This window comes from Nocardioides ungokensis (assembly GCF_013466985.1).
In the GTDB taxonomy this organism is placed as follows: Bacteria; Actinomycetota; Actinomycetes; order Propionibacteriales; family Nocardioidaceae; genus Nocardioides; species Nocardioides ungokensis.
Genome location: NZ_CP059164.1, coordinates 1,714,386 through 1,769,834, shown reverse-complemented (window position 1 = coordinate 1,769,834; position 55,449 = coordinate 1,714,386). Strand labels below are relative to the sequence as shown.

The following is a 55,449-nucleotide window of genomic DNA, read 5'->3' as shown; positions in this document are numbered from 1 at the left end:
TCAACCGCCTCGAGGACCCGACCTCGGGGACGATCTGGGTCGAGGGCGTCGACATCACCGACCCCGAGACCGACCTCGACCAAGTGCGCAGCAGGATCGGCATCGTCTTCCAGTCCTTCAACCTGTTCCCGCACATGAACGTGATGCGCAACCTGTGCATCGCCCAGCAGCGGGTGCGCGGGCGCAGCAAGGACGAGGCGGTCGAGGTGGCCCGGGCGAACCTGGCCAAGGTCGGCCTCGCCGGCAAGGAGGACGCCTACCCGGCGCACCTGTCCGGCGGGCAGCAGCAGCGCGTGGCCATCGCCCGGGCCCTGTCCATGGATCCCGACATGATGCTCTTCGACGAGCCGACGTCGGCGCTCGACCCCGAGCTGGTGGGCGACGTGCTGGCCGTGATGAAGAAGCTCGCCTCCGAGGGCATGACGATGATGGTCGTGACCCACGAGATGGGCTTCGCCCGGGAGGTCGGCGACAAGCTCGTCTTCATGGACGACGGCGTCATCGTCGAGGAGGGCGACCCGGCCGAGGTCCTGGCGAACCCGCAGCACGAGCGGACGCGGTCGTTCCTGTCGAAGGTGCTCTAGTCGCGCAACGCCGACTCGGCGCAGATTGACGCCGCGCAACGCCGAGTCGGCGCAGGTTGACGCCACCCGAGTGTCAACGAGCGCCGACTCGGCGAGGTGCTGTGGCCTCACCTCAGCGCGTAGGAGAGCATGCCGACCACGGCCGCCGCGGTGCACCCCGAGGTCACCAGCATCGTCCCCAGCACGATCAGCGTCGCGCCCCGGACCGCCTGGCCGCGGTCGCCGCCGGCGGCGGCGATCCGTCGTCCCCGCCGGACGACCAGGGCGCCGCCGACCACGGACCCCAGGCCGAGGACGGTCGGCACAAGCCACCAGGGCATGTCAGGTCTCCGCGAAACCCGAGACGGGCGCGACCCGCGCGGGCCGCACGGCGACGACGGTCAGCGCGGCCGGGACCATCAGCGCCGCCACCGCGAGCAGGGAGTCCAGCGTGCCGACCCGGTCACCCAGCTGACCGAGCAGGGGCGGCCCGGCCAGGAACGCGGCGTACCCGATCGTCGAGACGACCGAGACCCGCGCGGCGGCCCGCGCCGGGTCGTCGGCAGCGGCGCTCATCCCGACGGGGAAGCCCAGGGAGGCACCCAGCCCCCACACGACGACGCCGAGGCCGACGAGGAGCCAGCCGCCGCCCGCGACCACCAGCAGGATGCCCACCGCGGCGACGGCGCAGGTCGCCCAGAGCACCGGGGCCCGGCCCCAGCGGTCCAGCGCCAGCGGCCCCAGCAAACGCCCGGTCGTCATCGCGGTCACGAAGACCGAGAAGCCGAGGACGCCGACCCAGTGCCGCGCGCCGTACCCGTCGATGATCGCCAGCGAGAGCCAGTCGTTGGCCGACCCCTCGACGGTGGCGAAGGCGAGGACCATGACGCCCAGCGCCAGGGTCCGTGGCTCGCGCCAGGCGGAACGGGAGACCCCCGCGGTCTCGGGCTCCGCCGTCGGCGGCAGGAAGGCGCGCCCGAGGAGCCACACGGTGCCGAGTGCCAGCACTCCGGCCCCACCCAGGTGCAGGGGAAGCGGCGCGTGCAGGGCCGCCATCGGGATGCCCACGGCGGCGCCGGCGATGCTCCCGAAGCTCCAGCCTGCGTGGAACCGGGGCATGATCGTGCGCCCGAGGCGGCGCTCCACCTCGGCGCCCTCGACGTTCATCGCGACGTCCCAGACCCCGATGCCGACGCCGTAGGCGAAGAAGCCCACCGCGGTCACGGCGACCGAGCCGACGCCCGCCACCCCGACCGCGCAGGTCACCAGCCCGACCGCGGCCGACAGACCCCCCAGCCGTACGACGCCGGCCGCGCCGAGCCGCACGATCAGCCGGCCGCTGGACGGCAGCGCCAGCACCGACCCGGCCGCGATGGCGAGGAGCAGCAGCCCCAGTGATCCGTTGTCGAGGTGGAGCCCGGTGCGCACGTCGGGGATCCGCGACACCAGGCCGGCGAAGCAGAACCCGTTGAGGGCGAAGGTCAGCGCAACCGCGTTGCGCGCGGCGGACACCACAGGCACCCGTGCAGTCCACCTCACCTCATGACCGTCCACCAACTCAGACACCAACCCAGACACCGGCTCGGACACCGGCTCGGACACCGGCTCGGGCTCCAAGTCGGGCCCAAGCCGGGTGCAAGAGGGCGGGCGCACGGTGCTCCTGACGATCGTTCGACCCAGAGGAGCCCACCATGACCGCGACGCCCGACCGAGCCGACCAGCAGGCCACGTGGCCGCGCCAGCTGCGCCTCCCGGACAGGCCGACGCCCCGGAGGGGCCCGTCGACCTGTCGATGATGTACCTGATGCACCACGCCTTCCGGCGCGACCTCGCGGCGCTGGCCCGGGCCGTCCCCCGCACCCCGGTGACCGAGCTCGCCACCTGGCGCGCGCTGCTGCGTCGCTGGGAGGTCTTCGCCGAGGCGCTCCACCATCACCACCACGGCGAGGACACCTGGCTGTGGCCGGCGCTGGTGGAGAGGGCCGACCCGGCCGAGCAGGAGACCCTGCGCGCGATGGAGGCCGAGCACGACGAGCTCGACCCGCTCCTGGCGAGCTGCCTGGCCGGGCTGCGGAGGCTCGCGGCCGGCCACGCCCGGACCGACGACCGCGCCGCCCTCGCCGTGCGCCTCTGCGCGGCCCGCGAGTGCCTGGGCCGCCACCTCGCGCACGAGGAGCGGGAGGCGATGCGCATCCTCCAGCGCCACCTCACGCCCGAGGAGTTCGAGGCCGTCGATGCCCGCTTCGTCGAGTCGCTGCAGCCCCGCCGGCTCCTGGCCCTGGTGCCGTGGGCCCTGCACGAGGTGCCCGAAGATGTACGCCGCGGCGTGCTGCGCAGGGCGCGAGCGGCGCAGCGGGTGGTCTGGAGGCTGACCCACCGCCGGTTCGAGCGGCAGGACCGGCGGGCGTTCCGCCACCTCACCTGAGCGGAGCGGGCCGGCAGGTCCGGGTCAGAAGCCGTGCTTCTCCCGCAGGTCGGCGAACCAGCGCCCGAACAGGGGGAGGTCCCACTGCACGACGAGGGCGGCCGCGGTGTCGGCGTGCCGGGAGGCGATCTCGGTCTCGCCGGTCGCTGCGGCCGCCATCGCGAGGTAGGCGTCGACCGGCCCGCTCGCGAGGTTGGAGCCCGCGCCGCAGCTCTGGCCCGCACTGGGCGCCAGCAGGCCGTAGCACCGCCCGGCGAGGTCGGGGTCGTCGAGCTGGAGGGCCAGCTCCGCGGCGTGGCCCCAGCTGAGCGGCGCGGACTGCCCGCCCGGGTCGAGGTCGTCGCGGTGCTCGGCCTTCATGGCGCGTGCACGCTCGATCTCCCCACCGCGCAGGTGGAACACCGCGAGCGTGGGCCAGAAGTCGTAGCCCGCGTCGAGCGCCTCCAGCGCGGGCACGGCATCGAGCGGGTGCCCGTCCCAGAGCCGGACGGCGATCACCGCCGCGGCCTGCACCTCCTCGCCGTGGTCGTGCGAGATGCGGCCGGCGACGTCGCGAATCCGGGCAGCGAGGTCCTCACAGACGTCGAATCGCCCCGCCATCGCCTGCCACGGGAGCTCGAGCCCGTCGAGGATCATCTCGGCGTAGGAGATCCGCAGCCGCTGCGCCTCGGCGCGCGTCAGCTCCATCGCCTCCAGCATCTCCTCGCGGCGGCCCAGCTCGCAGAGCACGACCGTGCGCAGGGTCGCCGACACCACGAGGGCGCGCTCGTTGCCGAGCGTCCGCGCCAGTTCCAGGGCCTCGGTGGCCAGCCCGAGGCGCTCCTCGGTCGTGTCGGCGTGCCAGAGGGCCACGAACGCGATCTGGGCCGCGGACAGCCTCAGGGCGGGGTCACCGATCCGGCGCGCCATGGCCAGCGCCTCGTCGCAGAGCGCGCGCCGTTCCTCGAACGACGAGTGGGCCCACAGCTCGTTGCCCAGCGCGAGCATCGTCAGGCACCGCAGCTCGCCGTCCTCCGGCGGGAGCCGGTCCAGGCTGCCCCGCAGCGCCGAGACCACGGTCTCGTTCGTCTGCCCGGGCGGGGCGGAGCGCCACAACCCGTCCCGTGACGTGGCGACCGCGGCACGGGCCACCGCCTCGGGGTCGCCCATCTGCTCGCCCACCTCGATGGCGCGTTCCACCGTGGCCACCAGGTGCGGCAGGTCGGCCGACCAGCGGTAGGCGTCCATCAGCGCGAGCAGCACGTCGTACCGGTCGGGAGGTGCGGCCTCGACGTCGTCGTCCATGGCTCCCAGCGCCTGCTCGAGGAGGTTCGCGGCCTCGTCGTAGGCGTGCAGCCGCCGCGCCACGGCGGCGGCGCCGACGGCCGCCCGCCAGGCCTGCGCGGCGTACGACGGACCCGACGCCAGCCAGTGCCGCGCCACCTCGGTCTCGCGGCCGCCCAGCTCCTCGAGCACGCCGGCGACGCGGGCGTGGGCGCGCGCCACCCGGCTGGCGCTCATGCCGGCCCGCAGGGTGTCCCGCACCAGGGCGTGGGAGAACAGGAACCGGTCGATGCCGTCCTCGCGCACCAGGCCGGCCGCCTGCGCAGGCTCGACGACGTCGAGCAGGTCGTCCTCGTCGATGCCGGTCGCCGCCGCGAGGGTCGGGGTGTCGAACTGGCGTCCGATGACCGCCGCGGTGCGCAGCGCGCGGACGGTGTCGTCGGGGAGCCGGGTCAGCCGCCGGGTCAGCACCTCCGACACCGCCGTGGGCATGGACGCCGAGAGCTCGTCGAGCGGCACCCGCTCCCCCGCCAGCCGGGCGAACTCCACCAGGAAGAAGGGGTTGCCGTCGGTGCGCTCACCCAGGCTCCGGGCCAGCTCGTCGGACACGGACGTCTCGCTCACCCGCTCCAGGAGCTCGGCGACGGCCGGGGCCGGCAGCCCCGTCAGCGCGAGCCGCACGGCATGCCTGCGCGCGAACGTCTCGGCGACGTCGGCGAGCACCCCGGTCGGCTCGGGGTGCGGCCGCCAGGTCGCCACGACCAGCAGCCGCTCACCGGCCGTCGGGTCCGCGGTCTCGACCAGCAGCCGCAGCACCCGCAGCGTCGACCGGTCCGCCCAGTGCAGGTCGTCGAGCACCACCACCGTCGTGCGCTCGCGGGCCGCGGACCGGACCGCGTTGGTGATCCGCTCCCAGGCGCGGAACTGGGCTCCCTCGTCCTCCTCGACGCCACCGGAGGCGGGCTCGACGCCGATCCCCTCCAGGACCGATCGCCACGGCCACAGCGGCGGGGCGCCGTCGTCCTGCGAGCAGCGCCCGATGAGCACCCGGGCCCCGCGGTCGCGGGCACGCAGGGCGACCTCCGCCGCCAGCCGGGTCTTCCCGATGCCCGGCTCACCGGTGAGCACGGCGTACGCCGGCACCCCCGACTCGGCCCCGGCCAGCGCCTGCTCCAGCGCCACCAGGTCCCTGGTCGCGACCGGCCAGCGGCCACGGGGCGACGGGCTCGGGCAGCGGTCGCGCCGGCTCCCGGCGGGCGCCAGCTCGGTGACCGGCGCGGCCGGGGTCACGGCGCCGGCCTCCGGCGGCACCCAGTCGAGGCCGGGGTCCTGGCGCAGCACGGCGGTCTGGAGCTCCCGGAGCTCGGCGGACGGCTCCAGGCCGAGCTCCTCGTCGAGGACCGAGCGGAGCCGGGCCAGCACGTCGAGCGCGTCGGCCTGGCGTCCCGATCTGGTCAGCGCGATCGCACGGAGCGCCCAGAGCCGTTCGCGCAGCGGGTGCGCCGCCGTCAGCGACTCCAGCTCGGCCGCGACCGTGCCGTGCCTCCCCAGGGCGAGCCCCGCCGCGGCGCGGCCCTCCAGCCCGAGCATGCGCAGCTCGTCGAGGCGGGCGCGCTCCGCCACCGCGGCATCGGCGTCGCCGAGCTCGGCGTACGGCGTGCCGCGCCAGAGACCGAGCGCCTCGTCGAGCCGGGCGCTCGCGTCGTCCAGCTCGGCGGCGGACAGCGGGGACGGCCCGCGGCCCGTGAGCGGTTGCAGCCGTCGGTGCTCGGAGGTCACGGCCTGCTCGAACCGATGGGCGTCCACGGCGTCGTCCGGGACCCGCAGGGCGTAGCCCGGAGCGACCGTCACGAGCACGGTGGCCGGGGCCCGGCGCTGCCGCTCCGGCTCGAGGACCCGGCGCAGCTGCGAGACGTAGGCCTGGAGCGTGGCGGTCACGCCGGGCGGCGGGTGCTCCTCCCACAGCAGGTCGACGATGGCGTCCACCGAGACCGGCCAGCCGCGCGAGAGCGCCAGCGCGGAGACGAGGGCCCGCTGCTTGGGCGTCCCGAGGTCGACCGGCGTCCCGTTCAGCGTCACCTCGACGGGTCCGAGGACTGCCACCTCCACGTCGGCAGCATAGGGACCCGCCACCGCCCGTGCGTCCCCTTTGTCGGTCAGACGCGTCGGGTTGTCCAGACGGCCGTGGCGAGGCTCCAAGTCGGCTCGAAGTCCCCTCCAAGTGCTCCGCGGCACGGTTGCTCCACCCGATGAAGCACCCACCAGATCACGCACAAGGAGTCACCACCGTCATGACCATCGAGCTGACCCAGTCCCCCGCCGCCGCCCTCCGCGAACTCATCGGCGGCCGCGTCCACCTCCCCGGCGACCCCGGGTACGACGCGGCGCGACTGCCCTGGAACGTCGCCGTCGACCAGCGTCCCGCCGCGGTCGCCTTCCCCCGGACCGCCGCCGAGGTGTCCACCGTCGTCCGCGTTGCGGCCGAGAGCGGCCTCCGCGTGGCTCCCCAGAGCACCGGTCACAACGCCGGCCCGCTCGCGGCCCGGGGCCTCGACGACGTCGTCATCGTCCGCACCTCCGAGATGGGCACCGCCATCGCCGACCCCGCCCGCGGGATCGTCCGCGTCGAGGGTGGCGCCGTGTGGGAGCCCGCGGTGGACGCCGCGGCCGCCCACGGCCGCGCCGTCCTGCACGGCTCCTCCCCCGACGTCGGCATCGCCGGCTACTCGCTCGGCGGCGGCATCGGCTGGTATGCCCGCAAGCTGGGCCTGGCCACCAACAGCCTCACCGCCGTGGAGCTGGTGATCGCGGACGGCACCCTGGTCCGCGCCGACGCCACCACCAACCCCGAGCTGTTCTGGGCAGTCCGCGGCGGAGGCGGCAGCTTCGGCGTCGTCACCGCCCTCGAGTTCCGGATGTACGACATCGAGACGGCCTACGCCGGCATCCTGATGTGGGACCTCGCGCGCATCGAGCCCGTGCTGCGCGAGTGGGCGGCCTGGGCCCCGGGCGCCCCCGACGAGGTCACCACGTCGTTCCGCGCGCTGCGGATGCCGCCGATGCCGGAGCTCCCCGACTTCCTGCGGGGTCGCCAGGTCGTGGTCATCGACGGTGCCGTGCTCGGCTCCGACGAGCGCGGTCGGGAGCTGCTGGCCGGCCTGCGGGCCCTGCGCCCCGAGCTGGACACGTTCGCTCGGGTGCCCGCGAAGTCGCTGGTCCGCCTGCACATGGACCCGGAGGGCGGCGCGCCGTTCGTCTCCGACAGCGCGATGCTCGACTCGTTCCCCGAGGCGGCGCTGGACGCGTTCCTCGCCGAGGTGGGGCCCGACGCCTCGACGTCGCTGCTCATGGCCGAGCTGCGTCAGCTCGGCGGTGCGCTCGGTCGCCCGCACGAGGGCGGCGGGGTGCTCTCCCACCTCGACGCGGCCTTCGTCGCCTTCGCCGGCGCGATCGCGGCGACCCCCGATATGGGTGCCCAGGGCCACGTCGACGCCACGCGGTTCACCGCGGCGCTGGCACCGTTCGCGAACGGCCGCCAGTACCTCAACTTCGCCGAGAACCCGGTCGACCCCCGGGCGGCGTACGCCGAGGGCGTCTGGACCCAGCTCAAGGGGATCCGCAGCGCCGTCGACCCGCACGGCATGTTCGCGGCCAACCACCCGGTGCCGCGACTGTGGGAGGACGGCAGGCCGACCGCCTGACGCCGGCCGGGTCCCTCAGCGCGGTGACCGGGTCCAGTCGGTGCCGGGAGGACCAGCCTCGAGCCATGACTGGAACCCCATCAGCGACGAGGGGTTCATGGCCAGCTCGACGTCACCGTCCGGTGTCGTGCAGCTGATCACCACGTGGTCGGGGTAGAGCGACATCTGCTCGACGCCCTCGGGGTCGCGCCGGCCGGCGTACTGCAGGGTGGAGCGTTCCCAGACCCGCTTGGGACGGGGCGAGAGCGAGAAGATGCGGAACCACTCGAGGCTCTCGCCGGAGTAGCGCCCGAGGCCGAGAAGCCAACCGCGCCCGGCCCTCTCGGGGCGGACGCGGTAGCTGACCTCGAAGGTGCCGCCGTTGCGGGAGAGCACCCGGCGACGCACGATGAGCGCGACGCCGTAGAGCAGGACGAAGAGCAGGAGGGCACCGGCTGCGTCGAGCAGCCACTCCCAGACCGGCATCCGTCCCTCCTCCCCCCGCCTCGGTCGCGGAGGTGCTCACCCTAGCGGGACAGAAAGCGAGGAGCCGACCCCGGGTGGTCCCGGGGTCGGCTCCTCGTCGTCATGCGGGTCAGGATGCCTTCTCGGCGGCCCTGATCCGGGCCTCGGCGCGCTTCACGCGCTCCTCGGCGTCCTCGCTCTCGCTGTCGCCCTCGGCCGACTCGAGGTCCGCCCGGGCCTGCTCGACGTCGATCTCGTGGGAGAGGACGGCGTGCTCGGACAGGATCGAGACCCGGTTGTTGGCCACGGAGAGGAATCCCCCGTCGACGGCGGCGACCTGGTCCTCGCCGTCGACCGCGGAGATCTCGACCACGCCCGGCACCAGGAGCGAGAGCAGCGGCGCGTGGTTGCGCAGCACGCCGACGTCGCCCTCGGTCGTGCGGGCGATCACCATCGTCGCCTGGCCGGACCAGACGGTCCGGTCGGCGGCGACGAGCTCAACCTGCAGCTGGTCGCCCCGCTCGGTTGTCGACTGGGCCATCAGAGGTTCTTCTGGATCTCGGACCACTTCGCCTCGACGTCGTCCAGACCGCCGCACATGAAGAAGGCCTGCTCGGCCACGTGGTCGTACTCGCCGTCGGCGATCTTGTTGAACGCCTCGATGGTGTCCTTGACCGGAACCGTCGAACCCTCGATGCCCGTGAACTGCTTGGCCACGTAGGTGTTCTGCGACAGGAACCGCTGGATGCGGCGAGCGCGGGACACGATGATCTTGTCCTCTTCGGAGAGCTCGTCCACACCGAGGATCGCGATGATGTCCTGGAGCTCCTTGTTGCGCTGCAGGATCTGCTTGATCCGGATGGCGCAGTCGTAGTGCTCCTGCCCGATGTACTGGGCGTCGAGGATCCGCGAGGTCGACGTCAGCGGGTCCACCGCGGGGTAGATACCGAGCGAGGCGATCTCTCGCGAGAGCTCGGTGGTCGCGTCGAGGTGGGCGAACGTCGTGGCCGGCGCCGGGTCGGTGTAGTCGTCGGCGGGCACGTAGATCGCCTGCATCGAGGTGATCGAGTGACCGCGCGTCGAGGTGATCCGCTCCTGGAGCGTGCCCATCTCGTCGGCGAGGTTCGGCTGGTAGCCCACCGCGGACGGCATGCGACCGAGCAGCGTCGACACCTCGGAGCCGGCCTGGGTGAACCGGAAGATGTTGTCGATGAAGAGCAGCACGTCCTGGCTCTGCACGTCGCGGAAGTACTCCGCCATCGTCAGCGCGGACAGCGCGACCCGCAGGCGGGTGCCCGGCGGCTCGTCCATCTGGCCGAAGACGAGGGCGGTCTGGCCGATGACGCCGGCCTCCTCCATCTCGACGATCAGGTCGTTGCCCTCACGGGTGCGCTCGCCGACACCGGCGAACACCGACACACCACCGTGGTCCTTGGCGACTCGCGCGATCATCTCCTGGATGAGCACGGTCTTGCCGACGCCGGCACCACCGAACAGGCCGATCTTGCCGCCCTGCACGTACGGCGTGAGCAGGTCGATCACCTTGATGCCGGTCTCGAACATCTGGGTCTTCGACTCGAGCTGGTCGAACGCGGGGGCCTTGCGGTGGATCCCCCAGCGCTCCTCGACCTCGAGCTTCTCGTCGCCCTCGAGGTTCAGGCACTCACCCAGGGTGTTGAACACCCGGCCCAGGGTCGCGTTGCCCACGGGAACCGTGATCGGCCCGCCGGTGTCGCGCACCTGCGCACCACGGACCAGGCCGTCGGTCGGCTGCAGCGAGATGGCGCGGACCATGCCGTCACCGATGTGCTGCGCGACCTCGGCGGAGAGGATCTTCTTCTCCCCGCTGAGCTCGAGCTCGACCTCGAGCTTGTTGTAGATCGCGGGCATCGAGTCCACGGGGAACTCGATGTCGACGACCGGACCGATGACCCGGGCGATGCGACCGACGCCAGCGGAGCCGGTCCCCTGGGTCTCTTCGACAATGGCAGTCATTTCTCACTCACTCCCGGCTTGTGCGTCGGCCAGCGCGTTGACGCCACCGACGATCTCGCTGATTTCCTGGGTAATGCCGGCCTGGCGGGCCTGGTTGGCGATTCGCGTGTACTTCTTGATGAGCTCGTCGGCGTTGTCCGTGGCGGACTTCATCGCCTTCTGGCGGGCGGCCAGCTCGGAGGCGGCCGCCTGCAGCAGGGCGAAGAAGATCCGGCTCTGGACGTACTGCGGGAGCAGCCCGTCCAGCACGTGCTCGGCCGAGGGCTCGAACTCGTAGAGCGGGAGGACCTCGTCGGAGGAGGGCTTCTCCTCGCCCTCGACGACCTCCAGCGGCAGGAGCCGCACCGCGGTGGGCTCCTGGACCAGCATCGAGCGGAATCGCGTGTAGACCACGTGGACCTCGTCGACCGCCTCGTTGCCCTCCTCGGCGAGGAAGGCTTCGATCAGGGACTTGCCGATGTCGCGGGCGACGTCGTACGACGGCTGGTCGGAGAACCCGGTCCACGACTGCACGACCGGACGGGCCCGGAAGCGGTAGTACGCCTCGGCCTTGCGACCGCACAGGTAGGTGCTGATCTCCTTGCCCTCCCCGCGCAGCTTCTCCGCGAGGCGCTCGGCCTCCTTGAGCACGCTCGAGGAGTAGGCCCCGGCCAGACCCCGGTCGCTGGTCACGATGAGCACGGCGGCCCGCTTGGGGTCCTCCGGCTCCCGCGTCAGCGGGTGGTCGACGTTGGAGTACGTCGCCACCGCCGACACGGCACGCGTCAGCTCACGCGCGTACGGCGCGGCGGCCTGAGCCCGGTTCTGCGCCTTGATGATGCGGGACGCAGCGATGAGCTCCATGGCGCGCGTGATCTTCTTCATCGACTCCGTCGACTTGATCCGCGCACGGTACTCACGCACCGAAAGAGCCATGGGTCAGCCCCGCTTCTGCTTGACGATCTGCTCCTGGTCCTCGTCCTCCAGCGCCTCGGCCTCGGGCTCGTGGCCGACCTTGATCGAGCCACCCTCCGAGGTCTCGAACTGGTCGAGGAAGGAGTTGTAGGCGTCCTCGAGCGACGACGCGGTGTCGTCCTCGAACTTCAGCGTCTCGCGGATCGAGGACAGGATGCCCTCGTGCGAGCGGCGCAGGTAGTCGAGGAACTCGTTCTCGAAGCGCAGCACGTCGCCGGCGGGGACCTTGTCGAGGCGGCCGGTGGTGCCGGTCCACAGCGAGACGGTCATCTCCTCGAGCGGGTACGGCGAGTAGGCCGGCTGCTTGAGCAGCGCCATCAGGCGCTGGCCGCGGTCCAGCTGCTGGCGCGAGGCCGCGTCGAGGTCGGAGGCGAACATGGCGAAGGCCTCCATGGCACGGAACTGCGCCAAGTCGACCTTGAGCGAGCCGGTGACGGCCTTCATCGCCTTGGTCATCGCCGAGCCACCCACGCGGGACACCGACACACCGACGTCGATCGCCGGGCGCTGGTTGGACGCGAAGAGGTCCGACTGCAGGAAGATCTGGCCGTCGGTGATCGAGATGACGTTGGTCGGGATGTAGGCCGACACGTCGTTGGCCTTGGTCTCGATGATCGGCAGGCCGGTCATCGAGCCCGCGCCCATGGCGTCGCTCAGCTTCGCGCAACGCTCGAGCAGGCGGCTGTGCAGGTAGAAGACGTCACCCGGGTAGGCCTCACGACCCGGCGGGCGGCGCAGGAGCAGCGACACGGCGCGGTAGGCCTCGGCCTGCTTGGTCAGGTCGTCGAAGACGATCAGGACGTGCTTGCCGTCGTACATCCACTGCTGGCCGATGGCCGAGCCGGTGTAGGGAGCGAGGTACTTGAAGCCCGCGCTGTCCGACGCCGGGGAGGCCACGATGGTGGTGTACTCCAGCGCGCCGGCCTCCTCGAGGGCGCCACGCACCGAGGCGATGGTCGAGCCCTTCTGGCCGATCGCGACGTAGATGCAGCGGACCTGCTTGGCCGGGTCGCCCGACTCCCAGTTCTGCTTCTGGTTGATGATCGTGTCGATCGCGATCGTGGTCTTGCCGGTCGCGCGGTCGCCGATGATCAGCTGGCGCTGGCCGCGGCCGATCGGGGTCATCGAGTCGATCGCCTTGATGCCGGTGGCGAGGGGCTCGTGGACCGACTTGCGCTGCATGACGCTCGGCGCCTGGATCTCCAGCGCACGGCGCGTCTCGGCCTCGATGTCGCCGAGGCCGTCGATCGGGGTGCCGAGCGGGTCGACGACGCGGCCGAGGAAGTTGTCACCGACGGGGACCGAGAGGATCTCGCCCGTACGACGGACCGTCTGGCCCTCCTCGATCTTGTCGAAGTCTCCGAGGATGACCACACCGATCTCGCGGGTGTCGAGGTTCAGGGCGATGCCCAGGGTGCCGTCCTCGAACTCCAGCAGCTCGTTCGCCATGGCCGACGGCAGACCCGTGACGCGGGCGATGCCGTCACCCGCCTCGGCGACGGTGCCGACCTCTTCCCGGGTGGCGGCCTCGGGCCGGTAGTCGGCGACGTACTTCTGCAGCGCGTCGCGGATCTCCTCCGGACGGATCGTGAGCTCCGTCATTGTCGTCCCTACTCTCTTGTCTCTACTGAGGTCGTTTGCGTGGGTCAGCCGGCGAGACGCCGACGGGCGTCGTCGAGGCGACTGGAAATGGTGCCGTCGATGACCTGGTCGCCGATCTCGACGCGCAAGCCGCCGATCACAGAGGGGTCGACCACGACGTTGAGGTGGACCGGACGGTCGTACTGCCCCGCCAGGGCACCCGCGAGCCGCTGCTGCTCCGCGTCGCTGAGCGGCGTGGCCACCCTGACGAGCGCGACCAGCCGGTTGCGGCTCTCCGCGGCGACCCGGGAGTACTCGTCGATCGCGCGGGCCACGGTGAGGTGGACCCCGCTGACCGACCGCTCGGCCAGCCGCAGTGCGGCGCCGCTGACCTTGCCCTCGAGCAGTGAGCGCACCAGCGCGCGCTTGTCGGCGGCCGTGCGGGCCGGGTCCGACAGGGCGTCGCGCAGGTCGGGGTTCTGGGCGACCACGCGGCCGAAGCCGAACAGGTCGTCCTCGAGCCGGTCACCCTCGCCCGAGGCGTCCGCGGACTTGACCAGCGCGACGACACCGAGGTGCTCGAGCGCGGTGGCCAGGTCGCCGCTGCGGGCCCAGCGCAGCGCCGCTGCCTGGGCCACGAGCTCCGTCGCGGCCTTGTCGAGGTGGCTGCCGAAGACGCTCTCGGCGAGCCCCGACTTGGCCTCGGCGGGGGTCGAGGGGTCCGTCACCGCCCGGCGCAGGGCCGGCTGGTCGCGGAGCACGTCGGCCGCCGCGAACAGGCTCTCCCCGACGGCGGCGCCGTCGGCGCCACCCTCGAGTGCGGAGCCCAGTGCCCCGGTGAGTCGTGAGAGGGACTCACCGGACGAACCCTGGACGGCCGTGGAGGAACCGGCCATCAGTTGACCCCGCTCGTGCGGGTCGAGTCGAGGTCGGCCAGGAACCGGTCGACGACCCGGCTCTGGCGAGCCTCGTCGTCCAGCGACTCTCCGACGATCCGCCCGGCGAGCGTGGTGGCCAGGGTGCCCACCTCGTTGCGCAGGGACGTGACCGCGGCCTTGCGGTCGGCCTCGATCTGGGTGTGCGCGTGCTCGACGATGCGCTGGGCCTCGGCCTGAGCCTGCTCGCGCATCTCCGCGATGATCGCCGCCCCCTGCTCGCGCGCCTCCTCGCGGATGCGCGCAGCCTCGTGACGGGCGTCCGCGATCTGCGACCGGAACTCCTCCTCGGCCTCGTGGGCCTCGGTCTTCGCCTGGTCGAGGTCGGCGAACTGCTGGCGGATCGCCTCCTGGCGGGCCGTCATCGCCTTGTTGATCGGCGGGATGACGAACTTGGCCAGGATCCACACCATGATCGCGAACGCGAACAGCTCGACGAAGAACGTGCCGTTCGGCACGAGGAAGTTGCTCTCCATCGCGACGATCGCTTGGGTTGCCATCGTTTGGTTCCTTTGCTCTGGGGCGGCGCTACGACTGGTGCCCGGGGGCCCGGTTTGATCAGGCCAGGACGAAGACGAACAGCGCCATGAACGCGAGGTTGATGAAGAACATCGCCTCGACCAGACCGACCGTCAGGAAGAAGATCGTCTGGAGGCGACCCTGCGCCTCGGGCTGACGGGCGACGCCCTGGATGTAGGACGAACCGGCCAGACCGTCGCCGATGCCGGCGCCGATGGCGCCGCCGGCCAGGGCAAGGCCACCACCGACGAACGCGCCGGCGGTCTGGACTGCGGTGTCGCTCACTGCCATTGAAATGCCTCTCTTGGTTTACGCCGAATCCTCGGCGCAGCTGGTTACCTCTGGTGCGCCCGACCGGTTGCGGTCAGTGCGCGAGTTCGGGGGTGTTGTCGTGCGAGTCGGCCTCGTGCTCCTCGTGCTCGCCGTGGCCGGCGCCCGCCATGCCGAAGTAGAGCACGGTCAGCAGCGCGAAGATGAACGCCTGGATGCCGCCGATGAACATGTCGAACAGCTTCCAGACCAGGTTCGGCAGCCACGACGCGTAGAACGGGATCAGGCCGATGAGGGCGAGCATGATGCCGCCGGCGAAGATGTTGCCGAAGAGCCGCAGCGCGAGCGTGATCGGCTTGGTGAGCTCCTCGAGGATGTTCAGCGGGAGCAGCACCGGGAAGGGCTCGATGAAGTGCCGGAAGTAGCCCCTCGCGCCCTTCTCCCGGATGCCGTAGATCCACACGCCGACCATGGCCATGATGGCCATGGCGTAGGTCAGGTTGGTGTCCGCGGTGGGAGCCGGCAGCAGGTGCAGGTCGTGGTTGATCTCCGTGGGCAGCAGCTCGAGCCAGTTGGCGATCAGGATGAAGAAGAACAGCGCGACGGCCAGCGGCACCACGAACGGGTGCACGCGGCCGAGGTTGTCCTCGACCTGCTTGTTGACCTCGCCCACGATCGTCTCCCACAGGAGCTGGATCTTGGTGGGCACGTGGCTCGGGTTCTTCTTGGTCAGCGCAGAGCGCGCCCAGAAGCCGAGGATCAGCACGATGGCACCGGCGACGAAGGTCGAGATGATCGTGTCGACGTTGAACGTCATGCCACCGACGGTGACGGTGGTGTGCTTGCCGATCTCGATGTTCGTGGTGGCAAGCGGCAGCAGGAGGCCGTTCACGGCTTCTTCAACTCCTTGAGCAGCGGGATCGTGGTCATCACGAGGGCGATGAGGCGGAAGATGGCGAGGCCGAGCAGCAGGCCGATGCCGTCGGGCCAGAAGGCGACGGCGATCCCGACCGCGACGACGGTCAGGACGAGCAGCCGGACGAAGGTGGCCGACGCGAGCTTTCCGCGCGTCACCTCTTCCCCGGACCGGATGGTCCTGAGCAGCCAGAGCTCGGTGGCGAGGTGGTTGACCAGGCCGAGGGCGACGCCCGTGGCGATGCAGCCGGCGAGGGTCCACCGGTCGAGCTGGCCCGCGATCCAGTACGACGCGACGACGAGGACGACGGCCACGCCGATGGTCTTGCGCTGGTCGCGCAGCACCTGCAGCAGCGCGGAGCCGTGCCCGACGGTGGACTCGGTGGTCGTCGTGGGGGGAGTCGTCATGGGGGTGCTCGCCTCAGGGATGGTGGTGGTCTGCCGGTCGGTCATCGGGGGCTGTCACCCCCGCAGTGCGGCACGGACCCGGAGCCAGAAGCCGATGCCCCCGACCACGATCCCCGCAGCGATGCCGGCGAGGGTGAACGCCGGAGACGTCCCGACCGCATCGTCGAGGAGCAGACCGATGACCATGCCGGCGACGACGGCTCCGGCGAGAAGGCCTCCGAGGCCCACGAGGTCACGGCCCCGCAACCCGTTGTCGGAGTTCTCATCGACCATCCACCCAAGTCGCTTTCATCGGCAGGCTTGTAGGCGCCGGCCCGACGGGGACCCATCTGGCCCCGCTCATCGACGTCCGACGACGGCGTGAAACTACCACAGCGCGACAGGCCCGCGAACCTCGGGACCGGGCTGGTCCCGGCGGCTCCCCAGCAGATCCCGGGGAGGGTGGAGCGGAGCGCGGTCGTCATGGTCGGCGGCCGTTCTGTCAGGCGTCAGGGGGTGCTTGTGAAAACTAGCACAAAGTCCGGATCGCCCCGCAATCGGGTCCTCAGGCTACGTTCAGGCTTCGTCCACGGTGCTGACCACGGGGCTGTGCAGCCGTGGCAGCACGAAGGTCAGGGTGACCGTCACCAGCGCCATCACGACCAGCGAGATCCACATCCAGCGACCGGTGTAGAGGCTGGCCAGGACGGTCCCGAACGCCACCAGCCCGGCCCACAGCCACATGATCAGCACCGCTCGCCGCTGCGAGTGGCCGATCTCCAGCAGGCGGTGGTGGAGGTGCTGCTTGTCGGGAGCGAACGGCGACCTGCCCGCCCGTGTTCGTCGTACGACCGCGAGCACCAGGTCGAGCAGCGGGATGACCATGATCGCGAGCGGCAGCAGCACCGGCAGCAGCGTGGGCAGCAGGCTCGCCCGGGAGCCCGCGGCACCCTGGCTGATCTCGTTGCCCGAGAACTGTCCGGTGAGCGTGACCGCGCTCGCCGAGAGCACCAGGCCGATGAGCATCGACCCGCTGTCGCCCATGAACAGCCGTGCCGGGTGGAAGTTGTGGACCAGGAAGCCCGCGCAGGCTCCCGCCAGGGCGACGCTCAGCAGCGCGCTGGTGGTGGCCCGGGAGGCGTCGTTGAAGCGGGTCAGCTGGTAGCAGAAGAGGAAGAACGCGATCGCGCCGATGCCCACGACGCCTGCGGCCAGGCCGTCGAGGCCGTCGACGAAGTTCACGGCGTTGACGGTGGCGACCACGATGAAGCCGGTGAGCAGCGCCCCCTGCGAGGCGTCGAGCGCGAACTGGGTGCCGTCGGGGGTCGGGAAGAAGACGTACTGGATGCCGAACACGATCAGGAAGCCCGCGGCGAGCACCTGTCCCCCGAGCTTGGTCAGCGCGTCCAGCTCGAAGAGGTCGTCGAGGACCCCGACGGCACAGATCAGCGCCCCGGCGATCAGCACGATCCCCGCGTCCCGGAACACGAACGGACCGCTGGTCGACAGGAACGGAAGCTGCTTGGCCACCAGGTACGCCGCCACCAGGCCGCCGAGCATGGCCAGGCCGCCGAGGTAGGGAATCGGCTCGTCATGGACGTCCCGGTCCCGGACCTGAGCCACGGCACCGGTCCGCAGCGCGATCTCTCGCGCGACGACGGTGAGCAGGTAGGTCACCGACGCCGCGACCAGGAACACCAGGACGTACTCACGCACGGGCCGCGCCCCCTCAGCCCTCGTCCGCGAGCGGGACGCCCAGCGGCTCGAGGACGGCGTTCAGCTGCTCGACCGAGAGGGCACCGCGGCGCAGCACGCGGCCGCGCTCACCCGTGACGTCGACGATGGTGGAGGCCTCGCCGCCGGGCGACTCGCCGGCGTCCACGACCACCGACACCTCCTCGCCGAGCATCTCCTCGGCCTGGTCGGCGTCGGTGGCCGCGGGCATGCCGGTCCTGTTCGCCGAGCTGACGGCCAGCGGGCCGGTGCGCTCGAGGATCTCGCGCGCGATCTCGTGGTCCGGCATCCGCACCGCCACCGTGCCCCGGGTGTCGCGAGGTCCCACTGCAGGGAGCCCTGCTGGTGGCAGACGAGCGTCAGCGGGCCGGGCCAGAACTCCTCGACCAGGGCGCGGGCCCAGGTCGGGATGCGGACGGCGAGGGCGTCGATCGTGGTCGCGGCGCTGACCAGCACCGGGGGCGGCATCTCGCGGCCCCGGCCCTTCGCCGCGAGCAGGCCGCGGACGGCCACCGGGTCGAAGGCGTCGGCGCCGATGCCGTAGACGGTGTCCGTGGGAAGGACGACCAGGTGGCCCCGCTGGACAGCCAGGCTGGCGGCCGCGACGGCCGCCTCCCGCTCCTCCTCGGTACCGGTGGGATAGCGCTTGCTCGTCACAGGACCCGCTTCTCCGTCTTCGCTCGCAGTTCGACCGCAATCTAGCGGTCCGTCCTCACCGTACGACCGCTGCGGTCTCACGCTTCACTCACTGTGCCAGCCGGGCCGTCACGAAGCGCGGCCGACCTGCAGGTCGACGTGGTCGCGGACCTCCGTCCAGCGCCCGGTCGCGGTGAGGACCGCCGGCGCCGACTCGCCCTGCACGTCGGCGTGCTCGAAGCCGACCACTCCCCCGGGTCGCAGGAGGAGGGCCGCGCGGCGCGCGAGGACGCGGATGGCGTCGAGCCCGTCGTCGCCGGAGAACAGCGCGAGTGCGGGTCGTGGTCGCGGGCCTCGGGCGCCACCGACTCCCAGGCGTCGAGCGGGATGTACGGCGGGTTGCACGTCAGCACGTCGACGGTGCCGGCCAGGTCCTCGAACGCGGTGGCCATGTCTCCCTGGCGGAGGTCGACCCCCGTGCCCTCGAGGTTGGTCACGGCCCAGGCGTGCGCCGCCTCGTCCAGCTCGACGGCGTGCACCGAGGCGCCCGGCACCTCGTCGGCCAGGGCCCGCGCGATCGCGCCGGAGCCCGTGCAGAGGTCGACCAGCACGGGGGCCTCCAGCCCGCTGGCCTGCTCGATCGCCCAGCCGGCCAGCAGCTCGGTCTCCGGCCGCGGCACGAAGACCCCGGGACCGACGCGCAGCTCCACGTGACGGAAGCCGGCCACGCCGGTGAGGTGCTGCAACGGCTCCCGACCGGCCCGCCGGGCCACCAGCACGGCGTACTCCCCTGCCCGGTCCGGTGGGACGTCGTCGACGAGCACCAGCTGCCCCCGAGAGGTGCCGAGGACGTGCGCGAGCAGCTCGGCCGCGTCGTGCTCGGGACTGGCCACCCCGGCCGCGGCGAGGGTGCGGACGGCCTCGCCCAGCACCAGCCGGCGCGCGGTCACTGCTCGAGCGCCTCGAGCCGGGCGGCCAGGTCTGCGTCGGTGCAGGAGTCGAGCACCGGCTGGAGGTCGCCGTCGAGGACCTGGTCGAGGTTGTAGGACTTGTAGCCGGTGCGGTGGTCGGAGATCCGGTTCTCCGGGAAGTTGTAGGTGCGGATCCGCTCCGACCGGTCGACGGTGCGGACCTGGCTGCGGCGGGCGTCGCTGGCCTCGGCGTCCGCGGCCTCCTGGGCGGCGGCGAGGAGCCGGGCGCGCAGGATGCGCATCGCCTGCTCGCGGTTCTGAAGCTGGCTCTTCTCGTTCTGGCAGCTGACGACGATGCCGGTCGGCAGGTGCGTGATGCGCACCGCGGAGTCGGTCGTGTTGACGCTCTGGCCGCCGGGGCCGCTGCTGCGGAAGACGTCGATGCGCAGGTCGTGCTCGTCGACGGAGACGTCGACCTGCTCGGCCTCGGGCATCACCAGCACGCCGGCCGCGCTGGTGTGCACCCGCCCCTGCGACTCGGTCACCGGCACCCGCTGCACGCGATGCACGCCACCCTCGAACTTCAGCCTGGCGTACGGCGCCTCCCCGGGCTCGGAGGCGCCCTTGGCCTTCACCGCGACCGTCACGCTCTTGTAGCCACCCAGGTCGGACTCGGTGGCGTCGAGGATCTCGACCTTCCAGCCGCGGGTCTCGGCGTAGAGGGTGTACATGCGCAGCAGGTCTCCTGCGAAGAGCGCGGACTCCTCTCCGCCCTCCCCCGACTTCACCTCGAGGATCGCGTCCTTGTCGTCCGCCGGGTCGCGCGGGACGAGCAGCCGCCGCAGGCGTTCCTCGGCCGCGGCCAGCTGGCCCACGAGGCTCTCGGCCTCCTCGGCGAAGGCCGGGTCCTCCGCGGCGAGCTCACGGGCCGCCTCGAGGTCGTCGCCGGCCTGCTGCCACTGGCGCCAGGCACCGATCACCGAGGACAGCTGGGCGTAGCGCTGGTTGAGGCGCTTGGCCAGGCGCGCGTCCGCGTGCGTCTCCGGGGCAGCCAGCTGCCCCTCGAGCTCCGCGTGCTCGGTGAGCATGCCCTCGACGGCCTCGAACATGGCACCCCTCGGTGTTCGGCGATCTGACCGACCACGGACGCGTGGTCGTGCGGACAAATGACGAGCGCCGGTCCCCGCACGACTGCAGGGACCGGCGCTCGGGGACAGCTACTTCGCGGCGTCCTTCTTCTGGGAGGCAGCCTTGGCGTAGCGGGCCTCGAAGCGGGCGACGCGGCCGCCGGTGTCGAGGATCTTCTGCTTGCCGGTGTAGAACGGGTGGCACTGCGAGCAGACGTCGGCGTGGATGACGCCGGAGGTCGCGGTGCTGCGGGTGGTGAACTTCGCGCCACAGGTGCAGGTGACCTGGGTCTCGACGTACTCCGGGTGGATGTCCTTCTTCATGCGATGTCCTCTCTCAACGGTCGCCGGGTCGCCCCCGCCTGGTGCGGGACGCGTGAACCGGAACCAGCTGGCAATGATGCCACCACTGACAACACAGTGGTAATCCGTGGCATTCCGCCCCGGACGGCCCCGACTAGGGGGCCGAAGCCCTTGCGCTGCATGTCTCCCCAGTCGTGGCGGGAGCGCCTGAGCACCTCGATGATGCCGCCGAGCCGCCACCAGGCGTTGAGCTGCCGGTAGCCGAAGTTCTCCTCGACGGCGGCCCCCATTGCGCGGAACAGGTCCGGGAGGCCGCGGTAGCGCCGGAAGGAGATCTCCTCGGCCAGCAGCGCCACCAGCGAGACGAGGATGGCGTAGAGGATCGAGGCCGCGAGCAGCAGCACGACCACCGGCACGTTGACGATGTCCCAGCCGGGCAGGAACTGCTCGACGCCCAGCGAGGCCATGAGCACCAGGAAGTAGGCGAGCCCGGTGACCTCGACGATCGGCGCGAGCAGCTCGAAGAGGAAGAACCACGGCATCGTGACCATCCCGATGACGCCGTACCGCGGGCGGAACATCATCCGGCCGTGCCGCGCGAAGATCTCGGTCAGGCCGCGGTGCCAGCGACGTCGCTGCTTGCGCAGGACCGCCCGGTCCTCGGGGACCTCGGTCCAGGCCACCGGTTCCGGGACGAACACGACCTCCGCGTCGCGGCGCTGGTCGCCCAGCAGCCGGTGGATGCGCACCACGAGCTCGGCGTCCTCGCCGATGCAGTCGGTGGCCAGCCCGTCGACCTCCAGGAGAACGTCCTTGCGGAAGATGCCGAAGGCACCGGAGATGATCAGCAGCCCACCCGCGCGGGACCAGCCGGCGCGACCGATGAGGAAGGCCCGGAGGTACTCGGTGACCTGGATCCGGGCCAGCCAGCCGCGCGGCATCCGCAGGTCTGTCACGCGGCCCCGCTCGACGCGCGAGCCGTTGGCGACCCGGACCACTCCCCCGGCGGCCACCACGCGCCCCGGGTCGTCGGCGAAGGGCCGGGAGACGTCGAGGAGCGCGCGCGGGTCGAGCAGCGAGTCGGCGTCGACCATGCACACCAGCTCCTTGCGGGAGTGGTTGATCCCGGCGTTCAGCGCGTCGGCCTTGCCTCCGTTGCGCTTGACGACGAGGGCCAGGTTGCGCGCCCCGCGTCGGCTCACCCAGGTGCTGAGCACCTCGCCCTTGGTGGGGATGTGGCCACCGGGGACGAGCGGGACCTCGACCATGTCGAACTCGGCGATCACCTTGGCGACCGTGTCGTCCTTGGACCCGTCGTCGATCACCACCACCTCGAAGTCGGGGTAGCGCAGCGAGGTCATCGCCTGCACCGACTGCACGATCGTCGCGGACTCGTTGTACGCCGGCATGAGCACCGAGACCCCACGCGGGTGCGGCTCGCGGAACCACTCGTCGTAGCCGGCGAAGTCGAGCCGCCTGCGGTAGGCCAGCAGGTCGGAGAGCGCCAGCCCGGAGAGCAGGAGGAAGCTGGTGTTGATCAGGACCGAGTAGACGGCGTAGCCGAGGCCGACGACGGTCATGACGTGGCCGAGGGCCGCCACGAACGCGCTCACGGCATGCTCCCCAGTGCGGCGAGCGCGGTCACCTCGCGGGCGACGGGCGCGGTGCTCGACGACAGGACGTCCCGACCGCTGGGGCCGCAGCGGTGGAGGGCGTTGGCGGCGGCACGCGCCACCTCGACGTTGTCGTCGTGGAGCACCGTCGCGAGGGCCGGCACGGCCCACGAGCCGCCGATCAGGCCGAGCGAGTCGGCGGCCGCACGCCGGACCTCGGGATCGGCGTGCCCCAGCGGGCCCGCCAGCGCCACGACGGACGAGGAGGCGCCGAGCTGGCCGAGGGCGTGGATGCACGCGAGCTTCAGCTCGATCGACGACTGCTCCAGGGCCGCTTCGAGCGAGGACACCGCGGTGACCGCGCCCACCAGCCCGAGCGCCTCGGCGGCCAGGAAGCCGCGGCGGTCGCCGCCGGGAGTCACGGCCAGCGACTGGGTGAGGCCGCGGCGCAGCACCGGGACCGCCGGCGCCCCGATCCGGTCCACCGAGGAGAGGAAGTCGGCGCGCAGCCGGGGCTCGCGGGAGGCCTGGCGCAGGAGCGCGTCCACGACGACCGGCTCGGGGAACGCGCCGAGGGCGAGCATCGCGGTCCGCCGCACGGAGAAGTCGCGGTCGTCCAGACCCGCGATGACGTGGTCGCGGCCGGCCCGCTCGGCGAGCACCCCCAGCCGGTAGAGGCCGCGGCAGCGCCGTACCGACGACCGGCTCCGCGTGAGCCGGGTCGCCTCCTCCACCGCACCCCAGGTGCGCAGCACCTGGCGGAGCCGCTCCCGGGCGGTGCCACGGAGCTTGGGGACCAGTCCGAAGGCGTCGTCCTCGACGGCGGCCCGCTCGGAGGGCCGGGCGGAGAGCAGACGGTCGTAGGCGTCGCCGACCTCGTCGGGCTCGCCGGTGCTGAGCATCATGACGTCGCGCCAGACCGGCACCCGCACCAGGACCCGACGGCGCTCGCGGGTGTCGGCGACGTACCTGACCACGACGAGGCAGCCCACCACGACGAGGCAGGCGGTGAGGAGGACGAGGGCGGCGACGTACCCGAGATGCGCCAGAGTCATCGGACCAGGGTCATCTGGCGCGGGTCAGCAGCGCCTGGACCCGCGACGCCAGCTCGCGGGGGCTGAAGGGCTTGGTGATGTAGTCGTCGGCCCCCGAGTCGAAACCCGTCTCGACGTCGGACTCCTGGGCGCGGGCCGTCAGCAGGATCACCGGGAGGTCGGCCAGGCTCGGGTCCGAGCGGATCGCCCGGATCGCGTCCAGCCCGGAGACGCCGGGCATCATCACGTCGAGCACCGCGAGGTCCGGCCGCGACGCCAGGCAGGCGTCGATCGCCGCGGCACCGTCGGCAACCGCGACCACGTCATGCCCGAGCGTCGAGAGCTTGAACTCGACGAGCTCGCGGATGTCGACGTCATCGTCGGCAACCAGGATCCGAGCCACGGCTTCCCCCTTCAGGTCCGAGTGTGCGTGAAGCCTAGCGTCGGGGGGACGTGATCGAGCACAGGCCGGGCCGCTTCCTTTGGGAAGCGACCCGGCCTGTGCCACCGACGAGGCGTGGGCTGCGGTCAGTCCTGACCCGGCGCCGGCGTGGTCTTCTGCACCTGCATGAGGAACTCGATGTTGCTGTGCGACTTCTTGAGCCGCTCGAGCAGCAGCTCGAGGGCCTGCTGGCCGTCGAGACCGGAGAGCACGCGACGCAGCTTCCAGACGACCGCGAGCTCCTCCTTGCTCATCAGGAGCTCCTCGCGGCGCGTGCCCGACTGGACCGCGTCGATGGCGGGGAACAGGCGCTTGTCGGCGAAGTCGCGGCGCAGCCGGATCTCCATGTTGCCGGTGCCCTTGAACTCCTCGAAGATCACCTCGTCCATCTTGGAGCCGCTCTCGATCAGCGCGGTCGCGAGGATGGTGAGCGAGCCGCCGTTCTCGATGTTGCGAGCAGCGCCGAAGAAGCGCTTCGGCGGGTAGAGCGCCGCGGAGTCCACGCCACCGGAGAGGATCCGGCCGCTGGCCGGGGCGGCCAGGTTGTAGGCGCGCCCGAGTCGGGTGATGCCGTCGAGCAGCACGACCACGTCGTGGCCGAGCTCGACGAGCCGCTTGGCCCGCTCGATCGCGAGCTCGGCGACCATCGTGTGGTCGCTGGCCGGACGGTCGAAGGTCGAGGAGATGACCTCGCCCTTGACCGAGCGCTCGAAGTCGGTGACCTCCTCGGGACGCTCGTCCACCAGGACGACCATGAGGTGGCACTCGGGGTTGTTGGTCGTGATCGAGTTGGCGATCGACTGCATGATCATGGTCTTGCCGGCCTTGGCCGGGGACACGATCAGGCCGCGCTGGCCCTTGCCGATCGGGGCGGCGATGTCGATGACCCGGCCGATCAGGTTGCCCTGCTCGGTCTCGAGGCGCAGGCGCTCCGAGGGGTAGAGCGGGGTCAGCTTGGAGAACTCGATGCGGCTCTTGGCGGCCTCGGGGTCGGCCCCGTTGACGCTCTCGATGCGCACCATCGGGTTGAACTTCTCCTTGCGCTCGCCCTCGCGGGGCTGGCGCACCTCACCGATGATCGCGTCGCCGCGACGCAGGCCGTACTTGCGCACCATCGACAGCGAGACGTAGACGTCGTCGGTGCCGGGCAGGTAGCCGCTGGTCCGGACGAACGCGTAGTTGTCGAGGACGTCGAGGATGCCCGCGGCCGGGACCAGGACGTCGTCCTCGAGGATGGTGGTGTCGGGCTCGTTGCGCTGGCCGCCGGTGCGGCCGCCGCGGTCGTCGCGGGCCCGGGGCTCGTTGCGGTCGCGGTCGTTGCGGTCGCGGTCGCGACCCCGGCGCCGCCGGTTGCGCCGGCTGCCCTCGCCGCCCGCCTGGTCGTCGCGGTTCTGCTGGTCGCGGTTCTGCTGCTCGCCTCGGTTCTGCTCACCGCGGTTCTGCTGCTCGCCTCGGTTCTGCTCACCCCGGTTCTGCTGCTCACCCCGGTTCTGCTGCTCGCCCCGGTTCTCCTGCTCGCCCCGGTTCTGCTGCCCACCCCGGTCCTGCTGCTCGGCGCGCTTCTGGTCGCGGCCCTGCCGCTCGCGGTCCTGCTGCTCGCGGTCCTGGTCGCCGCGGTTCCGCTGCTCGCGGTCCTGGTCGCCGCGGTTCCGCTGCTCGCGGTCCTGCTCGCCGGCGCCCTGGTCGCTGCCCCGGTCGTCGCGCCGCTCGCCGCGGCCCTTGCGGGCCGCCTGCTGCTCGGCGGGCGCCTCGTTCGCGGGCGCCTCCTTGACGGGCGTCTCGGCGGCGGGGGCCCGGTCGGCGGGGGCCCGGTCGTCAGGGGCGTTGCGCTTGCTCGCACCGCCCTGGCGCGCACCGCTCTGGCTCGGGCCGCTCTGGGCGGACTTGATCGCCTCGACGAGCTGGGCCTTCTTCATGGTGGCCGCGCCCGGGATGCCCATGCCCGCGGCCATCGACTTCAGGTCCGCGATCAGCATGGAGTTGAGCCCACCACCGCGCTTCTTGGGAGTCCCGGACGTTGCCTCGGGGACAGCGGGAGTGGATTCGATGGTTTCCGTCACGTGAGGTCCTTCCCACGTATCAGTGCCGCCCGGCCCGCGGGTCGGCGGCTGCTGGTCATTGCTTCCTCTCCCGCCGTGGCTCACCGGAGGAGGGCGACGGGCGGGTGTGCGAGACGAGGCCCGCACTGGAATGAGGAAGAAGTCGCACCCAGGGACTCATCGTCACCTGGTGGTGCTACGTCGAGATGTCCGACGCGTCTTCACAGTACCACTCGGGAAGCCGGATGTGGCACGGGGCACGTTTTCCACCGATCCGGATCTCAGCCGATCCGGATCCCGTCCCGGTCGACCGCCAGGTGGTGCGCCGACCAGCCGTCGGGACAGCGCGCCAGCACCGCCGCCGGCTCGCGGGAGGCGCTGCCCGGGCCGTCGACGAAGACCAGCACGGTGGGGCCAGCCCCCGAGACCACCGCGGCCATCCCGTCGGCTCGCAGTGAGTCGACGAGGGCCAGCGACTCAGGCATCGCCGCTCGCCGGTACTCCTGGTGGAGGTAGTCACGGGTCGCGCGGTGGAGCTGCTCGGGCTGGCCGGCGAGCGCGGCGACCAGCAGCGCCGTACGACCACCGTTGGCGGCGGCGTCCGCGTGCGGGACGACGTCGGGGAGCAGGCCCCGGGCGACCTCCGTGGAGACCGGCGTGGGCGGCACGAGCACGACGGCGCCCACCCGGGGGTCGACCGCCGACCCGACCGCGTAGAAGCCGGCGTCGTCGCGGCCCGAGATCGCGAACCCGCCGTAGAACGCCGGGGCGACGTTGTCGGGGTGACCCTCGAGCCGGGCGGCCAGGTCGAAGAGCGCGTCGTCCGCCACCAGCAGCGAGCCGCCGGCCACGAGGCCGCGGGCCAGCGCCACGCCGGCGACGATCGCCGCCGAGGAGGAGCCGAGCCCGCGGGCGTGCGGGATGACGTTGCGGCACGAGAGCCGCAGCCCCGGCGGCTGGACCCCCATCACGTCGAACGCGGCGCGCATCGACCGGACGACGAGGTGGGACTCGTCGCGGGCCACCGCGTCGGCTCCGGCACCCTCCACCTCGACCACCAGGCCGTCGTCGAGGACCTCGGCCTCGAGCTCGTCACGCAGGGACAGGGCGAGTCCCAGCGAGTCGAAACCGGGTCCCAGGTTGGCCGACGTGGCGGGCACGGAGACGCGGACGGGACCGTCGACGAAGGTGACCATGGAGGCTCTCGATCTCGTGGGGGCGGCTCAGGCGAGACCGGCCGCGCGGGCCGCGGCGGCGACGTCGGCATCGACGACCGTGTCGACGATGTTGCGTCCCGAGGCCGAGAAGCCCTCGAGCGCGGTCGCGGTGTCCTTCAGCCCGTGGCCGGTCACGGTCACCACGACCGTGGTGCCGGCGTAGGACTCCCCCGCCGCGAGCTCCTGGAGCAGGCCGGCGATCCCGGCCGCGGACGCCGGCTCCACGAACACCCCGTCGTGGGTGGCCAGGTCGCGCTGGGCGGCGAGGATCTGGTCGTCGGAGACCGCCGCGAACCGGCCGCCGGACTCGTCGCGGGCCGCCTCGGCCAGCTTCCACGAGGCGGGGTTGCCGATCCGGATGGCGGTCGCCTTGGTCTCGGGGTCGGGGAAGGGCTCGCCCGTCACCAGGGGCGCCGCTCCCTCGGCCTGGAAGCCGCGCATCACGGGTCGCCTCGTCGCCAGCCCGAGGTCGGCGTACTGCGTGTAGCCCAGCCAGTACGCCGAGATGTTGCCGGCGTTGCCGACCGGGAGCAGGTGGAAGTCGGGCGCGTCACCGAGGAAGTCGACGATCTCGAAGGCGGCGGTCTTCTGCCCCTCCAGACGCACCGGGTTCACCGAGTTGACCAGCGACACCGGGTAGTCCCACGCGAGGCCCTTGGCGATGCCGAGGCAGTCGTCGAAGTTGCCGCGGACCATGATCACCTGCGCGCCGTGCATGATCGCCTGGGCCATCTTGCCGGCGGCGATCTTGCCCTCGGGGACCAGCACCAGCGGCTTGAGGCCGGCCTTGGCGGCATAGGCCGCCATCGAGGCCGAGGTGTTGCCGGTGGAGGCACAGACCCACGGGGGCCTCGGCGCCGTCGTGCTTCGCGACGGAGATCGCGGCGGTCATACCGCGATCCTTGAACGAGCCGGTCGGGTTGTCCCCCTCGACCTTGAGCCACACCTCCGCCCGGGTCAGGCCCGACAGCCACTCGGAGTGGACCAGGGGTGTGCCGCCCTCTCGCAGCGTGACCGCGACGGTGCCCTCGGGGATCTCGAGGAGGCTGCGGTACTCCTCGATCACGCCGCGCCACTGGTGGGTGCGGGTGAGCTCGCCGAGGTTCATTCGTGCTCTCCCTCGACCCGCATCACCGAGGTGACCTCCCTGACGATGTCCATCTCACGCAGGTGCTGCACCGTGGCGCTCAGCTGCGCGTCGGTGGCCTCGTGCGAGACGACGACGAGCTGGGCGTCGAGGCCGCGGCCCTCCTGGCGCACGGTCTGGATCGACACGCCGTTCTCGGCGAACGCCGTCGCGACGGCGGCCAGCACTCCGGCTCGGTCATCGACGTCGATCGCCACGTGGTAGCGCGTCCGGGTCTCCCCCATCGGCAGCACGGCACGGTCGGCGTACGCCGACTCCCCGGCCCCACGGGTGCCGGCAAGGCGGTTGCGGGCCACCGTGACCAGGTCGCCGAGGACCGCCGAGGCGGTCGGCGAGCCGCCCGCGCCGGGACCGTAGAACATCAGCTGACCGGCAGCCTCGGACTCGACGAAGACCGCGTTGTAGGCCTCGCGGACGGACGCCAGCGGGTGGGTCCGCGGGATCATCGCCGGGTGCACCCGCACGGCTACGGCGTCGTCGCCGCCGGCCTGGGGCATCAGCTCGCAGATCGCCAGCAGCTTCACGACGCCGCCCATGTCGCGGGCCGACTGGACGTCGGCCGCGGTCACCTCGGAGATGCCCTCGCGGTAGACGTCGGCCGCGGTGACCCGCGAGTGGAAGGCGAGGGAGGCCAGGATCGCGGCCTTGGCGGCGGCGTCGAACCCCTCGACGTCCGCGGTCGGGTCGGCCTCGGCGTAGCCGAGCTCCTGGGCCTCCTCCAGCGCCTCGGCGAAGCCGGCGCCCGAGGTGTCCATCTTGTCCAGGATGAAGTTGGTCGTGCCGTTGACGATGCCGAGCACCCGGGTGACGCGGTCGCCCGCGAGCGACTCGCGCAGCGGCCGCAGGATCGGGATGGCACCGGCGACCGCGGCCTCGTAGTAGAGGTCGCGCCCGGCCTTCTCGGCCGCCTCGAACAGGGTCGGCCCGTCCTCCGCGAGCAGCGCCTTGTTGGCGGTGATCACCGACGCGCCGTTCTCCAGCGCGGCGAGGATCAGCGAGCGCGCGGGTTCGATACCGCCGATCACCTCGACGACGAGGTCCACGTCGTCCCGGGCCACGAGCCCCGCCGCGTCCGTCGTCAGCAGCCCCTCGGGCACCTCGACGTCGCGGACCGCGTCGAGGCGACGCACCGCCACCCGACGAGCTCGACCGGCGCTCCGACCCGGGCCGCGAGGTCGCCGGCCTGCTCGTCGAGCAGGCGCACCACCTGCGAGCCCACCGACCCGCAGCCGAGCACCGCGACCCTCAGGGTCCGGTCACTCTTTGCTGGGCTATCCACTGGGCTGTCCACCGGCCGCTCCCACATCCGTCGCCAACAGGTCGTCCACAGTCTCCCGTCGCAGGACCACGCGTGTGGCACCGTCCCGAACCGCGATCACCGGCGGGCGCAGCGCGTGATTGTAGTTGGAGGCCATCGAGCGACAGTAGGCACCCGTGCCCGGGACCGCCACCAGGTCGCCGGGCACCAGGTCGGAGGGCAGGAACTCGTCCTTGACCACGATATCGCCGGCCTCGCAGTGCATCCCCACCACGCGGGACAGCGTGGGCGGCGCCTCGGAGGCCCGGGACGCCAGGGTGCAGGAGTAGTCGGCGTCGTAGAGGGCGGTCCGGACGTTGTCGCTCATCCCTCCGTCGACGCTCACGTAGGTGCGCCGGGCGCCGCCGTCGAGCTCGACCTCCTTGACCGTGCCCACCTCGTAGACGGTGCACATCGACGGACCCACGATGGCGCGGCCGGGCTCGATCGAGAGCCGAGGCTGCGGGATCCCGAGCCCGCGGCACTCGTGCTCGACGATCTTCGACATCTCGGTCGCCAGCTGCGAGGGGTCCGACGGGTCGTCCTGGGTGGTGTAGGCGATGCCGAAGCCGCCACCGAGGTCCATCTCGGGAAGCGTCGTCCCGAGCTCCTCGGAGATCCGCGCCTGCAGGGCCAGCACCCGCCGTGCGGCGACCTCGAAGCCCGAGGAGTCGAAGATCTGCGAGCCGATGTGGGAGTGCAGGCCGAGGAGCTCGAGACCCGGAGCCGCCTCGACCCGGCGTACCGCCTCGAAGGCGTCGCCCGCGGTGATCGAGAAGCCGAACTTCTGGTCCTCGTGCGCGGTGGCGATGTACTCGTGGGTGTGCGCCTCGACCCCCGCCGTGACCCGGACCATCACCCGCGCGGTGGCCCCGAGCTCCGCGACCACGGCGGCCAGCCGCTCGATCTCGACGAACGAGTCGACGATGATCCGGCCGACCCCGAGCGCCACCGCCCGGCGCAGCTCGGCGACCGTCTTGTTGTTGCCGTGGAAGCCCGCGCGGGCCATGTCGAAGCCGGCCCGCTCGGCCACGGTCAGCTCACCGCCCGAGCAGACGTCGAGGTTGAGCCCCTCCTCGCCGACCCAGCGCGCCGTGGTCGTGCACAGGAACGCCTTGCCGGCGTAGAAGACGTCGTACGCCGAGAACGCGTCGCGGAACGCCCGGGCCCGGGCCCGGAAGTCCGCCTCGTCGAGGACGTACGCCGGGGACCCGTGCTCGGCCACCAGGTCGGTCAGCCGCACCCCCCCGACCTCGAGCGCCCCGTCCACCTTGCGGGCGGTCGTGGACCACAGGTGCTGGACGAGCTGGTTGGGGTCTGCCGGCTGGCGCAGCCAGGACGGGCCGCGCAGGGCTCCGTCGGCGTGCGCCCAGCCTGCCTCGTGGGCGTGGGGCATGGGGTGGGTCCGCCTCCCTACATCCGCTCGGGGGCGGAGACCCCGAGCAGGCCGAGTCCGTTGGCCAGGACCGTGCGCGTCGCCGCGACCAGCATCAGGCGGGCCTCGTTGACCGGCCGCACCGGCTCGTCACCCGATGGCAGCATCCTGCACTCCCGGGTGTCGTACCACTTGTTGAAGACCGAGGTCATCGCCTCGAGGTAGCGGGCGATCCGGTGCGGCTCGCGCAGCTCGGCCGCGCTGGCGACCACCCGGGGGAACTCCGCCAGCGCGCGCAGCAGCTGCCCTTCCAGCTCGTGGGAGAGAAGCGCCGGGTCGAAGGTCCCCGCCTCCACGGGCAGGGACATGCCGAGGTCGGCGGCGTTCTCCATCATCCGGCAGGTGCGGGCGTGGCCGTACTGCACGTAGTAGACGGGGTTGTCGTTGGAGGCCTTGGTGATCTCGGCGACGTCGAGGGTGAGGGGGCTGTCGGCCGGGTAGCGCGCCAGGGAGTAGCGCAGCGCGTCCACGCCGATCTCGTCGACGAGCTCGTCGAGCGTGACCATGGTGCCCGCCCGCTTGGACAGCCGGAGCTCTTCACCGTCGCGCAGGATCTTGACCAGCTGCCCGATGAGCACCTCGATGTGGGAGTCCGGGTCGTCCCCGGCGCAGGCCGCCATCGCCCGCAGCCGCCCGACGTAGCCGTGGTGGTCGGCGCCGAGCAGGTAGATGCAGCGGTCGAAGCCGCGCGCCCGCTTGTTGAGGTAGTAGGCGGTGTCCGAGGCGAAGTAGGTGAGCACGCCGTTGGACCGGATCAGCACCCGGTCCCGGTCGTCGCCGAAGTCCGTGGTGCGCATCCACAGGGCACCGTCGGCCTCGAAGAGGTGGCCCTTGTCCTGAAGGCCCTTGAGGGTGTCGGTCACGGAGCCGTGCGAGGTGTCCTCGTGCAGGCTCCGCTCGGAGAACCACACGTCGAAGTGGGTGTTGAACCCGTCGAGCTGGTCCTGCTGGTCCTTGAGCTGGACGGCGTAGCCCGCCTCGCGGAACGCGACCAGCCGCTCGTCGGCGGGCAGGTCGACGATCTCCGGGCGGTCGGCCACGATCCGGGCGGCGAGGTCGGCGATGTACTCGCCCTGGTAGCCGTCCTCGGGGATCGGCCTGCCGAGGGCGGCCGCCTCGATGGAGGCGCCGAAGAGGTCCATCTGGTTGCCGCGGTCGTTGATGTAGAACTCCCGCGTCACCTCGGCGCCGGCGGCCTGCAGGACCCGGCCGATGGCGTCGCCCAGGACGGCCCACCGGGTGTGCCCCAGGTGCAGCGGACCGGTCGGGTTGGCCGAGATGAACTCGACGTTGATCCGGTTGCCGGCCAGCACGTCGGAACCGCCGTACGACGCACCGGCGGCGACGACGTCCGCAGCGACCTGACCCTGCGCGCCCGCGTCGATGGTGATGTTGAGGAACCCGGGGCCGGCGATCTCGACCGCGCTCACACCCTCGACCGCCTCGAGCCGCCGCTGGACGAGGGCGGCGAGCTCACGAGGGTTCAGCCCCGCCCTCTTGCCGAGCTGGAGGGCGACGTTGGTGGCGTAGTCGCCGTGGCCCTTCTGACGCGGTCGTTCCACGGTCACGGAGGCCGGGACGCCGTCGGGCAGCGCCACGGAGCCGTCGTCCACGAGGGCCTGCAGCACGTCGACGATGGCGGCGGAGATCTGGTCGGGGGTCACCACGTCAGCCTATCGGCGGGCCCCGGTTTCCTCCGCGCCGGTTTCGACAGGTAGTCTCCCCATTCGCGCCGACACGCAACCCTGTCGACGTGCAGGCCTCCGTAGCTCAGGGGATAGAGCACTGGTTTCCGGTACCAGGTGCCGCAGGTTCGAATCCTGCCGGAGGCGCCACCTCGTCGAGCTGGGCCCCATTACCGATGCGAATGGGGCCCTTCTCGTCACCGGGCCGGAATCCGGCCCTACTCACCACCGAATCCGGCCCGACTCAACGGGTCAGCAGTGCTCGAGCGTCGCGTCCTTGCGCGCCTCGTTGCCGAGCATCCGCGCCTGGGACACGTAGGGCAGCACCACGCTGGCGCCGCCGATGTCACCGATCCCGCCCTGCACGACGCAGTTGGTGATCTTCGAGGGCTCCACCTGGGCCATCGCCTGCGCCAGCCGGAACAGCTCGGCCGGGGGCAGGTCGGTGTAGAGGTGCTGCATCACCGAGACCACGCCGCGCTCCATGAACCCCGGCGACGAGGCCTGCGCGCGCACCCGGGCCTGGATGCCACGCAGCACGCGCTGCTGGTTGGCGGACCGGTCGAAGTCGCCGCGGGGCAGGTTGTGGCGGATCCGGGAGAACGCCATCGCGTCGTAGCCGTTGAGGTGAATCCGCCCCGCCTTGAAGCCCTGCGGCTTGAGGTAGGTGTCGTCGAAGGCTCGCGGGTTCTGCACGTCGATGCCACCGATCTGGCGGACCATGGCGATGAAGTAGGGGAACCGGGTGACGAAGACGTAGTCGGGCTGGATCCCCACGAGGTTGCCGACCGTCTGTCCGAGCAGCTTCGGGCCGCCGAAGTACAGCGAGGCGTTGATCTTGTTGTAGCCGTGGCCCGGGATGTCCACCCACGAGTCGCGGGGCACGCCGATCGCCGACGCCGCCCCGGTCTTGGTGTTCATGCCGATCAGCTGCAGCGCGTCGCCCCGGCTGTGGGTCATGTCCTCGCCCGGCCGCGCGTCGGACCCGACGGCCAGGATCCACACCACGTCGGGGCTGAGGTCGACGCCGCTGGCGCTCTGGACCCTGACCAGCGCGACCTCGGTCGACTTCACGGCCGAGTCCGGGACCACCACGGCGGCCACGGCGAGCACGAGACCCAGCGGGACCAGGCGCCGGGTGAGCAGGCGCAGGGCCCGGGAGGTGCGGATGCGGGCGGTGCTCATCGACCGCCTCCCTTCGCGTCGTTCTTGCCGTGCTGCTTCTTCTTCTCCTGCGTCTTGGCGTGCGCCTTCGGCTGGGACTTCGACTGGGACTTCGGTCGGGGAGGCTGCAGCTCGTCGGGCGTGCCCTTGGCGACGTCGTACCCGAAGACCTTCCAGCCGTCCGGGCCCGGAGTCAGGAACAGGCGACCACGCACCGCGACGGAGGTGTGCTTCCTGCCCGTGGTGGTGAACTCCAGCCGGAAGCGTGCGGTGGCGCCGGCCGCCCGGCCTCCCGCCGGCAGTACGTCGATCCACACGAGCCGCTGCGTCGCCCGCACCCCGTCGATGCGCTTGCCGAGCGGCTGGTTGGTCATCAGCGCCTTGTCGTGGTGTGCCTGGGCGCGCGCGCTGACGGTGAAGCCGGGGAACGCGTCGTGGAAGTCGGTGCGCGGATAGCGCCCACCGACGTACGCCGCGTCGAACCAGCGGTCCACGACGTCACCTACTTGGCGCTGCACGCGCCGGCGCACGTCGGCGGGGAGCTTGCCGGGGACGCGCTCGAGGCTGACCTGGGTGGTGACCTCGGGCGGGGCCGAGCGGGTGCTGGAGGCAGAGCTCGAGGGAGTCGCGGACGGCTGGCTGCTGGCGTCGCCCCCGCTGCACGACGTGCTCGCCGAGGCGAGCACGAGGAGCGGCGCGACCAGTGCTGCGACCCGTCGTCTGGGTGTGCTCATGGTGGGCCAATCTCTCATGCCGTGTGGCTCGCGTAACACCCGGCTCGAAAGGCCACCCTTGTCTGAGCATTTGCTGGCGTGTGGGTCTAGCCTTGACGACTGAAACCCCATACACCGCGCGCGTATCCGGAAGAGGCGAAGCAACCCGTGCCGCAGTCCTCAGGCAACCAGTCTCCCGAACAGCCCTCCGCCGACTTCGGCGCCAACGAGTGGCTCGTGGAGGAGATGTACGACAAGTACCAGAAGGATCCCGGCAGCGTTGACCCCACGTGGGTGAAGTACTTCCAGGCCAACGGCAGCGCGAGCGCTGCGGCCAACGGCCACACCGCCGCGCAGCAGTCCCCCGGGCAGGGCAGCACGAAGACCGAGGAGCGCCCCGCGCCGGCGAAGACCTCGGCCCGGCCTGCCGAGGCCGCCCCCAAGGCCCAGCAGGCGGCCCAGCAGCCGGCCCAGCCGAAGGCGGAGCAGAAGCCCGCCCCCGTCGCCAAGCCCCGCCAGGCCGCCCAGGCCGACGAGCCGGCCAAGGGCACGACCAGCCCGGTCCCCAAGGACAACAAGCCGGCAGCCCCCGCGGCTGCCAGCGACGAGCCGACGTACACCGTCCTGCGCGGCGCGCCCGCGCGCACCGCCCAGAACATGGACGCCTCGCTGGCCGTGCCGACCGCCACGTCGGTCCGCTCGGTGCCGGTCAAGCTGCTGTGGGACAACCGCACCGTCATCAACAACCACCTCGCCCGCGCCCGCGGCGGCAAGGTGTCCTTCACCCACCTGATCGGCTACGCGCTGGTCAAGGCCGTGAAGTCGATGCCGGACATGAACGTCGGCTTCGATGTCGTCGACGGCAAGCCGAACCTGATCACCCCGGCGCACATCAACCTCGGGCTCGCGATCGACGTCCCCAAGCCCGACGGCAGCCGGCAGCTCCTGGTGCCGAGCATCAAGGCCGCGGAGACGATGGACTTCGCCGGGTTCTGGACCGCCTACGAGGAGATCGTGCGCAAGGCGCGCGACAACAAGCTCGGCGTCGCGGACTTCCAGGGCACCTCGATCTCGCTGACCAACCCCGGCGGCATCGGCACCAGCCACTCGGTCCCCCGCCTGATGAAGGGGCAGGGCGCCATCATCGGCGTCGGCGCCATGGAGTACCCCGCGGAGTGGCAGGGCGCGTCGGCCGAGGCGATCGCCCGCAACGGCATCAGCAAGGTCATGACACTGACCTCCACCTACGACCACCGCGTGATCCAGGGCGCGCAGTCGGGTGAGTTCCTCAAGCGGGTGCACCAGCTCCTGCTCGGCGCGGACGACTTCTACGACGAGATCTTCCGGTCGCTGCGCATCCCCTACGAGCCCATCCGCTGGGCCAACGACATCGCGACCACGCACGACGACGACATCAGCAAGCAGGCGCGGATCCTCGAGCTGATCCACGCCTACCGCGTGCGCGGTCACATGATGGCCGACACCGACCCGCTCGAGTACCGCCAGCGCAGCCACCCCGACCTCGAGGTGGAGTCGCACGGCCTCACCCTGTGGGACCTCGACCGCGAGTTCGCCACGGGCTCGTTCGGAGGCTCGGGCCGCCCGTTCATGAAGCTGCGCAACATCCTCGGGATCCTGCGTGACTCCTACTGCCGCACCACCGGCATCGAGTACATGCACATCATGGACCCCGAGCAGCGCCAGTGGATCCAGGAGCGCGTGGAGCAGCCGCACACCAAGCCCCCGCGCGAGGAGCAGCTGCGGATCCTGCTCAAGCTCAACCAGGCCGAGGCCTTCGAGACCTTCCTGCAGACCAAGTTCGTCGGCCAGAAGCGCTTCTCCCTCGAGGGCGGCGAGACCACGATCCCGGTCATCGACGAGATCTGCGAGGCGGCCGCCGACGCCGGGCTCGACGAGGTCGCCATCGGCATGGCCCACCGCGGCCGGCTCAACGTGCTCGCCAACATCGTGGGCAAGAAGTACTCCCAGATCTTCCGCGAGTTCGAAGGCAACATCGACCCGCGCACGGTCCAGGGCTCCGGGGACGTGAAGTACCACCTCGGCGCCGAGGGTGAGTTCGAGGCCGGGTCCAAGGCCAAGATCAAGGTCTCGGTGGCCGCGAACCCCTCGCACCTCGAGGCCGTCGACCCGGTCCTCGAGGGCATCGCCCGCGCCAAGCAGGACGTGCTGAACCGCGGCAACGAGTACCCCGTGCTGCCGCTGCTCGTGCACGGCGACGCGGCGTTCGCCGGCCAGGGGGTGGTGGCGGAGACGCTGAACCTCTCCCAGCTCCGTGGCTACCGCACCGGCGGCACGATCCACGTGGTCGTCAACAACCAGGTCGGCTTCACCACCTCCCCCGGATCGTCGCGCTCCTCGCTCTACTGCACGGACGTCGCCCGGATGGTCCAGGCACCGATCTTCCACGTCAACGGCGACGACCCGGAGGCGTGCATCCGCGTCGCGCAGCTGGCCTTCGAGTACCGCCAGGCGTTCAAGAAGGACGTCGTCATCGACCTCGTCTGCTACCGCCGCCGCGGCCACAACGAGGGCGACGACCCGTCGTACACCCAGCCGCTGATGTACGACCTCATCGAGCAGAAGCGGTTGTTGTGTAGCTCGGTCCGCAAGCTCTACACCGAGTCCCTCATCGGTCGTGGCGACATCACGATCGAGGAGGCCGAGCAGGTCCTGCGCGACTACCAGCAGCAGCTCGAGCGGGTCTTCACCGAGGTCCGCGAGGCCAGCAGCCAGCCGTCGGAGTGGACCACGGTCCCGGACTACCCCGACAAGCCGGTCGGCGAGACCGAGACCTCGGTGTCCATCGACGTCCTCAAGCGGATCTCCGACGCCTACGTCACGCCGCCCAACGGCTTCACGGTCCACCCCAAGGTGATGCCGCAGCTCCAGCGCCGCGCCGCGGCGATCACCGACGGCCCGATCGACTGGGGCACCGGCGAGATCCTCGCCTTCGGCTCGCTGCTCATGGACGGCCGGCCGGTGCGCCTGGCCGGTCAGGACTCGCGCCGGGGCACCTTCGTCTCGCGGTTCGCCACGATCATCGACCGGGTGAACGCAGACGAGTGGACCCCGCTGGCCTCGCTCACCGAGGACCAGGCGAAGTTCTACGTCTACGACTCGCTGCTCTCCGAGTACGCCGCGCTCGGCTTCGAGTACGGCTACTCCGTGGCCCGTCCCGAGACGCTGGTGCTGTGGGAGGCCCAGTTCGGCGACTTCGTCAACGGCGCGCAGACGGTCATCGACGAGTTCATCACCTCCGGCGAGACCAAGTGGCGCCAGCAGTCCGGCGTCGTGCTGCTGCTCCCCCACGGCTACGAGGGTCAGGGCCCCGACCACTCCTCGGCCCGCATCGAGCGCTTCATGACGATGTGCGCCGACGACGCGTTCGTGGTCGCCCAGCCGTCCACGCCGGCGTCGTACTTCCACCTGCTTCGCCAGCACTCGCTGGGCGAGGAGCACGGCCGCTGATCGTCTTCACGCCGAAGTCGATGCTGAAGCGCAAGGAGGCCGCCTCGAAGCCCGAGGACTTCACGGCGGGCTCGTTCCGGCCCTTCATCAGCGACGCGGACGCCGACCAGGACAAGGTCGACACGCTGCTGCTGTGCTCGGGCCGCGTGACCTGGGACCTGATGGTCGAGCGCGCGAAGCGGGAGAACCCCGAGCGCTTCGCCATCGCCCGGATCGAGCAGCTCTATCCGCAGCCGATCGCCGACATCGAGGCCGAGATCGCCCGCTACCCGCACCTGAAGAGCGTGCGCTGGGTGCAGGACGAGCCGGAGAACATGGGCCCCTGGCCGCACTACGCGCTCAACGTGTGGCCCGGCGTCGACGCGACCGTCGAGCCGGTCACCCGTTCGGCGTCGTCCTCGCCGTCGGTGGGCACCGTCAAGCGTCACCAGTCCGAGCAGAAGGACCTGCTCGAGCGGGCGTTCGCGTAGGTCGCGCGTGTACTTCACTGATCGCGGGATCGAGGAGCTCGAGAAGCGCCGGGGTGACGAAGAGGTCACCCTGGCCTGGCTCGCCGAGCGCCTCCAGGAGTTCACCGACACCCACCCCGAGTTCGAGACGGCCGTCGAGCGGTTCGCCACCTGGCTGGCCAGGCTCGACGACCCCGAGGACTAGAGCGTCGTGCCGCACCTGTCGGAGAACGAGGGCATCGTGGCCTACCCCGCCGCACCGTGGCCGCTGGTGGGCCAGCTGTTCCTGACGGTCTTCCGGCTGCCCGAGCCGGTCGGCGACCGACCGGCCGGGATCCACGGCGCCGCCTTCGTGAGCTACGAGGAGGGCAGCCCGCTGACCTACTCCGAGCTGCTCGTGGCCCGGCCGGTCGGCGGCTCTGCCGTCGAGATCGAGCAGATCTGGGTCGACTCCCCCGCCTCCATGACGGCGGACGGGAGCTCTGGGCGATCCCGAAGGAGCTGTGCGACTTCACCCTGGACAGCAGCCGCACCGGCCCGCTGTCCCGCACCGAGTGGTCGGCCGGCGTCGAGCGCCGCCCCATCGCCCACGCACGGTTCACCGACATATCCCGGGCCGGCGTACGCCTCCCTTTCCGGGGCGGGTCCGGCAGCCGTCGCTGGAGCCCGGTGGCCCCGAGGGTTCGGCCACCATGCGGGGCACCTCGCGAACCCTGCCCTGTCGCGCCCGCTGGGACTTCGCCCCCGACGGCCCGCTGGGCTGGCTGGCTCGCGCGCGGCCGTGGCGTCGGTCCGGATGGCGGACTTCCGGATGTCCTTCGGCTGACCGCCCCGCAGACCGGGTCAGCCGTCAGGCTGCGGGCGCTCCGCGCTGTGCCGCCACCTGCACGATGGTGCCGGGGTAGCAGCAGTTGCACAGGTGCACGAGATGGCCCACGAAGTGTGCGGGGACGCCATGCGCACGGGTGAGGTCGATGGTCAGCCGACAGGCGGTGCGCCTGAAGGCTCGCTCGACCTCCTCGTGCACCAGGGACCAGGCGTCACGGTCGAACTCGCCGGTGAGCTCGAGCGTGCTCGTGCCGACGTCGTAGTGGGAGGCGAATGTCGTGTCCATGTAGGTGGTCCTCGGTGCGGTCGAACGGCCAGGGTTCTCGTCCCCCGAGTGGTCTGTACCTACCCGACCTCCCGTGACCGCAACCACAGGTCTGGACCAGGTCACTCCTCGTGGTCGCCGGCGGCCTTCCGGGCCGAGTCGCGGATCTCGAAGATCTCCGTGGCGAAGCCGCCCAGCACCCCCGCCACGTCACGCACCGCGCCGGTGACGATCGCGGTCACCTGCCCCACCGTGGTGGCCGCCGCCTGCACGGCGTCTGGACCACGTCCCTTGCGGATCTCGGCCTTGCTCAGGTGGTCCCTCATGGCAGCCATCCTCACGCCTCGAGGGCCGCGTCCACAAATGCCTGCCTCTACGATCGCGGCATGGCGGAGGAGTACCGGACGAGGGTCGAGCGCAAGGAGCGCACCCGACGCGCCATCCTCGATGCGGCGCTGCGGCTCTCCGAGGAGAGCAGCCTGGGCGCACTCTCCCTGCGCCAGGTGGCCAAGGAGGTCGGCATCGTGCCCACCGCCTTCTACCGTCACTTCGAGTCCATCGAGGCACTCGGCCTGGCCCTGGTCGACGAGTCGTTCGCCTCGCTGCGCGCGATGCTCCGCGACGTACGCCGCGGCGACCCGGCGTTCGACGACATGGCCGACCGCTCGATCAACGTCCTCGTCGAGCACGTGCACCGGCAGCATGCCCACTTCCTCTTCATCGCTCGGGAGCGCGCCGCCGGTCCACCCGCGGTGCGGGAGGAGATCCGCCACCAGATCGAGCTCTTCGAGCGTGAGCTCGCGACGGACCTGGCGCGGCTGCCGGGCACCCAGTCGTGGTCGGCGGAGGACCTGGGCATCCTGTCGAACCTGATCGTCACCGCCCTGGTCGCGACCGCCGAGGCGATCCTGGGCGCCCCGGCCAGGCCGGACGCCGAGAAGGCCATCGTCGAGACTGCGCGCACCCAGCTGCGCATGGTGCTCGTCGGCGCGCTGAACTGGCGCTCGAAGCCCTGAGGCGTACCTTCGGCGCATGGTCCTCGCCTCCGACCTCGGCTACCGGGTCAAGCGTCCCAACGCCTTCCAGCGCCTCGTGCAGGAGTTCGCCTCGACGCGGTTCGGCGCCTGGGTGTTCGCCAGGACCCTGCGGCACCTCGACGACGCCCTCGGCCGGCTGACCGGTGGTCGCCAGAGCGTCCCGGAGCTCCTGGCCGGGCTCCCGGTCATCGACGTCACCTCCACCGGCCGCAAGTCGGGGCTGCGCCGCACCACCCACCTGATCTCGATTCCCACCGGCGACACGCTGGCGGTCCTCGGCACCAACTTCGGGCAGAGGGGGACGCCCGCCTGGGCGCTCAACCTCGAGGCGGACCCGCACGCCACCCTCACCTACCGCGGGACCACCGTCGACGTGGTCGCCCGGCCGGCGAGCGAGGCGGAGTACGCCGCGGTGCTGGCCGACTCGGCCGGCGTCTACGGCGGCTACCTGAAGTACGTCCAGCGGATCAGCGGACGCCGCGTCAGGATCTTCCTGTTCGAGCCTGTCTGAGCGCCCTCAGCGCACTCTCGGCGTGGGCCGGACCGTGACGTCCGGGATCGTGGAGTCGGCCGGCAGGTCGACCACGTGCAGGATCGTCGCGGCGACGGTGGCCGGGTCGCTCCACGCCGCTGCGTCGTACTCCTTGCCCTCCTGGGCGTGAACCTTCTCCTGCATCGGCGTCGCGGTGCGCCCCGGGTAGACCGTGGTCACCCGTACGCCGCGCTCCTGCTCCTCGCCGCGCAGCGCGTCGGCGAGCGCCCGGAGGCCGAACTTGGAGGCGGCGTAGCCCGACCACGTCGGGTTCGCGGACAGGCCGGCGCCGGAGTTGACGAAGACCACCGTGCCCCTGGCGGCCCGCAGCGCCGGGAGCAGCGCGCGGGTCAGCAGCGCCGGCGCGGTGAGGTTGACGTCGAGCTGCCGCTGCCAGCGCGCGAGGTCGAGCCCGGCGACCGGCTCGAGGTCGACGACGCCCGCGACGTGCAGCAGCGAGTCCAGGCGGTCGGGGAGATCGGCCACCGCCAGCGCACGCTCGAGCCCTCCCGGGTCAGCCAGGTCGGCCACCAGGGTCCGCGCACCGGGGTGAGCCGCCTCCAGCTCGGCGGCACGGGCCTCGCTGCGCGCGAGGAGCCACAGCTCGTCGCCCCGTGCGCGGAGCCGCGCCGCCAGGACGGCCCCGATGCCGGAGCCGGCACCCGAGACGACGTGCACGCTCACCGGGTGAAGACGATCTTGCCGAAGACGTCGCCCTCGGCCATCGCCGCGAACCCGTCGCGGGCCTGGTCCATCGGGAGGGTGCGGTCGATCAGCGGTCGCGCGCCCGAGGCGTCGAGCAGGCTGACCAGCGAGGCGAGGTCCGTGCGGGTGCCCATGGTGGAGCCGATGACGCTCAGCTGCAGGAAGAAGATCCGTGTCAGCTCGGCGTCGTCGAGCTTCGGACCCGAGGTGGTGCCGGAGATGACGATCTTGCCGCCGGGACGCAGCGCGCGGATGGAGTGCGACCAGGTGGCGCGGCCGACGGTCTCCATGACGGCGTCGACCTTGACCGGGAGCCGCGCCCCGGACTCGAAGACCTCGTGGGCGCCGATCTCCAGCGCGCGGGCCCGCTTCGCCTCGTCGCGGCTGGTGGCGAGCACGCGCAGGCCGCCAGCCCGGGCCAGCGTGATCAGCGCGGTGGCGACGCCGCCGCCGGCGCCCTGCACCAGCACCGTGTCCCCGGGCTTGAGGTCGCCCTGGGTGAAGAGCATCCGGTACGCCGTGAGCCAGGCCGTCGGCAGGCAGGCGGCCTCCTCGAACGACAGCGACTCCGGCTTGGCGATCACGTTGCCGCGGGGCACCACGACCTTGTCGGCGAAGGTGCCCTGGTGGCGCTCGGAGAGCAGCGACCGCTTCGGGTCGAGCGTCTCGTCCCCGGTCCACGACGGGTCGCTCACGACGGCGTGCACCAGCACCTCGTTCCCGTCCTCGTCGTGGCCGGCGGCGTCGCAGCCGAGGATCATCGGCAGCGACTCCTCGCGCAGGCCGACGCCACGCAGCGACCAGAGGTCGTGGTGGTTGAGCGAGGCGGCCTTGACCGTCACGGTGGTCCACCCCTCGGGGGCCTCCGGGTCGGGCCGCTCCCCCAGCACCAGGCCGGACAGCGGGTCGTCGGTGGAGAACTTCTCGGCGTAGACGGCGAACATGCCCGCCAACCTATCGAGCCGCTCTAACGACGCGCGACGCCGTCTCGGCGAGCGGCCTCGGCCACGGCGGTGGCCACGGCCGGACCCACGCGCGGGTCGAACGGGGACGGGATCACCAGGTCCGGGGCGAGGTCGTCGCCCACCAGCTCGGCGAGCGCGTCGGCCGCGGCGAGCTTCATCCCCTCGGTGATCGCGGTGGCGTGGACGTCGAACGCGCCCCGGAAGATCCCCGGGAAGGCCAGCACGTTGTTGATCTGGTTCGGGAAGTCCGACCGGCCGGTGGCGACCACCCGGGCGTGCCGGTGGGCGACGTCGGGATGGACCTCGGGGACAGGGTTCGCCAGGCCGAAGATGATCGCGTCGGGCGCCATCGTGGCGACGTACTCCTCCGGCACGGTGCCGCCCGAGACCCCGATGTAGACGTCGGCCCCGACCAGCACGTCGGCCAGGGAGCCGGAGCGCCCGTAGTTGTCGGCCGTGTCGACGGCCAGCGCGCGCTTGACCGGAGTCAGGTCACCGCGAGCGGAGCTCAGCACGCCCTTGCGGTCGGTGACCGCCAGGTCCTTGATCCCGGCCTCGAGCAGGATCCGCGCAACCGCGACGCCGGCCGCGCCGGCGCCGGAGATCACCACGCGGGTCGACTCGGGGTTGCGCCCGGTCAGCCGCAGCGCGTTCTTGAGGGCGGCCAGCGCGACCACGGCGGTGCCGTGCTGGTCGTCGTGGAAGACCGGGATGTCGAGCCGCTCCTTGAGCCGCTGCTCGATCTCGAAGCAGCGCGGAGCCGAGATGTCCTCGAGGTTGATCCCGCCGAAGCTCGGCGCCAGCCGGGCCACGGTCTCGATGATCTCCTCGACGTCGGTGGTGTCCAGGCAGATCGGCACCGCGTCGACGTTGCCGAACTGCTTGAACAGCACCGCCTTGCCCTCCATCACGGGCATCGCGGCCGCGGGACCGATGTCGCCGAGGCCGAGGACGGCCGTGCCGTCGGTGACGACCGCGACCGTGTTCGGCACCCAGGTGTAGTGCTGGGTCAGTGACGGGTCGGCCGCGATCGCCTCACACACGCGGGCGACACCCGGCGTGTATGCCAGCGACAGGTCGTCGCGGCCGGTGAGCGAGACGGTCGGGGCGATCTCCATCTTGCCGCCGACGTGCAGGTCGAAGACCGGGTCACCGGTGTGCGGGTGCGACTCAGCTTCCATGACCAATCTGACTCTCCAGGCGCGGGGCCGTCGGGGGACGAAGGGTGGTCCAGCTCGACGCGGAAAGGGTGGTTCGCGGAACTCGTCGGACCAGGGGATCTCCCTGGGGCCAGTCTGGCACAGGCGTCCCGGGCCGCCGGGCACCGTCCACGGACAGGTCAGCGCGGACGCCCGGGGCGCGGCCAGACCCGCGCCAGCACGACCGCACGCACGGCGTCGTCGGTGATCGCCCCGCGGTGGCGCGAGTCGACCCCCTCTGCGGGGTTGTCGCTGAGCAGCCACCAGGCCGGGGCGCCGGTGCGGGAGGTACGCCGCTCCACGGCCCGCTTGACGGCCAGGGTGCCGTCCGGGAAGCACGCCAGGACGAGAGCGCCCGGCCGCACGGGTGCGGCGTACCTGACCAGCAGCAGGTCACCAGGTCGAAGGGTGGGCGTCATCGAGGCGCCGCGCACCCGCGCGAGGCCGAATGAAGGCCACCGCGAGGGGTACGAAACCTCCCCCTGTGGACGACTCGGCACCGGAGTAGTGTCGCAGTCGACACGTCGTTCCCCCATGAGAGGACACTGGATGTTCGCGCGACTTTTCGCACCCACCGTCGAGGTCTCGGCCCACTGCGACCTGCCCTGCGGTGTCTACGACCCGGCACAGGCCCGCATCGAGGCCGAGTCGATCAAGGCGATCATCGCCAAGGTCGCGGACAATGACGACCCCGACTTCCGCACCCGCGCGATCCTGATCAAGGAGCAGCGCTCGGAGCTCGTCAAGCACCACCTGTGGGTGCTGTGGACCGACTACTTCAAGCCCCCGCACTTCGAGAAGTACCCCCAGCTCCACACCCTCGTCAACGAGGCGACCAAGCTCGCCGGCGCCTCCGGCACCAAGGGCGAGCTCGACGCGGCCAAGGCCGACGAGCTGCTCGCCAAGATCGACGAGATCGCCGAGATCTTCTGGGAGACCAAGAAGGCCTGAATCCGACATGTGTGACGGGGTCGGCCACCGGGTACACCACCCGGGGGCCGGCCCCCACTAGTCTGCAGCGCGAGACCCATCCCCACGGAGGACTACGACGATGTCATTGAGGGGCCCACTGACCGGGCCGGCGAGCGGTCATTCCCAGGACCGCGCGGACGTGGAGCTCAAGGTTCCCGCCGACAGCGCCTACGTGTCAGTGCTGCGGACCACCACGGCGGGCCTGGCCGCACGGCTCGACTTCCCGATCGACGACATCGAGGACCTGCGCATCGCCGTCGGCGAGGCGACGCGATGGTGCTGCCGGAGGCCGACGAGGCCGCCGACCTCCTGTGCCAGTTCTTCATGCGCCCGGGACGGCTCACCGTGAACGTCGGGGTCGACTCGACCCACGGCGCCCTGCCCGACTACGACAGCTTCGCCTGGCAGGTCCTCACGACCCTGGCCACGAGCGCGTCGGCCGATGCCAAGGAAGGGCGCTTCACGATCACGCTCACCATGGGTCGGGCCATCCGGAGGTCGGCCCCTGACATGGATCTCGACATCACGGGGACGAGAGCGGCGGCCCTGCGACCGGCCCTGCGACCGGCCCTGCGACCGGCGTCGAGCTCACCCGACGTCGCAGCGCGGAGCTCTTCGTCACGTTTCGCGACGAGACGGCCACCCAGGCCAGCCGCGAGGGCGCTCGCGACGCACTCGTGCACCTGCACCTCCCGCTGGTCGAGCACTGTGCGCGCAGGTTCCGCACCGTGGCGAGCCCTTCGAGGACCTCGTCCAGGTAGGCACGATCGGGCTGATCAAGTCGATCGACCGCTTCGACTCGGACCGTGGCGTGGAGTTCTCCACCTACGCCACCCCCCCATCATCGGTGGATCAAGCGCTACTTCCGCGACAAGGGCTGGGCGATCCGGGTGCCGCGACGGCTCCAGGAGCTGCGCATGCAGATCGGCGCCACCACGGCCGAGCTGACCCAGTCCCTGGGCCGCTCCCCCACCCCGCGCGAGCTCGCGGAGAGCATCGGCTGCACGGTCGAGGAGATCGTGGAGGGCATCGAGTCGAGCAACGCCTACTCGACGCTGTCGCTGGACGCCAGCGACGACAGCGACGACGGGGCCGCGTCGATGCTCGACGCCATCGGCGTCGACGACCACAACCTCGAGCACGTCGAGATCCGCGAGTCGATCAAGCCCCTGCTCGACCGGCTCGCTCCGCGCGAGAAGAAGATCCTGCTGCTGCGGTTCTTCAAGAACATGACCCAGTCGCAGATCGCCGACGAGATCGGCGTCTCCCAGATGCACGTCTCGCGACTGCTCAACCGCACCCTCGACCAGCTGCGAGCCTCGCTGGAGGAGTCCGGCTGAGCCCCTCAGGGCTCCTGACGGGGCCCGTCGGAGAGGGAGTCGATGCTCGCCGGGTGCAGGATCCCGGCCAGCACGACCAGCGCCACCACGGCCAGCGCGATCGCCGCCCAGGTTCCCTCGCCACCCCGCAGGCTCCAGGCCATCCCCAGCCAGATCAGCTGCGCGAGCACGATCGGGCTCCGGGCCCAGGAGCTGCCGTGGGTGACCGACCAGGCACACAGGAGCAGCCCGACGCCGTACGCCGCGAAGAATCCCGTCGTCGTCAGCCCCAGGGCCACCCGGTCCGAGGACAGGTTGGCCAACTCCAGGACGCCCAGGACGAGCACCAGCCCGCCCTCGATCGCGACCAGGGAGGCGGCGACGACGAGAGGGGCGGGCCGGTCGGTAGACTGTGTGCTCACGACGCCCAGCCTAGAGATGGGGCGTAGAGACCGCCGAAGCCGTGCCCCGGAGCCGCCGCCGGTCGGTGTGACGCTTGTGACGAAGAAGACCGCGCGCAGGGGTTGTTTAACGGTCCAAGAGTTGCCACGCTAGACGACGCGCTCGTGAACGTCTTCACATCACCCCGCAAGCACGGGCGCGCGCAGGGCTGTGAGAACTCCTGACCTGTACGAACGTAGAAGGAAGTAGGGATCCCCCAGCCATGGATTGGCGCCACCGTTCCGCCTGCCTCGACGAGGACCCGGAGCTGTTCTTCCCGATCGGCAACACCGGTCCGGCCATCCTCCAGATCGAGGAGGCCAAGCAGGTGTGCCGACGCTGCGAGGTGCGCGAACAGTGCCTCGCGTGGGCGCTCGAGGCTGGCCAGGACCACGGTGTCTGGGGCGGCCTCAGCGAGGACGAGCGGCGTGCCCTGAAGCGCCGCAACGCCCGGGCCCGCGTCCGCACCGCCTGATCCGTCGAGAGCCCCGTCCGGTCTCGCACGTCGAGGCCTCGGGCGGGGCTCACTCGAGCGGCAGGTCCAGCGCCGCCCGGGTTCCCCGCCCTCCCGGAGCCGGCCCCACCTCCAGCTGGCCTCCGAGCTCCGACTCCACCAGCGTCCGCACGATCGAGAGCCCGAGGTTCGTCGACACGTCGAGGTCGAAGCCTTCCGGCAGTCCCCTCCCGTCGTCGTCGATGCTGACGTGCAGCCGGCCGACCAGCCGTCGCACGGTCACCAGGATCTCGCCACCCGGCGCATCCCCCTCGGCCTGCTCGGCGTAGCCGTGCTCCACGGCGTTCTGCAGCACCTCCGTCAGCACCATCGCCAGGGCCGTCGCGACCTCTGACGGGAGGACGCCGAAGCGCCCGTCCCGGCGTACCCGCACGCGGTCGCCGACGGCGCTGACCTCGGTGACCATCCGCCCCAGCCGGTCGGCGACCTCGTCGAAGTCGACCTGCTCCTCGACCGCCTCGCTCAGCGTCTCGTGGACGATCGCGATCGACCCGACGCGGCGCACGGCCTCCTCGAGGGCCGATCGGGCCGGCTCCGAGTCCATCCGGCGAGCCTGGAGGCGCAGCAGCGCGGCCACCGTCTGGAGGTTGTTCTTCACCCGGTGGTGGATCTCGCGGATGGTGGCGTCCTTGGTCACCAGCTCGCGGTCGCGGCGCCGCAGGTCGGTGACGTCCCGCACCAGGATCAGGGCCCCGATGTGGTCGCCCTGCGGCCGCAGCGGGATCGCCCGCACGATGAGGGAGGCCTCGTCCGTGCCGATCTCGGTGTCGCGGTGTGCGCGGCCGCCCAGGACAGCGCTCAGCGTCTCCTCGTCGGGCCGGCGGCGCGGTGGCACCAGCGAGCGCGTCAGCTCCGCCAGCGAGAGGCCGGCGAGGTCACCGGACAGCCCGAGGCGCCGGTAGACCGACAGCGCGTTGGGGCTCGCGTAGACCACCCGGCCCTGCGCGTCGACCCGCAGGAACCCGTCACCGACGCGGGGCGAGTCGGCGTGGTCGCTGCGCTGGCCCGGGGCCGGGAAGTAGCCGTGGGCGATCATCTGGGTCAGGTCGGCCGCGGTCTGCAGATAGGACAGCTCCAGGCGGCTCGGGGTGCGGACGCCGAGGAGGTTGGTGTTGCGCGCCACGACGGCGATCACCCGTCCGCCTCGGCGGACCGGGATCGTCTCCACCCGCACGGGCACGTCGTCCCGCCACTCGGGGTCGCCCTCGCGGACCAGCCGTCCCTGCGCCCAGGCCATGTCCAGCATCGGCCGCCGGCCCACGGGGACGAACGTGCCGACCACGTCGTCGACGTACGCCGTGGGGCCGGTCGTGGGCCGCATCTGCGCTCCCGCCCAGAACCCCTGGGCCTCGCGATCGGGCAGCCACAGCACCAGGTCCGCGAACGAGAGGTCCGCGATGATCTGCCAGTCGGCCTGCAGCAGCTGCAGCCAGGCCACGTCCTCCTCGTCGAGGTCCGTGTGGCTGCGGACGAGCTCGGTCAGCGACGGCACGGGCACAGGTCTATCACCAGGGACCACCGGGCGTGTCGCCGCGCGGGCTTTGGCAGGATGTCCCCCATGTCGGGGTCGTACTGGAGCCAGGTTCACGCTGAGGGACTCGCAGTCCCCTCGGACCGCCCGCTCGACGACCTGACCGCCGAGCTGACCCGGATGCTCGGATCACCGGACCCGGCGCTGCGCGACGGGACCGCCTACCCGACGCTGGCCACCTGGGTGGACCGGGGCGTCTACGACGACCTGCTGGCGGGCCTCGGCGACGGCATGGCCGCGGGGCTGCGCGTCGGGGTGGGCGAGATCGACACCGACACCGTCTTCCGGCGCAGCTTCTCCGTCCTGGTCCTGGCCGAGTGCATCGAGCGGGACAACGGCCGGCCGCTGCTCCCGGGCGGGAAGATCCTCGAGTGGGGCGACCGGATCGCCACTTGGCTTCTGCGCGAGCGCGACCTGCGTGGCTTCGTGCCGGGCAAGGGCTGGGCGCACGCCGTCGCCCACGGCGCCGACGCGCTGGGCACCCTGGCGAAGTCGCCGCACGTGGCCACCCCCGAGCTGACCGTGGTGCTCGACGTGATCGCCGACCGGGTGCTGCTCCCGGTCGACCGGCTGTTCACCGCCGGGGAGCCGGATCGGCTGGCGCTGGCGACGATGAAGGTGCTGCGCCGCAACCTGGTCCCGCTGCGGGTGCTCGAGCCCTGGATCGCCCGCCTGGCCGCGACCGCCGGCACGCAGGGGTCCTACGACGACCGCGACCCGTTCCTCGTCGGGGGGAACGCCCAGGCCTTCCTCCGGGCGCTGCACCTGCAGCTCGTGCTCGGGCCCAAGCCGCCCGAGGTCCGCTCCGACCTGCTGCTGGTGCTGGTGCAGGCACTGAAGGCGACCAACCCCCACTACCTGGCCGCTACGCCCGAGTAACATTCGCCGCATGAGCGACGCTGTGATCCAGGACACCGGCGGGACCGACCAGCCCGAGGACGCCGTGACGGAGGGGATCAGCGGTCACGCCGGCCAGCTGGCGGTCGCGGTCGCGCGGGCCCACGGCGTCGAGACGCTCTTCACGCTCTCGGGCGCCCACGTCTTCCCGATGTACGACGGTGCCGTCACCGCCGACCCGCCGATGCGCCTGCTCGACGTGCGCCACGAGCAGACCGCCGCCTTCGCGGCGGAGGCCACCGGCAAGCTGACCCGTGTCCCCGGCCTCGCCGTGCTGACCGCGGGACCGGGCGTGACGAACGGCGTCAGCGCCATCGCCCAGGCCCAGTTCGCCGGCTCCCCCATGGTCGTGGTCGGCGGCCGGGCCCCCGCCAACCGATGGGGCAGCGGCAGCCTCCAGGAGCTCGACCAGCCGCCGATCCTGGCGACGATCTCCAAGCTGGCCCGCACCCTCCACACCGCGGACGACGTCCTCGACGGCATGCACGAGGCCTTCACTGCGGCCGGCTCGTCCCACCGCGGGCCCGTCTTCGTCGACGTGCCGATGGACGAGTTCTTCAGCAGCGCCTCCGGCCCCGCGCCGGCGCCGCTGACCGGCCGCGGCGCCGACCCGGACCCGGACGCGGTCACCGAGATCGCCGAGCTGCTCGCGGCCGCCACCCGGCCCGTGCTGGTGCTCGGCACGGACGTGTGGGCCGACCGCGCGGAGGAGGCGGCGCTGCGCTTCGTCGAGGCCGCGGGCATCCCCACCATCACCAACGGCATGGGCCGCGGCGTGGTCCCGGGCGGGCACCCGCTGCTCGTCACCAAGGCCCGGGGCCGGGCCCTCGGCGGGAGCGACCTCGTGGTCGTGGTCGGCACGCCCCTGGACTTCCGGCTCGGGTACGGCGTCTTCGGCGGGTCCTCCGGACCGGACGGGGCAGCGTCGGCACCGGCCCAGGTCGTGCACGTCGCCGACTCCCCCGGCCAGGTCTCCGGCCACGCCGATCTCGCCGCATCGGTCAGCGGCGACCTCACCGCGGTCTTCGACGGGCTCCTGGCGGGGCTCGACCAGGTGGTCCGCCGGCCGGACTGGTCGGCGTGGGTCGAGGACCTCCGGGGCGCCGTCGCGAGCGCCACCGAGCGCGACGCCGCCCTCTGGCCGCCGAGGCAGACCCGATCCACCCCGCACGCATCTACGGCGAGCTGGTCCCCCGGCTGGCCGACGACGCGGTCGTGATCGGCGACGGCGGCGACTTCGTCAGCTTCGCCGGCAAGTTCGTGGAGCCTCGACGACCCGGCGGCTGGCTCGACCCCGGGCCCTACGGCTGCCTCGGGGCGGGTCTCGGTGCCGCCATCGCCGCGCGCCTGGCGCGCCCGTCCTCGCAGGTGGTGCTGCTGCTGGGCGACGGAGCCGCCGGCTTCTCGCTGATGGACGTCGACACCCTCGTCCGGCACGGGCTGCCGGTCGTCATGGTGATGGGCAACAACTCGGCCTGGGGCCTCGAGAAGGCGCCGATGCAGATGCTCTACGGCTACGACGTGGCCGCCGACCTCGCCCCCCGCACGGCGTACCACGAGGTGGTGCGGGCGCTCGGCGGCGCCGGGGAGACGGTGACCGACCCGCGCCAGATCGGGCCGGCGCTGGACCGGGCCTTCGCCTCCGGCGTGCCCTACCTGGTCAACGTCATCACCGACGTCGAGGCCGCCTACCCGCGCAACACGTTCGGGATCTGAGGCCTCGGGTGCGACTGCGACGGGCGACCCCGCGCGACCACGAGGCCGTGGGTGAGGTGACGGTCGCGGCGTACGAGTCGTTCACGCTCGGGCCCACCGACCCCTACGTCGAGCACCTGCGCAACGCGGCCGCCCGCGACCTCGAGGCGGAGCTGTGGGTCGCGACGCCCGACAACGGTGACGAGATCCTCGGCACCGTCACCATCTGCCGCGAGGGATCGCCCTGGCGCGAGCTGGGCGGGCACGACGAGGGCGAGTTCCGGATGCTCGCGGTCGCGCCGGGGGCCCAGCGGTCGGGCGTGGGCGAGGCGCTGGTGCGGCTGGTGATGGACCGGTTCCGCGAGGAGGGCGCCACCGCCATCGTGATGTCGTCCCTGCCGCAGATGGCCGACGCCCACCGGCTCTACGAGCGCCTCGGCTTCGAGCGCACCCCGGAGCGGGACTGGAAGCCGGTCCCCCACGTCCAGCTCATCGCCTACCGCCTGGACCTGGTCGCATGACCGCCGCGAGCCCGCCGAGCGGGGAGGCCCGCCTCCGCTTCACCGTCACCGACGTCGACACCGCAGCCGCGGTCGGGTCGGGCAGCCTGCCCGTGCTGGGCACCCCGCGCCTTCTCGCCTGGTGCGAGGCCGCCACCTGCGCCGCGATCGAGGACTCGCTTCCTCCGGGGGCGACCAGCGTCGGCACCCGCGTCGCGCTGGAGCACCTCGCCGCCAGCCCGGTCGGCCAGGAGGTCGAGGTGACGGCGTCCACGGCGTACGTCGACGGGCGGCTGCACCGCTTCGCCGTAGCCGCGCGCCACGTGGGCGCGGACGGGGCCGGCGGCAAGGTCGTGGCCACGGGTGAGGTCACCCGGGTCGTGGTCGACGCCGAGCGGTTCCTCTCGCGGCTCTGAGGCGTCACGCGTGAGCCGGATTTCGCGTGGCGGACGGCATTTGAGAGGATGGACGACGGCCCCTCGCCCGGCAGTTCCCGCGGGGGCGATGAACTGAACCGAACCGGAGGACACCATGGGCAAGACCGGCCGCAAGCGTCGCGCTCGCAAGAAGAAGGGCGCGAACCACGGCAAGCGCCCCAACGCCTGAGCGCTGCTACTGACGTAGCGAACGAACGAGCCCCCGACCAGCAGGTCGGGGGCTCGTCACGTTCGTGCGAAGAACGGGTCCGGAGGACCTCAGCCCTCGCTGATCCGGACCTGCACCTCGCGGATCCGGAACATCACCCGGTCACGCAGCTCCTGCGGGGCGGACTCGGAGCAGGACCGCGCCACGACGGCCTTGACCGTGCGCTGCAGGTCGTACTTCTCCAGGCAGGGGTTGCACGCGTCGAGGTGGAGCCGGACGGCCGAGCAGTCGGCCTCGTCGAGCTCGTTGTCGAGGAAGTAGACGATGCGCTCGAGGAAGTCGGCGCAGTCGCTGGTGGACGGCTCGTGGTGGTCGTGTGCGTGCTCACGACTTGCCTCCCTCGCGGCCGACGGCGAGCAGGTCGTTGGTGCGTACGTAGTCCGAGAGCATGTCACGCAGCTGGCGGCGGCCCCGGTGGAGCCGGGACATGACGGTGCCGATGGGTGTCTCCATGATCTCGGCGATCTCCTTGTAGGCGAATCCCTCGACGTCGGCGAGGTAGACAGCGAGCCGGAACTCCTCCGGGAGCCGCTGGAGGGCGTCCTTGACCTGCGAGTCGGGCAGGTGCTCGAGCGCCTCCATCTCCGCCGACCGCAGTCCCCTCGAGGTGTGGGACTCCGCCCGGGCGAGCTGCCAGTCCTCGACGTCCTCGGACATCGACTGCTGCGGCTCGCGCTGCTTCTTGCGGTAGGAGTTGATGAAGGTGTTGGTGAGGATGCGGTAGAGCCAGGCCTTGAGGTTGGTGCCGGGCCGGAACTGGTGGAACGACGAGTACGCCTTGGCGAAGGTCTCCTGCACCAGGTCCTCGGCGTCCGCGGGGTTGCGCGTCATCCGCATGGCAGCCGAGTAGAGCTGGTCCAGGAAGGGAAGGGCGTCACGCTCGAACCGTGCCGAGCGCTGCTCGTCGGTCTCGGTGGCCGGGTCCACGACCTCGTCGGGCAGGTTCAGGGAGTCAGTCATCGTCCCCCAGTCTAGGTCGTCGCCCCTGCGCGGCGCGGGGACGCGGCTGGTGGACGGTTCCAGGATGGCAAGCACACCCGCACAACGCCTCAGGTGTCGAGCCCATTCCCGCCCGGTGACCCGTGCGCCACACCGGGTCGCTGCCGGGCGCTGCCCGTCACTTCGCGCACGATCCACTCCAGGGTCGCCTCCACCACGATCTCCATGGCGTCGTCCTGGGACACCGGCCCACGCGCCAGCACCTTCAACGAGTGGTCGGCCGACGGGACGACCGCCATCTCGACGTCGGCGGGGAACTCCTCGGGCCTTCCCATCGTGTCGCGCTCGCCCTGGATCACCAAGGTGGGGACGCGGGCCCCGCGCAGCTCCGGGAGCCGCGACTTCTCCGGGTGGCCCGGAGGATGAAGGGGGAACGCCAGCGCCAGGCAGCCCACCGCTCCCAGGTCCCGCGCGCAGCGCGCCGCCGACCGGGCACCCGCCGACCGGCCGCCGACGACCATGGGGGTGCGAACACGCAGCTGGTTGGCCGCGGCGACCAGCGCCTCGTCCAGGCTCTTCGGCGACGTCGCCACCTTGCGGCCGGCGACCTTCCACGGCTGCTCGAAGCGCACCACCGTGATCCCGTTGCGCGGCAGGTTGCGGGCCAGCGCCTCGAGGTCCCGGGTGTCGATGCCGTTGCCGGCGCCGTGGCTGACCAGCAGGGTGGCCAACGGGTGGCGGGACCGGTCGGTCACCAGCCTGCCGTCGCCGTGCGGGGTGGCGACGATGCGCTCGGTGCTCAACTCAGGGCCTCCTCTGCCGGGATGGGCTCGACCAGCTCCGGACCGTTGTTGCGCACGTTGCTCACCGCCGTGGAGACGGGGAACGCCTCCAGCCGGCCGGGAGCGGCCGGGACCAGCAGCCCCAGCAGGTCGTCGCGGTCCGCGACGGTCGGGTCGAGCCACTGCTGCCAGCGGTCCCGCTCGACGAGCAGCGGCATCCGGTCGTGGATGTGCCCCACGGCGTCCTCGGCCTCCGTGGTCAGCACCGTGCACGTCCAGCGGAACCGCTCGGGGTCGTCGTCGTCGCGCGTGGGATCGCGCCAGATCTCGTAGAGGCCGGCCATCGCCAGCACCCCGCCGTCCGCGGGCCGGATGAAGAACGGCTGCTTGCGGGGCTTGCCCGACTTGGTGAGCTGCTGGGTCGGGTACCACTCGAAGTAGCCGTCGGCGGGCAGCAGGCAGCGGCGCTTCGCGAACGCACGCTTGTACGCCGGCTTCTCCGCGACGGTCTCCATCCGGGCGTTGATCATCCGGTTGCCGATCGCGGGGTCCTTCGCCCACGAGGGCACCAGCCCCCAGCGCAGCACCCGCAGCTGGCGCTCCGGCGGCTGCTCCTCACCGGACTCGTCCGCCCGGGGCGGCCGCTCGACGACGGCGTACACCTCCTTGGTGGGCGCCACGTTGTAGTCGGGCGCGAGCGGCTCGGCGACCCGGTTGTCCTCGATCTCGAACTCCTCGACGAGGTCCTCCGGACGCCGGCTCGACGCGTAACGACCGCACATGGGCGCCAGCCTAGGTGCTGTCAGCCCCTCGCGAGCTCGTCCAGCAGCGCGGCGGCGGCACCGTCCGTCCCGGGGAGGCCCTCGATCCACACCCGTACGGGCGGACCGAGCTCCTCGAGCATCCGGGTCAGCACGGCGACCCGCGGCCCCAGTCGGTCCCGACGGGCCAGGACAGCGACGCGCGTGGCCCCCACGCGGCCGATGGTCTCGCTGCCGGCGAAGACGAGCCGGGCCGTGGCTCCGAGCTGGCCCAGCAGCAGGGAGCCGGTCAGGTCGTCGGTGCGGGACGGAGCATCACCCTCACCGCGCAAGGACGGCGCCTCGATCATCACCAGGGCGTGTCCGTCGCGTGTGGACCGTCTGCCCCCCAGATCGCCCACGGCCAGGTCGCCCACGGCCAGGTCCCAGTCCCCCCGGTAGAGGTCGGCGAGGCGTCCCCGGAGGTGCGGCATGCTCGCGAGCCCGGTGAGCGGGTCGTCGCAGGCGAGCCGGTGCAGGTAGGTCAGCGTGGCGT

The 55,449-nt window shown here is 71.7% G+C and carries 55 protein-coding genes, 1 tRNA gene and 6 pseudogenes (2 of these 62 running past the window's edge); 19 read left to right on the top strand and 43 right to left on the bottom strand.

Annotated features, from left to right (window positions below; all coding sequences use genetic code 11):
* Positions 1–584 carry the 3' portion of an amino acid ABC transporter ATP-binding protein gene (locus H0S67_RS08740; RefSeq protein ID WP_180936273.1) on the top strand. The gene continues 169 nt to the left of window position 1, outside the view, so only the last 584 of its 753 coding nucleotides appear in the window; its start codon lies off the left edge, out of view; its stop codon occupies positions 582–584.
* A 107-nt stretch (positions 585–691) separates the two neighbouring features.
* On the opposite strand, the gene H0S67_RS08735 is transcribed toward H0S67_RS08740, so the two are convergent.
* Together H0S67_RS08735 and H0S67_RS08730 are read right to left on the bottom strand one after the other, a co-directional pair.
* Positions 692–904 (bottom strand): hypothetical protein, encoded by a 213-nt coding sequence (locus tag H0S67_RS08735; RefSeq protein WP_180936272.1) that lies wholly within the window; start codon positions 902–904, stop codon positions 692–694.
* Position 905: 1 nt separating this feature from the next.
* Complete coding sequence (locus H0S67_RS08730; RefSeq protein ID WP_180936271.1) at positions 906–2,084, bottom strand: MFS transporter; 1,179 nt, start codon at positions 2,082–2,084, stop codon at positions 906–908.
* Positions 2,085–2,292: 208 nt separating this feature from the next.
* Here H0S67_RS08730 and H0S67_RS08725 point away from each other — a divergent pair, with 208 nt between their 5' ends.
* Complete coding sequence (locus H0S67_RS08725) at positions 2,293–2,988, top strand: hemerythrin domain-containing protein (RefSeq protein WP_219635583.1); 696 nt, start codon at positions 2,293–2,295, stop codon at positions 2,986–2,988.
* 24 nt (positions 2,989–3,012) lie between these two features.
* Here H0S67_RS08725 and H0S67_RS08720 read toward each other — a convergent pair whose 3' ends face one another.
* The gene (locus tag H0S67_RS08720) at positions 3,013–6,360 is read right to left on the bottom strand and encodes an ATP-binding protein (protein ID WP_180936270.1); all 3,348 of its coding nucleotides are present in this window, start codon (positions 6,358–6,360) and stop codon (positions 3,013–3,015) included.
* A gap of 182 nt (positions 6,361–6,542) precedes the next feature.
* Here H0S67_RS08720 and H0S67_RS08715 point away from each other — a divergent pair, with 182 nt between their 5' ends.
* Complete coding sequence (locus H0S67_RS08715) at positions 6,543–7,952, top strand: FAD-binding oxidoreductase (protein ID WP_180936269.1); 1,410 nt, start codon at positions 6,543–6,545, stop codon at positions 7,950–7,952.
* 15 nt (positions 7,953–7,967) lie between these two features.
* Here H0S67_RS08715 and H0S67_RS08710 read toward each other — a convergent pair whose 3' ends face one another.
* The 25 genes and pseudogenes from H0S67_RS08710 to argS all read right to left on the bottom strand — a co-directional run bounded on the left by H0S67_RS08710 (position 7,968) and on the right by argS (position 32,551).
* Complete coding sequence (locus tag H0S67_RS08710) at positions 7,968–8,417, bottom strand: DUF2550 domain-containing protein (protein WP_180936268.1); 450 nt, start codon at positions 8,415–8,417, stop codon at positions 7,968–7,970.
* Positions 8,418–8,526: 109 nt separating this feature from the next.
* On the bottom strand, positions 8,527–8,937 hold the full coding sequence (locus H0S67_RS08705) for a F0F1 ATP synthase subunit epsilon (protein ID WP_180936267.1): 411 nt from the start codon (positions 8,935–8,937) through the stop codon (positions 8,527–8,529).
* The gene (gene atpD / locus H0S67_RS08700; protein WP_180936266.1) at positions 8,937–10,391 is read right to left on the bottom strand and encodes a F0F1 ATP synthase subunit beta; all 1,455 of its coding nucleotides are present in this window, start codon (positions 10,389–10,391) and stop codon (positions 8,937–8,939) included. Before atpD ends, H0S67_RS08705 begins: the two co-directional genes overlap by 1 nt.
* Positions 10,392–10,394: 3 nt before the next feature.
* Positions 10,395–11,306 (bottom strand): F0F1 ATP synthase subunit gamma, encoded by a 912-nt coding sequence (locus tag H0S67_RS08695; RefSeq protein ID WP_180936265.1) that lies wholly within the window; start codon positions 11,304–11,306, stop codon positions 10,395–10,397.
* 3 nt (positions 11,307–11,309) lie between these two features.
* Positions 11,310–12,947, bottom strand: a complete 1,638-nt coding sequence (gene atpA / locus H0S67_RS08690) for a F0F1 ATP synthase subunit alpha (protein ID WP_180936264.1) — start codon at positions 12,945–12,947, stop codon at positions 11,310–11,312.
* 44 nt (positions 12,948–12,991) lie between these two features.
* Complete coding sequence (locus H0S67_RS08685; protein WP_180936263.1) at positions 12,992–13,822, bottom strand: F0F1 ATP synthase subunit delta; 831 nt, start codon at positions 13,820–13,822, stop codon at positions 12,992–12,994.
* Positions 13,822–14,361 carry a F0F1 ATP synthase subunit B gene (locus H0S67_RS08680; protein WP_180936262.1) on the bottom strand — a complete coding sequence of 180 codons (540 nt, stop codon included), beginning with the start codon at positions 14,359–14,361 and terminating at the stop codon, positions 13,822–13,824. The genes H0S67_RS08685 and H0S67_RS08680 overlap by 1 nt, the downstream gene beginning before the upstream one ends.
* Positions 14,362–14,419: 58 nt before the next feature.
* Positions 14,420–14,665, bottom strand: coding sequence for a F0F1 ATP synthase subunit C (locus tag H0S67_RS08675; RefSeq protein ID WP_379178320.1), 246 nt, complete (start codon positions 14,663–14,665; stop codon positions 14,420–14,422).
* 79 nt (positions 14,666–14,744) lie between these two features.
* On the bottom strand, positions 14,745–15,542 hold the full coding sequence (gene atpB / locus H0S67_RS08670) for a F0F1 ATP synthase subunit A (RefSeq protein ID WP_219635582.1): 798 nt from the start codon (positions 15,540–15,542) through the stop codon (positions 14,745–14,747).
* Positions 15,539–15,973 carry a hypothetical protein gene (locus H0S67_RS08665; protein ID WP_180936261.1) on the bottom strand — a complete coding sequence of 145 codons (435 nt, stop codon included), beginning with the start codon at positions 15,971–15,973 and terminating at the stop codon, positions 15,539–15,541. The genes atpB and H0S67_RS08665 overlap by 4 nt, the downstream gene beginning before the upstream one ends.
* A 54-nt stretch (positions 15,974–16,027) precedes the next feature.
* A complete protein-coding gene (locus tag H0S67_RS08660) occupies positions 16,028–16,246 on the bottom strand; it encodes an AtpZ/AtpI family protein (protein WP_180936260.1) in 219 nt (72 codons plus the stop codon).
* A 282-nt stretch (positions 16,247–16,528) separates the two neighbouring features.
* Positions 16,529–17,668, bottom strand: a complete 1,140-nt coding sequence (locus H0S67_RS08655) for an MraY family glycosyltransferase (protein WP_180936259.1) — start codon at positions 17,666–17,668, stop codon at positions 16,529–16,531.
* A 13-nt stretch (positions 17,669–17,681) separates the two neighbouring features.
* A pseudogene (locus H0S67_RS08650) lies at positions 17,682–18,343 on the bottom strand (L-threonylcarbamoyladenylate synthase).
* A gap of 88 nt (positions 18,344–18,431) precedes the next feature.
* Positions 18,432–19,272 (bottom strand): annotated as a pseudogene (gene prmC / locus H0S67_RS08645) (peptide chain release factor N(5)-glutamine methyltransferase).
* Positions 19,269–20,342, bottom strand: a complete 1,074-nt coding sequence (prfA, locus tag H0S67_RS08640) for a peptide chain release factor 1 (protein ID WP_180936258.1) — start codon at positions 20,340–20,342, stop codon at positions 19,269–19,271. Before prfA ends, prmC begins: the two are co-directional and overlap by 4 nt.
* Before the next feature lie 108 nt (positions 20,343–20,450).
* Complete coding sequence (rpmE, locus tag H0S67_RS08635) at positions 20,451–20,684, bottom strand: 50S ribosomal protein L31 (protein ID WP_180936257.1); 234 nt, start codon at positions 20,682–20,684, stop codon at positions 20,451–20,453.
* Positions 20,681–22,276, bottom strand: a complete 1,596-nt coding sequence (locus H0S67_RS08630) for a glycosyltransferase family 2 protein (protein ID WP_219635581.1) — start codon at positions 22,274–22,276, stop codon at positions 20,681–20,683. Before H0S67_RS08630 ends, rpmE begins: the two co-directional genes overlap by 4 nt.
* Positions 22,273–23,331: a HEAT repeat domain-containing protein gene (locus H0S67_RS08625; RefSeq protein WP_180936256.1), complete on the bottom strand. Its 1,059-nt coding sequence runs from the start codon at positions 23,329–23,331 to the stop codon at positions 22,273–22,275. Before H0S67_RS08625 ends, H0S67_RS08630 begins: the two co-directional genes overlap by 4 nt.
* 10 nt (positions 23,332–23,341) lie before the next feature.
* The gene (locus H0S67_RS08620) at positions 23,342–23,713 is read right to left on the bottom strand and encodes a response regulator transcription factor (protein ID WP_180936255.1); all 372 of its coding nucleotides are present in this window, start codon (positions 23,711–23,713) and stop codon (positions 23,342–23,344) included.
* A 125-nt stretch (positions 23,714–23,838) separates the two neighbouring features.
* Positions 23,839–25,812, bottom strand: a complete 1,974-nt coding sequence (gene rho, locus H0S67_RS08615; protein ID WP_180936254.1) for a transcription termination factor Rho — start codon at positions 25,810–25,812, stop codon at positions 23,839–23,841.
* A gap of 260 nt (positions 25,813–26,072) precedes the next feature.
* Positions 26,073–26,987 (bottom strand): homoserine kinase, encoded by a 915-nt coding sequence (gene thrB, locus H0S67_RS08610; RefSeq protein WP_180936253.1) that lies wholly within the window; start codon positions 26,985–26,987, stop codon positions 26,073–26,075.
* Between the two features lie 27 nt (positions 26,988–27,014).
* Positions 27,015–28,116, bottom strand: a pseudogene (gene thrC / locus H0S67_RS08605) (threonine synthase).
* Positions 28,113–29,461, bottom strand: a pseudogene (locus H0S67_RS08600) (homoserine dehydrogenase). Before H0S67_RS08600 ends, thrC begins: the two co-directional pseudogenes overlap by 4 nt.
* Positions 29,427–30,848, bottom strand: coding sequence for a diaminopimelate decarboxylase (gene lysA / locus H0S67_RS08595; RefSeq protein WP_180936252.1), 1,422 nt, complete (start codon positions 30,846–30,848; stop codon positions 29,427–29,429). Before lysA ends, H0S67_RS08600 begins: the two are co-directional and overlap by 35 nt.
* Positions 30,849–30,865: 17 nt before the next feature.
* Positions 30,866–32,551 (bottom strand): arginine--tRNA ligase, encoded by a 1,686-nt coding sequence (gene argS, locus H0S67_RS08590; protein ID WP_180936251.1) that lies wholly within the window; start codon positions 32,549–32,551, stop codon positions 30,866–30,868.
* Positions 32,552–32,646: 95 nt separating this feature from the next.
* Here argS and H0S67_RS08585 point away from each other — a divergent pair.
* Positions 32,647–32,722: transfer RNA gene (locus tag H0S67_RS08585), tRNA-Arg, on the top strand.
* A gap of 102 nt (positions 32,723–32,824) precedes the next feature.
* On the opposite strand, the gene H0S67_RS08580 is transcribed toward H0S67_RS08585, so the two are convergent.
* Complete coding sequence (locus tag H0S67_RS08580; RefSeq protein WP_180936250.1) at positions 32,825–33,757, bottom strand: LCP family protein; 933 nt, start codon at positions 33,755–33,757, stop codon at positions 32,825–32,827.
* On the bottom strand, positions 33,754–34,470 hold the full coding sequence (locus H0S67_RS08575; protein ID WP_180936249.1) for a hypothetical protein: 717 nt from the start codon (positions 34,468–34,470) through the stop codon (positions 33,754–33,756). The genes H0S67_RS08580 and H0S67_RS08575 overlap by 4 nt, the downstream gene beginning before the upstream one ends.
* A gap of 225 nt (positions 34,471–34,695) precedes the next feature.
* Here H0S67_RS08575 and H0S67_RS08570 point away from each other — a divergent pair.
* Both H0S67_RS08570 and H0S67_RS08565 read left to right on the top strand, forming a co-directional pair.
* Positions 34,696–38,408, top strand: a pseudogene (locus H0S67_RS08570) (multifunctional oxoglutarate decarboxylase/oxoglutarate dehydrogenase thiamine pyrophosphate-binding subunit/dihydrolipoyllysine-residue succinyltransferase subunit).
* Positions 38,409–38,415: 7 nt separating this feature from the next.
* A complete protein-coding gene (locus H0S67_RS08565) occupies positions 38,416–38,592 on the top strand; it encodes a DUF6104 family protein (protein ID WP_180936248.1) in 177 nt (58 codons plus the stop codon).
* Positions 38,593–39,237: 645 nt separating this feature from the next.
* On the opposite strand, the gene H0S67_RS08560 is transcribed toward H0S67_RS08565, so the two are convergent.
* Positions 39,238–39,501, bottom strand: a complete 264-nt coding sequence (locus H0S67_RS08560) for a hypothetical protein (RefSeq protein WP_180936247.1) — start codon at positions 39,499–39,501, stop codon at positions 39,238–39,240.
* A 101-nt stretch (positions 39,502–39,602) separates the two neighbouring features.
* Positions 39,603–39,806: a hypothetical protein gene (locus H0S67_RS08555; RefSeq protein ID WP_180936246.1), complete on the bottom strand. Its 204-nt coding sequence runs from the start codon at positions 39,804–39,806 to the stop codon at positions 39,603–39,605.
* Positions 39,807–39,866: 60 nt separating this feature from the next.
* Between H0S67_RS08555 and H0S67_RS08550 the strand changes: the two genes are divergently transcribed.
* Complete coding sequence (locus H0S67_RS08550; protein ID WP_180936245.1) at positions 39,867–40,496, top strand: TetR family transcriptional regulator; 630 nt, start codon at positions 39,867–39,869, stop codon at positions 40,494–40,496.
* A gap of 16 nt (positions 40,497–40,512) precedes the next feature.
* Positions 40,513–41,028, top strand: coding sequence for a nitroreductase family deazaflavin-dependent oxidoreductase (locus H0S67_RS08545; RefSeq protein WP_180936244.1), 516 nt, complete (start codon positions 40,513–40,515; stop codon positions 41,026–41,028).
* Positions 41,029–41,034: 6 nt separating this feature from the next.
* On the opposite strand, the gene H0S67_RS08540 is transcribed toward H0S67_RS08545, so the two are convergent.
* The 4 genes from H0S67_RS08540 to H0S67_RS08525 all read right to left on the bottom strand — a co-directional run bounded on the left by H0S67_RS08540 (position 41,035) and on the right by H0S67_RS08525 (position 44,418).
* Positions 41,035–41,733, bottom strand: coding sequence for an SDR family oxidoreductase (locus tag H0S67_RS08540; RefSeq protein ID WP_180936243.1), 699 nt, complete (start codon positions 41,731–41,733; stop codon positions 41,035–41,037).
* Positions 41,730–42,698: a zinc-binding dehydrogenase gene (locus H0S67_RS08535; RefSeq protein WP_180936242.1), complete on the bottom strand. Its 969-nt coding sequence runs from the start codon at positions 42,696–42,698 to the stop codon at positions 41,730–41,732. Before H0S67_RS08535 ends, H0S67_RS08540 begins: the two co-directional genes overlap by 4 nt.
* Before the next feature lie 23 nt (positions 42,699–42,721).
* Positions 42,722–43,900, bottom strand: coding sequence for an NAD(P)-dependent malic enzyme (locus H0S67_RS08530; protein WP_180936241.1), 1,179 nt, complete (start codon positions 43,898–43,900; stop codon positions 42,722–42,724).
* Between the two features lie 158 nt (positions 43,901–44,058).
* A complete protein-coding gene (locus H0S67_RS08525) occupies positions 44,059–44,418 on the bottom strand; it encodes a S24/S26 family peptidase (RefSeq protein ID WP_281368979.1) in 360 nt (119 codons plus the stop codon).
* A gap of 49 nt (positions 44,419–44,467) precedes the next feature.
* Between H0S67_RS08525 and sodN the strand changes: the two genes are divergently transcribed.
* The 4 genes and pseudogenes from sodN (at position 44,468) to H0S67_RS08510 (ending at position 46,230) form a co-directional block, all read left to right on the top strand.
* On the top strand, positions 44,468–44,869 hold the full coding sequence (gene sodN / locus H0S67_RS08520; protein ID WP_180936239.1) for a superoxide dismutase, Ni: 402 nt from the start codon (positions 44,468–44,470) through the stop codon (positions 44,867–44,869).
* Positions 44,870–45,029: 160 nt separating this feature from the next.
* Entirely contained in the window at positions 45,030–45,239 is a 210-nt protein-coding gene (locus H0S67_RS23365) for an ATP-binding protein (protein WP_219635580.1), read from the top strand.
* Positions 45,240–45,332: 93 nt separating this feature from the next.
* A pseudogene (locus H0S67_RS24740) lies at positions 45,333–45,665 on the top strand (hypothetical protein); the annotation flags it as partial.
* A 31-nt stretch (positions 45,666–45,696) separates the two neighbouring features.
* Complete coding sequence (locus H0S67_RS08510) at positions 45,697–46,230, top strand: sigma-70 family RNA polymerase sigma factor (RefSeq protein WP_246355227.1); 534 nt, start codon at positions 45,697–45,699, stop codon at positions 46,228–46,230.
* A gap of 5 nt (positions 46,231–46,235) precedes the next feature.
* On the opposite strand, the gene H0S67_RS08505 is transcribed toward H0S67_RS08510, so the two are convergent.
* A complete protein-coding gene (locus H0S67_RS08505; protein WP_180936238.1) occupies positions 46,236–46,631 on the bottom strand; it encodes a hypothetical protein in 396 nt (131 codons plus the stop codon).
* 242 nt (positions 46,632–46,873) lie between these two features.
* Between H0S67_RS08505 and H0S67_RS08500 the strand changes: the two genes are divergently transcribed.
* On the top strand, positions 46,874–47,125 hold the full coding sequence (locus H0S67_RS08500) for a WhiB family transcriptional regulator (RefSeq protein ID WP_011755173.1): 252 nt from the start codon (positions 46,874–46,876) through the stop codon (positions 47,123–47,125).
* Positions 47,126–47,174: 49 nt separating this feature from the next.
* Here the strand turns inward: H0S67_RS08500 and H0S67_RS08495 are convergent, their stop codons facing one another.
* Complete coding sequence (locus H0S67_RS08495) at positions 47,175–48,656, bottom strand: PAS domain-containing sensor histidine kinase (protein ID WP_180936237.1); 1,482 nt, start codon at positions 48,654–48,656, stop codon at positions 47,175–47,177.
* Between the two features lie 66 nt (positions 48,657–48,722).
* Here H0S67_RS08495 and H0S67_RS08490 point away from each other — a divergent pair, with 66 nt between their 5' ends.
* From H0S67_RS08490 to H0S67_RS27990, 6 genes are all read left to right on the top strand, one after another.
* The gene (locus H0S67_RS08490; protein WP_180936236.1) at positions 48,723–49,574 is read left to right on the top strand and encodes a DUF2785 domain-containing protein; all 852 of its coding nucleotides are present in this window, start codon (positions 48,723–48,725) and stop codon (positions 49,572–49,574) included.
* Between the two features lie 10 nt (positions 49,575–49,584).
* The gene (locus H0S67_RS08485; protein WP_246355226.1) at positions 49,585–50,811 is read left to right on the top strand and encodes a thiamine pyrophosphate-binding protein; all 1,227 of its coding nucleotides are present in this window, start codon (positions 49,585–49,587) and stop codon (positions 50,809–50,811) included.
* Complete coding sequence (locus H0S67_RS24735; RefSeq protein WP_246355225.1) at positions 50,808–51,308, top strand: thiamine pyrophosphate-dependent enzyme; 501 nt, start codon at positions 50,808–50,810, stop codon at positions 51,306–51,308. Before H0S67_RS08485 ends, H0S67_RS24735 begins: the two co-directional genes overlap by 4 nt.
* Before the next feature lie 47 nt (positions 51,309–51,355).
* Positions 51,356–51,808, top strand: coding sequence for a GNAT family N-acetyltransferase (locus H0S67_RS08480; RefSeq protein ID WP_246355224.1), 453 nt, complete (start codon positions 51,356–51,358; stop codon positions 51,806–51,808).
* Entirely contained in the window at positions 51,805–52,203 is a 399-nt protein-coding gene (locus H0S67_RS08475) for a thioesterase family protein (RefSeq protein WP_180936234.1), read from the top strand. Before H0S67_RS08480 ends, H0S67_RS08475 begins: the two co-directional genes overlap by 4 nt.
* 115 nt (positions 52,204–52,318) lie before the next feature.
* Positions 52,319–52,393, top strand: coding sequence for a 50S ribosomal protein bL37 (locus tag H0S67_RS27990; RefSeq protein ID WP_369759046.1), 75 nt, complete (start codon positions 52,319–52,321; stop codon positions 52,391–52,393).
* Between the two features lie 89 nt (positions 52,394–52,482).
* Here the strand turns inward: H0S67_RS27990 and rsrA are convergent, their stop codons facing one another.
* The 5 genes from rsrA to H0S67_RS08450 form a co-directional block, all read right to left on the bottom strand.
* A complete protein-coding gene (gene rsrA, locus H0S67_RS08470) occupies positions 52,483–52,827 on the bottom strand; it encodes a mycothiol system anti-sigma-R factor (protein WP_180936233.1) in 345 nt (114 codons plus the stop codon).
* Positions 52,757–53,392 carry a sigma-70 family RNA polymerase sigma factor gene (locus H0S67_RS08465; RefSeq protein WP_180936232.1) on the bottom strand — a complete coding sequence of 212 codons (636 nt, stop codon included), beginning with the start codon at positions 53,390–53,392 and terminating at the stop codon, positions 52,757–52,759. Before H0S67_RS08465 ends, rsrA begins: the two co-directional genes overlap by 71 nt.
* Before the next feature lie 89 nt (positions 53,393–53,481).
* Entirely contained in the window at positions 53,482–54,174 is a 693-nt protein-coding gene (locus H0S67_RS08460; RefSeq protein ID WP_180936231.1) for an alpha/beta hydrolase family protein, read from the bottom strand.
* Positions 54,171–54,935, bottom strand: coding sequence for an SOS response-associated peptidase (locus H0S67_RS08455; RefSeq protein WP_180936230.1), 765 nt, complete (start codon positions 54,933–54,935; stop codon positions 54,171–54,173). Before H0S67_RS08455 ends, H0S67_RS08460 begins: the two co-directional genes overlap by 4 nt.
* 20 nt (positions 54,936–54,955) lie before the next feature.
* On the bottom strand, positions 54,956–55,449 hold the 3' portion of the coding sequence (locus H0S67_RS08450) for a hypothetical protein (RefSeq protein ID WP_180936831.1). The gene runs 283 nt beyond the window's last position; the window shows 494 of its 777 coding nt (coding positions 284–777); its start codon lies off the right edge, out of view — the gene reads right to left on this strand; it ends in the stop codon at positions 54,956–54,958.

Bases quoted from the DNA above. Each gene is read 5' to 3' on its own strand.
- H0S67_RS08735 (WP_180936272.1), bottom strand. From the start codon at position 904: ATGCCCTGGTGGCTTGTGCCGACCGTCCTCGGCCTGGGGTCCGTGGTC.
- H0S67_RS08715 (WP_180936269.1), top strand. From the start codon at position 6,543: ATGACCATCGAGCTGACCCAGTCCCCCGCCGCCGCCCTCCGCGAACTC.
- H0S67_RS08710 (WP_180936268.1), bottom strand. From the start codon at position 8,417: ATGCCGGTCTGGGAGTGGCTGCTCGACGCAGCCGGTGCCCTCCTGCTC.
- H0S67_RS08705 (WP_180936267.1), bottom strand. From the start codon at position 8,937: ATGGCCCAGTCGACAACCGAGCGGGGCGACCAGCTGCAGGTTGAGCTC.
- atpD (WP_180936266.1), bottom strand. From the start codon at position 10,391: ATGACTGCCATTGTCGAAGAGACCCAGGGGACCGGCTCCGCTGGCGTC.
- H0S67_RS08695 (WP_180936265.1), bottom strand. From the start codon at position 11,306: ATGGCTCTTTCGGTGCGTGAGTACCGTGCGCGGATCAAGTCGACGGAG.
- atpA (WP_180936264.1), bottom strand. From the start codon at position 12,947: ATGACGGAGCTCACGATCCGTCCGGAGGAGATCCGCGACGCGCTGCAG.
- H0S67_RS08685 (WP_180936263.1), bottom strand. From the start codon at position 13,822: ATGGCCGGTTCCTCCACGGCCGTCCAGGGTTCGTCCGGTGAGTCCCTC.
- H0S67_RS08680 (WP_180936262.1), bottom strand. From the start codon at position 14,361: ATGGCAACCCAAGCGATCGTCGCGATGGAGAGCAACTTCCTCGTGCCG.
- H0S67_RS08665 (WP_180936261.1), bottom strand. From the start codon at position 15,973: ATGACGACTCCCCCCACGACGACCACCGAGTCCACCGTCGGGCACGGC.
- H0S67_RS08660 (WP_180936260.1), bottom strand. From the start codon at position 16,246: ATGGTCGATGAGAACTCCGACAACGGGTTGCGGGGCCGTGACCTCGTG.
- prfA (WP_180936258.1), bottom strand. From the start codon at position 20,342: ATGTTCGAGGCCGTCGAGGGCATGCTCACCGAGCACGCGGAGCTCGAG.
- rpmE (WP_180936257.1), bottom strand. From the start codon at position 20,684: ATGAAGAAGGACATCCACCCGGAGTACGTCGAGACCCAGGTCACCTGC.
- H0S67_RS08625 (WP_180936256.1), bottom strand. From the start codon at position 23,331: ATGACTCTGGCGCATCTCGGGTACGTCGCCGCCCTCGTCCTCCTCACC.
- thrB (WP_180936253.1), bottom strand. From the start codon at position 26,987: ATGGTCACCTTCGTCGACGGTCCCGTCCGCGTCTCCGTGCCCGCCACG.
- lysA (WP_180936252.1), bottom strand. From the start codon at position 30,848: ATGCCCCACGCCCACGAGGCAGGCTGGGCGCACGCCGACGGAGCCCTG.
- H0S67_RS08580 (WP_180936250.1), bottom strand. From the start codon at position 33,757: ATGAGCACCGCCCGCATCCGCACCTCCCGGGCCCTGCGCCTGCTCACC.
- H0S67_RS08575 (WP_180936249.1), bottom strand. From the start codon at position 34,470: ATGAGCACACCCAGACGACGGGTCGCAGCACTGGTCGCGCCGCTCCTC.
- H0S67_RS08560 (WP_180936247.1), bottom strand. From the start codon at position 39,501: ATGGACACGACATTCGCCTCCCACTACGACGTCGGCACGAGCACGCTC.
- H0S67_RS08555 (WP_180936246.1), bottom strand. From the start codon at position 39,806: ATGAGGGACCACCTGAGCAAGGCCGAGATCCGCAAGGGACGTGGTCCA.
- H0S67_RS08550 (WP_180936245.1), top strand. From the start codon at position 39,867: ATGGCGGAGGAGTACCGGACGAGGGTCGAGCGCAAGGAGCGCACCCGA.
- H0S67_RS08545 (WP_180936244.1), top strand. From the start codon at position 40,513: ATGGTCCTCGCCTCCGACCTCGGCTACCGGGTCAAGCGTCCCAACGCC.
- H0S67_RS08535 (WP_180936242.1), bottom strand. From the start codon at position 42,698: ATGTTCGCCGTCTACGCCGAGAAGTTCTCCACCGACGACCCGCTGTCC.
- H0S67_RS08530 (WP_180936241.1), bottom strand. From the start codon at position 43,900: ATGGAAGCTGAGTCGCACCCGCACACCGGTGACCCGGTCTTCGACCTG.
- sodN (WP_180936239.1), top strand. From the start codon at position 44,468: ATGTTCGCGCGACTTTTCGCACCCACCGTCGAGGTCTCGGCCCACTGC.
- H0S67_RS08500 (WP_011755173.1), top strand. From the start codon at position 46,874: ATGGATTGGCGCCACCGTTCCGCCTGCCTCGACGAGGACCCGGAGCTG.
- H0S67_RS08490 (WP_180936236.1), top strand. From the start codon at position 48,723: ATGTCGGGGTCGTACTGGAGCCAGGTTCACGCTGAGGGACTCGCAGTC.
- H0S67_RS08485 (WP_246355226.1), top strand. From the start codon at position 49,585: ATGAGCGACGCTGTGATCCAGGACACCGGCGGGACCGACCAGCCCGAG.
- H0S67_RS08475 (WP_180936234.1), top strand. From the start codon at position 51,805: ATGACCGCCGCGAGCCCGCCGAGCGGGGAGGCCCGCCTCCGCTTCACC.
- H0S67_RS08465 (WP_180936232.1), bottom strand. From the start codon at position 53,392: ATGACTGACTCCCTGAACCTGCCCGACGAGGTCGTGGACCCGGCCACC.
- H0S67_RS08455 (WP_180936230.1), bottom strand. From the start codon at position 54,935: ATGTGCGGTCGTTACGCGTCGAGCCGGCGTCCGGAGGACCTCGTCGAG.